Genomic DNA, 56,686 nt, shown 5'->3' on the forward strand with positions numbered 1-56,686 from the left:
CCCGTTCAGGCGGCAGCAGCGCCCCGATCACTTCCCACTCTTCGTCCGTAACGCCGATCCGTTCGCCCAAGGCCGCCTCCAAAAGCCAGCCTTGAATCAAGGTCCGAGTCCCCAGTCAAGCTTTGTCCACGAAACCTAATTTGGCGCCTTTGTTGAGTGCTCGAATCGCGTTGGCGCTCAGCGAACCGAAACTCATTGCAGAAATGTTGAACATCGAGGCGAGGTATTGGGATCCTGAGCCAGCACTTCCTATTGCTACCCGAAACGTATCAGGATCAGCTTGAAGCTTTGGTTTTGTCGAATGCGAAATGAACTCATATCCATTCCGATACACATCGGCTCGTGTGCCGAAAGGGCGGTCGCTTACTTCGTCCTTCGCACGGGCATACACCAGAGATCGCTGCGCTCTGGAAAACGGAGTCTGATCGTCATCACTCTCGATCAGATATTGACGAATTTCGGGCCTGATCTCTTCGAAGAGCCAGCGTAGCCGTCCAATGACGGGATAATTTCGGCGGACCGAATGCCGCGTTTGATGCAGATCGAGAAGCCCTAAGATCGTGAATGTCGCACAAAGGGTAAATGTGAGCACTGCCCAACGCTCGGAAACGTAGACAGCAGAGAGTAATAGCCCAAGCAGGCTCGCGCCGAGCGCGGTAAAGCGAGAAAAGAACACGGGAATGGCTCCGGTCGCGCGGATAGCGCGATGGGGACTGACTTTATCACAGCAAGGAAGCGTTAGTGACCGAACGATCGCGCGATATTAAGCGACACCCTAGGTCACCACGAATGACCTAGGGATGTAGGCGTGCGGTGCTGCTGCCCGCAGGAGTCCCTGCGGCAAGTCCGATACTTACTGAAACCATCAACTTCTAATGTGCCTTACGAGATCGGAAATCAAGGACGTGAGATAGTTCTCTCGCTGAGCTATGTTAATGGATTGGCAATTACCCTAGCAAGGGAAGATGCGGTAGCCTGTGCCTGTGCGCCTAACGGGACGAGGCTGTAGTTTTCGTTACTCTTCGACACTTCTCCCGATTGGGACGGCCGGCTTGCTTGGTTTTGAAGAACAAATGCTGCCCGACATACTGGAAGTTAAACTGCGTCCGAAAGCAGCTTGCCATCAAGGTCAATGATGAGACAGTGGGAAGGCTAACCGCTGCAGAGCAGCCTTGTAACGCTGCCCCATCATAACGAGAAACTGCCGCAAAAAGTCTGCCCGGCTATCGACTAGGCTGTGGAAGATTTCCGCGGGGACCAGCAGTATCTCGCTATCGACCAGGGTTGTGGTCGCGCGCCTCCAAGCGTTTTGCTACCTTAGCCAGCAAGTCCGCAATCTGGCGGGTAACCGAGCCAACTCCCCTTCCCCCTTTGCCGCTCGCACTGTGCCACAAATTGTGCCACTGATTGTGCCACACGCTTCGAGCGGAAGCGTGGAAATAGCTGTTTTCTTGGCTTCTTCAGAAGCGGTCGAAAAAAGGTCGGGAATCCTCTCTCCCGAACATAAGCCTCTCACGCGCTTAATCATAAGGTCGTTTCAGATCTCGCGAGATTTGCGCGCAAAGTTCACGGAAATTGACCCGAACAACCACAGGCCGTCCCAAGATGCCAAAGTTCTTGCAGCCCTAGCCTCAGCCGCACGATCTTCTGTGGCACGATCCCGTATTTGTGCTCGTCATTTGGCTCCAGCGCGTCAGTCCACCTCCGGTAAATCCCTTAGGGCGCCTCCCATAGGATGATCATCCAAATTTCCCGCGTGGCTTCATCAGCGTAGCTAGGACATCGGCGGCACTCCGAGAGCGTCGCCGAGAGGAGCAAGCATCGCGGATCAATTCCCTTGGTCCCGACCGTCTTCTCACCATCATTCTATTCCGCCGTGATTGATTGGTCGTCAGGCGGGCAGGAAAGGGTCTATCTGATGTCTGATGCCGTTCTTCGCAGTCAAGTCGCAACGCCCGCCTCAGAACCTGATAATCCGCGTTCGAAGGCTTTGGTCTCTGTCGCCCCGATCGAAGCGAACGACAATGAGACACATTCTCCCCGGCTGCGCCCAGAAGCGCGGATGTTTGAGCTACCGGCGTTGATCTGGGGATCGATGATTGGCAGTTATGCCATCTTTCTTCTTGCTTTGCTCGGCGCAACGGGCGGCGCCCATGCCACATTCGCAATCGCAATTTCCGCAATATACGTCACCATGTTCTTTGGGACGGCCCGCATGATGCTGAGGCAAGCACCGCAGCAGCCGCGAAGCGTTCTCAGCCGCGCCGGGTCAGTTCTCCAGACTGCATACGGACCATTACCGAGAGGCGCGGTATATGGGCAGGTGCTCATCGTTCCAGCAGTTGTCGCGTTTTTCGGAATAGGCATCTGCGTCATCAGCGCAGTAATGATATGACAGAGCGAGAAAAAGGAAACTGCCATGTTCTGTGAACACTGCGGCGAACTGGCTCCTCCAGGCCCACTGGATGTGCGCGGCTGTGCGCCTCGACCGAAATCGGGATCCAATTTTGTGAAGCTCATGTCCGCTGGCTTGAGGAGCCTGCTGATAGATCTGTCGCTAATGCCAAAGGAGTGGGCATCATCGAGAAAGCGCCTTGTGATATTACGTAACCACTGCGCCCGTGCGGACTATGAACATTCAGGCAATGCCAATGCTCTGGAAACGAGGGACAAGTGACGCATGAATACGATGATCCGTTGAACCCGGCCGCGTTCGAGGCGGCTGTTGCTCAGGCACTGGCGCTCCGTAGCTCAAACCCAGATGAACCGCTGGCAGCGCACGTCGAGCAAGCCATCCATGAACATTTTTGTGCGTGTGCCGTCGACATCGAGGACAATATCGAAAGATCGAGGTCCGGTATGCATGAGGCGATTTTCAAGGAAGTCCAGGCCCGCCTGGGACGCGAATTGCTGAATGAAAATGACACGTCGGACCATTTCGACGAAGTTGATCTGGCCTCGGATCAATCGTTCCCCGCGAGCGACCCTCCTGGCTGGATCTGGCAGCGGGCCGGCGACTCAAGATAGACCAAGCGCAGACCGAAAAGGAAATACTGATGGCATTGCATCACGCGAGTGCAGGTGAAGTCGTAAATCTCGGACCGCTTGGTTTTGATTTACAGTCCGCTCCCACCAAGGCGCTGGTGAAGACAGACAGTTTCGAGGCTATTCGCCTGGTTCTGAAGGCGGGAGAAGTGCTTCCAGCCCACAAGGTCTCAGGACAATTAACTCTTCAGTGCATCGAGGGCCGGGTCGAGATTGATATTGCCAACAAATCCGTCGAACTCTCATCCCACCAGTGGATCTACTTCGATAGCGGCGCCGAACATGGACTCCGAGCCTTGGAAGATTCTTCCTTGCTGCTGACGATCCTTTTTCCTGCAAATGGCGCCGATAAGACTTGATAGGATAGATCGAGACTGGTGATCGGACTTGGGGTTCGGTCTTCCTGGATCGAAACAAGGAGCCACTTTCGCCCCCAGCGACAATCACCGCGTCGGTGTGAATGCCGAGCGCAGCGCTAGTTGGGCTCGGTCATGATTGCGTCACGCAGCTCGACGTATCGGCGCGCCACGTTCATCCACAATTCCTGCCCAACGTTGTCACCTTGGGATTCGAAATGAAGCACCCGTTCAGCGATAAAGCGCTCCGCATCTTCACCGTGTTCGCGGTCCACCCATAGAGCCATGGCCCAGATTTCCTGCTCGCGCGTGACCGTCATTCGATCACTTCCCCGATTACCTGTCCGAGCCTCCCGACAGGGCTGCCCGGCGAGAACGGAAACTCGCGCAACAGAGCCTTTCTGCGGTCAATCATTGCGGCACCAAGGCTCGCGCCGACCTGACCAGGTTCGCGTCAATCCCTCTTTTACCTGCTGCATGCCTATTGAGCGTCCTGAACGGTGTAGCGTCGCTAGGGTCCTCCCGTAGCGGTCCTTGCCGTTACGGGCTATTTCGAAAGCGCCGGCATTCAATAACTGCAAAAGCCTGTCACGCGACCGAATAGCCAAGGCTCGTTCGTAGGCACACGCACCGTTCAGTTCCGGCGTATCAATATCCGCTATCCGGATTTTTTCTCCTTCAAACCATACGGTGTCGCCGTCGTGCACACAGTGGTCTCTCGGTCCGGTGGAGCAAACGGCGAGTGCGGCGGCAAAAAGAAGCATGGAGGGAGCCTAGCGGCTAATTGAGCAATTTCCTACTCGGAACAAATGTGGAACATGAGCCTTCTCGATTCGGAGATAGTCATGCTTGTTCTCAGTCCCTCCATGCTCGCCGCCCTAGCTTGTGTGATCACCGCCTTGGCTGCACTGATCTGGTCAGTGCGCCGTAAGCCATGAGTTCGAAGCGTCTCGATACAATCGCTGATTATATCTGTGCCAGGGGACGCCCCTCCATGACCTGCTCGAGAAGTCGCGCCGCTACGAGAGCCTGCTTGCGCGTTTTCGCCGTCCAGGCTGCCCCGTTCTTCTTTCTCGACTTGCCGTCCTTGCCGCCGGTCTTGGGATTGTGAGCAAAGAATTTCTCCATTGCCTCCGTGGGCGTCATGTTTGCCCATGGGCCTGCTACGGCCGGTTGCGCGGGAACAGGCGCAGCTTGTGTCGCTGGCGCGGCCAGGTGCTGGGGCGCTGGCTCGTATTGGCCGATCGGCACCGGCGGGTATGCCGCACCGGGGTTGGCCAGCACCTCGCGAAACTCGCGGATTGCCACGATCCTCGCCTCGTTGATCACCTTGAGCGCCATGGCTTCGCGCAGCGCGGACTGCTCCACGCCGATTTCCGCGAGCCGCGCCGCTGCGGCTTCCTCGGCTCCCTCGTGCTCGATCGATTGAGCAAGGTCCGACCAGGCCACGATCACGATCGGCTCGTCATCGTTCTCGGGGTCGATGCGGGCCACGAGGAAGTCCTCGGTCTTGCCCTGCATAGCTCCGTCCTGTGCGGCCATCTCGCTCGCGCCGAGGCGCAGCGTCAGAGCCTTGCCTATGTCCTCATGATCATCGGGCGGAAGAATGTGGAGGCTGGCGTGCATCGCCTCGAGCCGGTCGCGCTCGACCAGCATCTGGCGCCGGTAGATCTCGGCCCGCTCGGCGCCGGTCAGCCCGTCGCGTCCCATCTTGCTCATCATGTTCATCGCAACCCTCTCGCAGATCAAGGTCAGCGCCGGCGCGAGCAAGGCTGCACGGCGGCGGCTGGTTGTCTTCAGGGAAAGGCGTAACCGGAAAGGCTTATCAGGTCCTAAACGTATGAGTTTGCGGTAATAATAGGTTCCGTGCTTGCGAGTGACGTTCTGAATGCCGCACATGGCGTGGTCTCCTGCCGTGGCACCCTGCCGTGGCACCCTCTCGTGGTCATCCGCGGCCGAGCTATAGGGGGAAACCTTGTATTTCAGATGCTTAGGCGATTTTCGTCTGGGGTCCCTGCCACCCCAGCCAACTCCTTGCATTTGCCAAAACGCCTTGCCCCGCTAAACCCGAGGCATGAGCGAAACCGATCCGTACAAAACCCCCGTCATTATCGGTGTGGGCCAGATCAATGATCGACCCGGGCAACCCAGCGAAGGAATGGACCCGATCGGCCTGATGGCAGGAGCGTTGAGAAACGCGGACGAAGATGCTGGCGGAGGATGGTTGACCGACTGCGATTCGCTTTCTGTGGTGGCGCAACTGGCATGGCCGCAGCTCAACCCCGTCGACGGCAAGCTGGCGGAATTGCTTGGTATAGACCCCGCCCACAGGATGCAGACCGCGCTGCCGAATGGTGACAGTCCTGTCCTCCTGTTGCACGAAGCGGCGAACCGGATTGCCCGCGGCGAGGCGAGGATTTGCGCAATAGTCGGCGGCGAGGCTCTACGCACTGCGGCAAAACTCGCGGCATCGAACACCGGTAATCCTGACGAAAAACCAAACGCTTTGCGCGACGCAGGCCATCGCAAGAAAACCGGCTATGCCCAGAGCTATGGGCTCATAGTGCCGACCGATGTCTATCCGCTTTACGAGAACGCCGGTCGTGCAGCCTATGATCAGACGTTCGCCGAGGGACAAGCCGAGAGCGGAGCGATCTGGGCAGCGATGAGCGAGGTGGCCGCCAGAAATGAGAGCGCCTGGATACGTGAGCCGGTAGCCGCCAAAGATGTCGTGACGCCGTCAGCCAAGAACAGGCCCATCGCCTTTCCCTATACCAAATTGCAGGTGGCCAATTCCTCGGTAAACCAGGGGGCAGGCTTTCTCGTAACCAATCTGGCCGAAGCGCGTCGCCGCGGAATCCCGGAAGATCGTTTGGTATTCCTCGGTTACGGCGCTGCGGCCCATGAGGACGCCAATTTCCTTGCTCGCGACCGATACGATGCTTCTCCCAGCCTGACGACTTCGATCGAGCGCACGATGAAATTGAACGCAGTTTCTGCGGAAGACCTCTCCCATGTCGAACTATATTCCTGCTTTCCCTGCGTCCCCAAGATGGCGCGGCGTGTCCTGGACTGGCCGATAGACAAACCCGTGACCGTCTTCGGCGGCCTTACCTTCGGCGGTGGCCCCATCGGCAACTACATGAGCCATGCGATTGCCGAGATGGTCCGGCGTCTCCGCGGCACCAGTGACCGGGGCCTGCTGTTCGCAAACGGCGGCTATGCAACGCACAATCACACGATCTTGTTGTCAGGTTCTCCGACGGGAGCCCATTTCCCGCAGGATTTCGATTACCAGGTAGAAGCGGACGAGCGTAGGGGCGAGATCCCTGAACTGGACGAGAACTACACAGGTGAAGCGCAAATCGAATCTTACACAGTACATTACAATCGGGATGGCTCCCCACGATCGGGAGTAATCGTCGCGCGGACGGCGGAGAACAAACGCACGCTTGCGCAGGTTCCGCCGACCGACACCGCGACGATAGCGTTCCTCACTTCCGGCGATGATGAACCTGTGGGGCACACAGGATTGATCGGGCGAAGCGAAGCGGGCACGGGAATTTGGCAATAGGTTGCCTTTCCAGACCCGTTTCCCCAAGAGATGGCAGATACCGATTTCATGGGAGCGGGAAATGAGCGACTTCGAAACCATCCGTGCGGATCGCAGCGGCAATATTCTGACCATTACGCTCGAACGACCGGAGCGGCTCAATGCCTGCCCCCCCGCTATGGCCGATGAAATCTTCACTGCCATTCGTAACGTCGGCGATGCCAGAACAGTAGTCCTCAGGGGGGAAGGCCGCGCCTTCTGTTCCGGGGCCGATCTTGCTGGAAATGCGGAAATGTCTGTCACTGGCGGCGACCGCGCTTACGCTTCGCTGAGCCAGCGTTACAATCCGATGATACAGGCTCTGGCGTCCCTTCCCGTACCGGTCATCTCGGTTGTCCAGGGACCGGCGGCCGGTATCGGCTGTTCCATCGCGCTGGCCGCCGACTTCGTGATCGCGGGAAAGAGCGGCTATTTCCTCCAGGCATTCGCCAATATCGGCCTCGTACCCGATGGCGGATCCAGCTGGATGCTACCTCGCCTTATCGGCGCTGCCCAGGCGACCCGCATGATGATGCTGGGCGAAAAAATCTATGCCGAAGAGGCAGAGCGTCTTGGCCTGATCTACAAATGTGTCGAAGACGATGCGCTGGAAAGCGAAGCGCAGGCACTGACGGAACGGCTGGCGAATGGACCTACCCTCGCGCTGGGCCTGATGAAGCAAACATTGCGTGAAGGATTGTCCCAGGATCTTGCCACCACGCTCGGAGCGGAGGCCCGGGCCCAGCGTATCGCCGGCAATACGCAGGACGCTGTCGAAGGTGCCATGGCCTTCCTCCAGAAGCGAAAGGCCGAGTTCAAGGGAAACTGATCCATGGGGGGTGTGAGCGAAGCGCAGCTCGCCGACTGGCAGGAAGCAGTCGGATCCGAACTGGTCGAGGAGGAAGCGCTCGATCCGCTTGCCCTGCGCCGCTTCGCGCGGGCGATCGGCCGGCAGGACGAAACCGACCATGTACCCCTGCCGCACTGGGCTTTTTTTCTGCCCTGCCCCCACAACGATACGATCGGCCCGGATGGACACCCCAAACGCGGGGACTTCCTGCCCGATATCACGCTCCCGCGGCGTATGTTCGCAGCGTCATCCATGACATTCGATGGAGCTTTGAAAACTGGCGCACCGGCCCGGCAGACGAGCCGCGTGGCAGAGGTCACGCGAAAGTCGGGAAACAGCGGCGATCTTGTTTTCGTCAAAGTCGAGAAACGCCTCGAACAGGGCGGCGAGGTTCGCGTGCGCGAGATGCAGACCTATGTTTATCGTGGCGCAGGCGAACGCACTCCCCTCCCTGTGCCAGCCCGGACAATGCCTCAGGGCCAAAGTTGGCAGCCGAACGAGGTCGATCTCTTTCGCTTCTCTGCGGCGACTTTCAACGGACACCGAATACACTATGATCTCCCTTACACGACCGGGGTCGAGGGTTATCCGGCGCTGATTGTTCACGGTCCCTTCACCGCTGCAAGGCTGGCTGAACTGGCCATGCATGACGGATTCCTTGCGACGTTTTCCTTTCGCGCCAAAGCACCTCTCTTTCTCGGCCAGCCGATCTTCTTGAGGAAGGCAGGGCAAGGCTCTTACGAGGCCGTAAGATGCGATGGGGCCATCGCCATGGCTGCGACTGCCGAGTTTCGATGACCAAAGACCTGATCCCAATCCGCGCAGCCGCCAGGGCAGCCGCCGAATATATCGATAAAGTACGGGCCAGGCTCGCCGACACGGTCGCGCCCGAAGGCAAGCTCGATCACGATATTGCAGAGCGCGAACAGCATTTGCTCCATGGATATGCGTGGATGGCCACCCTGTCGGCTGCCCTCGGCGCTTTCGCCGAATGGGCAGAGCGGGCCGAGAATTCCGGGAGCTTCGGCGAGCTCGAAAAACTCGTCCTTGGCGTCGGCACGGGCGAATATTGCGCCCAGATTGCTGGCGGGGTCGTGATGAGCCAGAACGAAGTCGTCCGGCCTTCCGCATATGGGCTTGATGTCGAGGCGCAGGCCTTCGCCAGTGACCCAGCCGTCGATTATTTCATCAAGGAGGGCAACACCGCGAAAACGCGCGCGGCTCTGGCTCACCGGCTCGCGGAGGGCGAACGCCCCTTCGAAGGTACTGGCGACGAGACGCTCGACATGATCCGCGACCAGTTCAGAGCCTTCGCCGCCGATCGGATCGCGCCGCACGCCCATGCCTGGCATCTCGCCGATGCACTTATCCCGATGGAAGTGGTCCAGGAAATGGCCGACCTCGGTGTGTTCGGCGTATGCATAGCGGAAGAATTCGGCGGTCTCGGTCTCGGTAAACTGGCCATGTGCCTTGTCTCGGAAGAGCTTTCACGCGGCTGGATTTGCGCAGGTTCGCTCGGCACGCGCTCGGAAATTGCGAGCGAACTAATTGGCGAAAACGGTACCGAGGAGCAGAAAGCCAAATTCCTTCCCCGCATTGCCGATGGATCGATTTTGCCCACCGCCGTGTTCACCGAACCCGACACGGGTTCGGATCTCGCTTCGGTGCGCACAAGGGCATCCCGCACTCCCGATGGCAACTGGCGCATCGACGGGTCCAAGACCTGGATCACCCATGCAGCCCGCGCCGATCTGATGACCATTCTCTGCCGCACCGATCAGAATACGCCAGGCTATGGGGGCCTCTCCATGTTCCTCGCCGAAAAGACCCGTGGGACCGCGCAATCCGCCTTTCCCGATGATGGTATAGCGGGAGACGAGATTGAGGTCCTCGGCTACCGCGGCATGAAAGAATATACGCTGGGCTTCGACGGGTTTGCAGTGGGCGCCGACGGGTTGTTGGGGGGTGCCGAGGGACAGGGTTTCAAGCAGCTGATGCGGACATTCGAAGGTGCGCGCATCCAGACCGCCGCTCGCGCAATCGGGGTAGGCTGGAACGCGTTTGATCTCGGCCTGCGCTATGCCATGCAACGTACGCAGTTCGGCAAGCCGTTACTTTCCTTCCCCCGGGTTTCCGACAAGCTCGCAATGATGGTCTGCGAACTCGTCATGGTGCGCGAATTGACCTATTCGGCCGCGCGCCACAAGGACCGCGGCGAACGCTGCGATATCGAGGCGGGAATGGCCAAACTTCTCGCCGCCCGCGTCGCCTGGGCGAATGCCGACAATGCGCTGCAAATTCATGGCGGGAACGGCTATGCGCTGGAATATGAGATCAGCCGTGTTCTCTGCGATGCGCGCATTCTCAATATCTTCGAGGGAGCGGGCGAGATTCAGGCGCATATTATCGGCCGGGGCCTTGTTGCCGCACGTTAGTCCCCCTGCCACACTGGGCAACCGTTGCAGCGAGCAACCCCTGGAAAGAGATTCTCCTGAGCGTTTAGGCTAAATCCAAAAGTTTGGTAGCGGAGGAGGGAAATATAGAGAGCATATAACGTGCTGATTTACCTAATAAACTTTTTGAGTCGTCTTGCAAATACCCCCATCAATACCCCCAAAATCGGACAGATGAGATAAAGCGCCTTTGGCAAACGACGACTTGTTATTCATAGTGACTGGTAAAACGAGCGTCGGCCGTTTTTTGGGCCGATCAGAAGGCGAAACGCCAGGTCACGATCCATCCGCCTGATCGGACATCGAGGGCATGTCATGGTCGGGCATGGATGGCATATAGTGGCCCGCATGAGGATCGGGTGTGTTGCTAGGCTGGGCATTCACCGGCGGGGGAGTGGCCGCAGGGGACGACGCTACTACCGGAGTGCTCGCCGGTCGGTCTGGTTGCCTACCGGCAGTCGCAGCTTCACCCGACCGGTTCGTGTTGGCCTCTCCAGCGGGAGAGGCAGCGTTGTCTCTTTCGCCTTCGCCAGCACCTGTGCTCTCGGTCGGCGGGGCCGTATACAGTGGCAAGGCTTCAGCTTCTGATGAAGTGTCCTGCGTCTGATCACAGGCAGCGAGCCCTAGCCCCAATGCCGCCGCAGAAAGGGGGGCAACAAACGCGTTCCGATTTGATCTGCGCATCATCCTATCCTTCAAAGCCAGGAGATACCAAGATGATTGGCACCGTGCGCAAGCTCGCCGCCCAGAAAGCCCTGCACCAGCACGAGAGCGGCCATGGCAAAGATTGCGGCGCGAAGCGGGGTCCTGCTCGCGGAAGCACGGCTCGCCAGATAGGCCATCGCCAGACCGAGGACGGCGATCAGCATTCCGTTCCAGCGATGAACCTGCATCGCGGTATCTCCGCCGAACCATAGACCGGTATGGATCCAACCGAATATGGCCGCCGCGACCGCCCCGGCGGCACCGCCATAAACAAGTACGCGCACTGCCGGCTCTAGGCCTGTGCCCTTCCGTGCGATGATGAATAGCTCGGTGAGAGCTGCCATAAAGAACAAGGCGATCGGAAAGTGTACGGTGGCGGGATGCAGCGATTTGAGCACACCGACCACGCCCTTGTCGCCTTCGCCTGCATCCTGTCCCTTCGCCCCGTCATGATCAGCAGCCGTATCGCCGTGCCCCTGCGCAGACTGGATATCTTCTGACGCCGCATCGGAGACGACAGCACTGGCCGCTTCACCATGTTCTTCGTCGCCATGGGCCTGGGCCGGACTTATCCAGAGCAGACTGGCGGCCACAATAGCCATGAATTGGATTGGTTTCATTCTCTACGGACTCCGGTCTTGGCGACAGTCGTGCGACCTATTGTGTCGGCAATGCTCTGCGAACCCTCATCTCTTACCTTGATAGAGCGCGGCGAACGACGGCGCGTGAGGGTTCAAATTTGACTCACGCGATGGGTTGGGTCTCTTGCCTTGCACAGCGCTTTGGTGAGGGTGGCCAGCCTCAGGCACAAAACGAAAGCCCGGCCACCATCTCCTAATCGTCTTGCGGCATGTTCTGGTGAGCCGCCATCTGCTCCATCATGTCGTGCATCATCATCATGCGCTGGTGACAGGCCGCCATCATATCAGCCTTGTCCCCCTGCATCATGCCCGTCATGTGTTCCTGCATCGCTGTGCGGTGCTCGGCCATAAGCCTTTGGCGTTCGGCAGGATCGCTCGCCGCGTGGGCCTGCTGCATCAGCGCGCGCATTTCTGCCATCTTCTCGCGATGGGCCGCCATAGCGTCGGAATCCTGCATCATGTGGCCAGCGTGATCCTGCTGCTGTGCCGCAGCTTGAGCTCCGTGGTCATGCTGTTGCTGGGCCATCGCCGGAGTGGCTGTCAGGCCAGTGGCGAGTATGAGAGCTAGAACTGTCCGTTTCATAATCGATTTCCTTTCGTCGGTCATGCGATGGGTGCTGTGCGCATTCATTCTCTTTACGCAGCCGGTAGCTCCTCCCCTCAAACAATTACCGCGCCCACCGGAGACGGCTGAGCCGATCGCACAGCCGGTTGCAGGAATGGTGTTTTTCGGTCACCCTTTTTGACCGAAGCCTGTAGAGATGAATGGGACAGATCATGGTGACAACAGAGCCGTCGGAGAAGCAGTCGTGAGCACGGTCAATGAGAACGGCAGCTGGGATATCCCGGAGCCCGATCATGCCGAACTGGTGCAAATGCGCATTCGCCTCATAACTCTCGAGAACATAGTTCTCGGCCTTTTGTCCGGGGCGAGCGATGAACAGATCGAACAGATCAGGAAACGAGCGGACATGATCGAACCGCGCCCTGAGGCGAGCCGACATCCGCTTACCGAACTGGCAGCAGGTGACATGCGGAAATTTCTCGAACGCGCTGCTCGCATGGCCAAGACCGAGAGCCGCGAAGACCGTGACTGATTCACGCTTCGGGGCGCCAAGGACTCTGTCCGGGACCTGGAAATCCGGACGATCGCTATTTGCTTGCGCAGATTTTTCGGGCGTACCTGCAGCATGACCAGAACCCATTGGCTGATCTTTTTTTGTGGAAGCCTGATCGCGTTCGTCTGGGAGATTTTCCAGATGCCGTTTTTCAAGCCGGGAAATCTCGAGCCTTATGAGCAGACCATTCGCTGCGGCATTGCAAGCCTGGGCGATGGCGTGATCCTGCTGACAGCGTATAGCCTTGCAGCATTGCGCGGCGGGCGCGCGTGGCCCTGGCAAGCCGCCAAAATGCCCTATGCGGTCTATTTCGGTTTCGGGCTTGTCGTCGCCATCGTCGTTGAAATGATCGCTACTTCGCTTCCGGCAGAAAGCTTCCTGAGCTGGCGCTACAGCGATTTGATGCCGCAGGAGCCAGTGACGGGACTGGCGCTGATTCCGATCGCGATGTGGACGATCGTGCCGGCGCTCACGATCCTTCTGGTCCGCTTTGCCCGAGCCGAACCTGATTAAACTGGGAGCGGCTTCAGGGGGCATTCGGCACATGTTTCGCCCGCCGCCTGATCCAAGGGAACCGGTTGGCAAGCAAGACAAAGCCCGAAACCGCGATGATTGTCCCGCCGATCCCGAACAACAGCAGCCACCAGCTGTTGATCCGGTCGCGCTGCGTCCAGTCCATAATATGCAGCCCCCAGACAAAGTCGAACAAGCGCCAGGTGTCGCTGCGGGCAGCGAGCACCGAGCCGCTGGATGCATCGATGTAGACGCGGGTATTATCCTCATCGCCGTAAGTGATCTGCCACGCCGGGAACGGACCACGGAATTCGGTCCCGACAGCGTCTTCGATGAGGCGTGTGGTCGCTACGGTGGTCGGTGGCCCGGTCCAGGCACGTCGGGCGATGGCCCGTGCGCTCGCGGCGGGAAGGGGCGAGATGAGCATGCCGCTATCCGGGTCGCGGAGCGTGACGCTTCCATCGTCCCGGCGGACCTCGGTTACGGCCCTGCCGGCGACCGCGCGCGTCGCAAGGGAAACCACCCCCTCTCTGCTATCGAGCCATTCTGGCATGACAGCATCGGCGGGCAGAACCTCCGGCGCGCGCGAAACGACATGTTCGGACCGAACCTCTTCGATGTCGAGGAACGACATCAGCGCCCCGGTGATCATCCACAGTAGCACCTGGACGCCGACAAAGACTGCCAGCCATTTGTGAAGCTTGCTGCCCAGCACATGAAGACGCAGCTTGAAAGAGCGTGTCGCCAATCGGTGTTCCCCCGATCAGATCAGTTATTACGCGGTGCGCGTGACGATGAATGGTACTGAACGATCTTCCAGCCATCTGCATCATGGGCGAGGACCGAGGTCGCAACCCCTTCGCGGTCGATTACGCGGCCGTCGGCCAGTTCGATCCGATAGGTGTAAGTTTCGCGGCCATAAGCCATATGTCCCATCCGGGTGACTGCGAGCGTCGGTTCGCCGAAGGTGAAGCTGGTTATTGCATCGAGTTCCGGTCCCAGGTGATGCTCCATGTAATACGTGAAGCTGCCTTCCGCCTTGCCGTTTTCGTAAACGAAGGATTCCTCGGCAAACAGCGCGGCCATGGCCTCTGCATCGCGCGACGTCAGGGCATCGCGATACGATGTCAGGACCGCTACGGCTCCGGCCACGTCATCGTTCATCGCAGCCATATGCTCAGCGTGGTTCATGCCCTGCTCCGTATGGTCCATCTGCGTCGAAGCCGTAGGGTCCGAGTGCGCGGAATGATCCATGGATTGTGCCAGGGCGGGAGTGCCGCCTGCAGCCAAGGCCAGGGCGACCGCGCTTAGAGATAGTCTTATCCTCATTGGATATTTCCTTCCTTTAAAACCAGAATCGCAAGCCCACGACGTAATTCGTCACGCTCGCGTCTTCCCCTGCGGCGCGTGCAAAATCGGCGCTTTGTCCAATCCGCCATTCCTGGGAAACGCCGACATAAGGCGCGAATTCGCGTGCGAACTCGTAGCGAAGACGCAGACCTGCCTCGATCCGGTCGAGACCTGAGCCGATACCCAGTTCAGGAATATCCTGCGCCGAAAGAGCGATTTCGGCACGCGGCTGAAGGATCAGCCGCTGCGTGATGCGCTGATCAAGCTCGCCCTCAAAGCGCGCGGTTACATCACCCTTGTTCGATACGAACGCCGCGACGTCTACCTCGAACTGGTAGGGAGCAATGCCCTGTATGCCAATGACAGCATGGGTGCGCTCGGGTCCTGTTAAATCCTGGCGCACACCTGTCTGTAGGTCGAAAAAGGGAGCGATCGCCCGGCTCCAGAGTGCCTGGACTTCGGCTCCCTCGACAGGCTCACCGAAGCTGCCTTCGCCCTCGGATTTGAACCAGAACTTGTCGATATCACCACCATAATAGCCCTGGATGTCCCAAAGATATCCATCCACTCCCTCGCGGGCGCGGTATTCGAGCCGGTCGCCCTGAAACCAGAAGCGCATCCCGCCGTCGGTCTCGCGGACAAGTTCGCGCCGCGCTTCGTTCATGGCTTCCTCGCCCCAGATCGCGACCGCCGCGCGCGCGGGACCGCTCCCGGCTTCGGGAGGAGGCGGCAGCAGCGGGATATCGTCGTTCGAGCCCATCTGCATCGCCGAATGGTCCATGCCCTGCATGTCCTGTGAACCCGTCTGCCCATGGTTCATCTGGCTGTGATCCATCTGCCCATGGTCCATCGACGAACTGGCGGCTTCCGCCTGTCCCATCTCGCCGTGATTCATCTGCGAATGATCCATCGCGCCTTCGGCAGGCGTGCCATGCGGCATCGAGCCATGATCCATTCCTTCATGACTCCCGGGTGTAGTCTCCGGACGGGCAGCGTCCATCGGCATTGCCATGCCCGAATGACCATCCTGAGCGGTCGTCGAACCATGAGACATCGTCGAATGGTCCATCGTCGAATGGTCCATCGCAACTTCAGGCTGGGCAGCGGGGCCGCAAGCCCCCTCTGCTACCGGATGCCCCATCGCGCGATGGCGCTCGGCTGCCGCCTCGCACTTTGTTTTGGCGTCAGCCTGCGCCTCGGCGCTCTGCTGCGGTTCCACTGGCGAGTGACCCGCATGCTGCGCCGCGGCGGGGGAGGCGAGAACCGAACCCGCGGCGGCCGAGGCAAGCAGGCTGATGATAGATATCTTCATGCGCCCTCTCCGGCAGGATTGGCAACCGTGACGATCTGAAACATCCCGGCATGCATGTGATAGAGAAGGTGGCAGTGGAAGGCCCAGTCGCCCGGCTCGTCCGCCGTCAGGTCGAACTGCGCGCTGCCGCCCGGCTGCACGTTAACGGTGTGCTTGAGCGGCTGACGATCGGCAGGTGCGCCGTTAACCAGTTCGAAGAAGTGTCCGTGCAGATGGATCGGGTGCGCCATCATCGTGTTGTTTATCAATTTGACACGGACGCGTTCGTTATAGGCGAACCGGATTGGCTCGTCGGAGACGGCGGAGAACTTCTTGCCGTCGAACGACCACATGTAGCGTTCCATATTGCCGGTCAGATGGATTTCCATCCGGCGCGAAGGGGTCCTGTTTTCCTGATGCGATGCAAGCGAGCGAAGCTTGCGATAATCGAGGGTGCGGTGCGGCACATCGGCAAGGCCAATCCCGGGGTCGCCCATACGGTCGACCGGGTTCATCGCAACCATGTCGAGACCAGGTCCGACCCTTACATCAGGCGGCAGCCGTGATGTGTCGCGCATCTGCATGCCCGACATACCAGCCATTTCCGACTCGCCAGACGAACCATGGTCCATTCCTGCCATGTCGCCGCCACTGTCATGGTCCATTCCAGACATGCCGGCATCGCTGCCCGAGCCGTGGTCCATGCCGCTCATACCCATGTCGGCCATGGTCAGCAGCGGGGGGTCACGCAGCGGCGGGATGGCGGCGCGCGCTCCAGGCGTGCTCGTCAGCGTTGCGATGCCCATGCCCGAGCGGTCCATCGACTCCGCCACCAGCGTATAGGCCTGTTGCTCGCCCGGCGTCACGACCACGTCGTAGGTTTCGGCGACGCCGATCTGGAACTCGTCGACTTCAACCGGCTCGACGTTCTGCCCGTCCGCCTGCACGACGGTCATTGGCAAACCAGGTATGCGGATGTTGAAGAAAGTCATGGCCCCGGCATTGATGAAGCGCAGCCGCACGCGCTCGCCGGGACGGAAGAGATATTCCAGATTGTCGAGCGGTCCGTGACCGTTGAGAAGGTAAGTGTAGGCCGCACTCGACACATCGAGAATGTCGGTCGGCATCATGCGCATTCTGGCCCACATCCGGCGATCCTCGCCCGAGAGCGGATAGTCGTCGGTCCAGGTGTTCTGGTTGTAGTTGAAGTAGCCTTCGCCCTTCTTGAGCTTGTCGAAAATCGCATGGGGCGACATCTCGCTGAATTCGCTCAGCACGACGACATATTCGCGTTCGGCCTGCACCGGATCGGGGCCTGCGGGATCAACCACGATCGGACCGTAATGACCGGCCTGTTCCTGCAGCCCGCTATGCGAATGCCACCAATAGGTGCCTGCCTGCCGCACGGGAAATTCCGCTGTGAAGGTCTCGCCCGGCTTCACGCCGGGAAAACTTACGCCCGGCACGCCATCGAGCTGGAACGGCACGAGCAGACCGTGCCAGTGGATCGAGGTGTCTTCCTCAAGCTGGTTATGGACGTTGAGGCGGACGGTGGTCCCTTCGCGCAGGCGAAGGAGTGGCCCCGGGATGCTGCCATTGACGGCAATCGCGCCGCCACGCCTGTTGCCGGTGGAGAAAGCCGAGCGCGCAACCGTCAGATCGATATTCGGTCCGGTCGCCTCATCGATACCTCGCCGGGCGGCCCCGGAGAGCAGATCTCCGCCTCGCGCCCAGGCGGGAACGGCACCGGCCAGGCTAAGCAGGCCGAGCCCGCTGGCACTTGTTCCAAGGAATCTTCGGCGATTGAGGGCAGGCATAGGGGGCTCCTGAAAATGCGTATACCGTCACATACGCGGTCAGCTGCCCTACCCCTCAAACTTTTCGAACCGCTCCTTCAGCCGGTTGCGCGCACGATAGATGCGCGTCTCGACGGCTTTCTCGGTGGTGCCGAGCAGCTCGGCAGCCTCGGCCTGGCTGTACCCCTCGACAGTGACCAGCACGAGCGCCTCTTGTAGGCGCACCGGCAAGCGCCCGATTTCGGCCTGGACCAGCCGCAGCTGTTCGCGGGCTCCGGCAACATTTTCGGGATTAGGGGCATCGTCGGCAACGGCGTCGGCTTCCCGCCCATCCGGCAAACCAAGGAAGCCAATAACTTTCCTGCGGCGGAGCTTGTCGCGGCACCGGTTGAGAACGATTGTCGTCAAATAGGGACCGATGGGCTTGCTCGGATCGAGGCGATGACGTGTCAGCCAGACCGACGCGAGACCGTCCTGAACGACATCTTCGGCCCGCGATGGTGAACCCAGCATGCGCGTGGCAAGCGCAATCAACCGGGCGATCTCGCTCTCGACGAGAGCTGTGAACGCCCGCTTGTCACCGGCTATCGCCCGCCCGATCAGAGCTTCATCCGAAGTGTCATCCACCGCTGCCAAGGCTGGTCAGTCACGCGGATCGCGCGTGAGGGCCGCGGACACTTTCCGGTCGAACTGGAGCTGCTGATCGGAATCGAGAATTTCCCGCATGTCGAAGACGTGGCGCACGGTCGCTTTTTGCAAATCGCCCATGCGCGCATGCACCTCGTCGATCGCGGCACTGACTTCGGGCCCGTATTCGTGCTCGGTTTCCATTGCCTGGGCGAGCTGGGCGTTGGCTGCGCGCGCAGAGGCTTCGAGCCTTGCCTGTTCTACCGCGAAACGCGCTTCGAGCGCATCGAGCCGCTGCTCCTGGTCAGCCGTGAGCGACAGCTCATCGTGCACGAACTGGTGCAGGCCGCCCTCGGCATCGTTGTTGGCCCAGCGATCGGCGGCAAGCGCTCCTAGGCATCCGGCGAGCGCCGCCAGCAGGACCGCAAGGACAAGGTGAAACTTCTTCAACGTCTATGACCCCACATGAAGCAATGCAGCGGGTGACAGGGATTCTCCGCCAACGAGGCTCTCGCCAACAATTTCTGTAGGAGCGCCGTTTTCGGACGGCCATCCGCTGGTCCCTGCGCCTGCCGCCAGGCCGACGACAAACAGACCGGCGAACAAGGCCATTCTGCGTCGCTGATCGGCAATTTCGCCAAGCTGTCCTGCGCGCTGCCAGACGCCGTTCATGAAGTCGGGCGGCACGTCGCCAGCCTCCTGCGACGCCATCGTGCCGAGCATCGCATCGAGTGTCTGATTATCACGCATCCCTTGCTCCTGTCGGTTGCACGGTTCCTATACGCGACACTTCGCGCAAACCCTCAAGATAATTTGAGGGCAAGAAGCAATTGATGCGTAAAGGCATTGAGTCAAAAGCACGCGTCGTTTGTCGGCGCAGAATTTGCGCGGACACATTCTGGCAAAGTCATTCTGCTCGGCGCGGCCTCAGGAAAGGCAAATGTAAATGAGTTTCATCAATCCATCAAAACCGTTCAGTCGTTCGCTGGCGGCTTCGCTCCTCCTCGCCCTTGCAGCCTGCTCGAATGCGGCCCAGGCCGCGACATACACGATGTACCGCGACGCAGGGTGCGGGTGCTGTCTTAACTGGGCCGGTCACGTAGAACACGGGCTCGAAGCGGAGGTCGCCTCGGTCGACTCCGACGACATGGCTGCACTAAAGACAGCCAGGGGTGTACCGCAGGATCTGTGGTCGTGCCACACGATGGAAGTCGATGGCTATATCATCGAAGGCCACGTGCCGGCCGATGCCGTCGCGAAGCTATTACGCGAACGCCCCGAAGGAGTGGCAGGCCTGGCCGTGCCCGGAATGCCGCTTGGCTCGCCCGGGATGGAACTCGGGGACCAGGTGCAGCCCTATGATGTCATCGCCTTCGGCCCAGGCGGGCGGAGCGTGTTCGCATCCTACCCGTGAATATGGGCAGCCCTTTTTGCGCCAACTCTGACGGAGGACCATCATGTCGGACTATTCGGTCAAAACCTCAATTTTCATATGGGGCTGGACACTCAGCCTCTTCCTGCTTTTCAGCTACCTGATCTGCATCGGTTTCGGCCTGCTCGCGCCCGAACAGGCGCACATGCACGAAGCGTGGGCGCCGCTGCTTCCCGGTTTCGAGTGGCTGACCCTCTCGGGCTTTCTGGCAGGCGCTCTTGGAAGTTTTTTGTATGGTTGGTATATTGCTTTAATCGCGGTGCCGCTTTTCCGATATTTTCAGAAGCGTTTCAGTCGATAGACAGAGCTTGTCGCGGTAACTTGGTCCAAGAGGGGCAAGGCCTCGTCTGGCTCATTTCGATCGCATATTATTACTGGAGCTAGAGCCATTCCCAGAACTCCGTCCCAAGGAGAGAGGCGATCCCTGTTAGTTCACGTCGCCATCGGCGCTGTTCTGGGTGTAGTGATTCTTCACCCGCTCACGACGCTCGTCTTTTGGTACGAGTTTGGTGCCTTGGCCTTTGCCGACCAAGACAGCGCACTCAGCTTCATAATCGACCGGACTCTCTCCGCGTTTGCGTTCGAAATGTTTGCAATGAGCTTGATATATGCCGCGATCGGCGGCGCGATCGGACTGGGTTTTGGAGTGTATCATGTTCGGCTCGTGCACGAGCGGTCCAGAGTTCGCTTTCTGGAACGCGAACTCAATGAAGAACTTCCATTACTAATAGCTCGCGGCGAAAGCGAGCAGCTGGAATTCAAATCTTCCTTCCGTTGGGACAGGCGTCAGGAGAAAGTCAACCGCAGCTTGCAGCAAGTCATCGTCAAAACCCTGGCGGGGTTCCTCAACCAAGAGGGCGGCACTCTCCTTATCGGTGTCGAAGATGATGGCAGCATCGCGGGCATCGAGGCGGACATGCAAACGCTTAAGTCCGCCAACCAGGATGGCTTCGAACGTTTATTGATGGACACAGCAAAAGAGGGTCTTGGAGGACACGCGTGTGCTCTGATCCATTGTAGGTTCCACAAACTCGAGGAAAAGATCGTTTGCCGAGTTATTGTGGAGAAGAGCTTGGAGCCGATCTATTTTTCCGAAGGGAGCGTGGCCCGGTTCATGCTGCGAGCAGGCAATAGCACGCGTGAGCTCGATGTGCGCGAAGCTCAGGCTTATCTCCAGCATCGCGGGAAAGTGAGCATCTAACCGCTGGTCTGTGGGACAGCACGCGTGTTCGGAGCGCTTTGTCGATCGGCTCAGTTCCTGCAAATTTATGATGCGGTTGGGGCTTCGCCCCGCCACATACTCAAAAATATTGAGGGATGAGCCCCGACCGAACGTACTGTCCGGCATGATCTTTCTTGAACGGGAGACCATCGACAGGGGAAAGTCTTGCAAGACCATGAGCACGAGAATCAAAGCGAAACAGCTGGCTCGATAACCCTGCTGGGCGGCGTGGCGATGGGAACCGGCGTCATGATCGGTGCCGGCATATTCGCGCTGACCGGGCAGATCGCCGAGCTTGCCGGTCCGCTCTTCCCCTTATCCTTCATCGCTGGCGCGCTGGTAACCTCGCTGGCGGCGTACAGCTATATCAAGATGTCGAACAAATGGCCGTCTTCGGGCGGCATCGCGATGATCTTGCAGAAAGCATACGGACCCGGCGTGATCGCCGCCTCTGCCTCGCTCCTAATGGCGCTGTCGATGGTGATTAACGAGAGCCTCGTGGCCCGCACCTTTGCCACTTACGCGCTGCGCCCGTTCGGCCTCGAAAGCAGCGGGTGGCTCGTTTCTCTCGCAGCGCTTGCCGTCATCATTTTCGCCTATCTCGTCAATGCAGCGGGCAACAGGTCGGTAAGCGGCTTCTCGCTTATCATGTCCGCCATCAAGATCGGCGGCATCGCGCTGTTCGCAGTCGCCGCGATCTTGGCCAGCGGTTTTTCATCAGGCGCATTTTCGCAGCCCGTCTCGCTGACCAATGCAGAAGCCCTGCTCGCCTCGGTTGCTTTCTCGATCCTCGCCTTCAAGGGCTTCACCACGATTACCAATAGCGGCGGCGAAATCGTCGACCCGCACAAGAATGTCGGCCGGACGATCATGATCTCGATCGCGGTCTGTATCGTGATCTATCTGCTTGTCGCAGTGGCGGTGGGTTCGAGCCTGAGCATATCCGAGATCGTCGAGGCGCGCGATTATTCGCTCGCAGCAGCGGCGCGTCCGGCGCTGGGAGAACTGGGCTTCTATTTCACCGTCGCGATCGCGATCGCCGCAACGACTTCGGGCGTGATCGCGAGCGTATTTGCCGTGTCGCGCATGCTTGCGATGCTGACCGACATGAAGATGATCCCGCACAGCCATTTCGGCATGAGCGGCGGGATACGCAGCCACATGCTGGTCTATACGGTGGTCATTGCCGGGACGCTTGCCGTCCTGTTCGATCTGTCGCGGATCGCCTCGCTGGGCGCCTTCTTCTACCTCGTCATGGATATGCTGGTGCACTGGGGCGTCCTGCGTCACCTGCGCAAGGAAGTCGGCGCGCGAGCATCAATACTTCTTACAGCACTCGCGGCAGATGGCGTGGTCCTCGCAGCCTTTACCGCGGCCAAATTGCGCAGCGATCCTGCCGTTGTCGCCTATGCGGCGATCGGCATCGTCGCGGTGTTCGTGGGGGAATGGATCTACCTCTCGCGCAATTCCGAAGCGCCCGCTTCTCACAAAGATGATCGGTCAGGAGAGAAGAGTTGATGGCACCTTCTTCAACCAGCTTTGCCGCTTTTACGCCGGGCTTTTTCGAAACCGTTTCCCGAAAACCTGAGTTGACGAAGCGAAACGTCAAGAAAAACAGATGGAGCGATTCATGACGACCCGAACAGCGGCGGTCTACCGCATGGTGATGGAGGACCATGTCTGTCCCTATGGCATCAAGACGGTCGATCTTGTCAAGCGGCAAGGCTTCGAGGTCGACGATCATCACCTGACCAGCAGGGAGGAAACCGATGCGTTCAAGGACAAGTACGACGTCGAGACCACCCCGCAGACCTTTATCGAAGGCAAGCGCATTGGCGGCTATGACGATGTCCGCGAATTCTTCGGCAAGAGCCGCTCGCAGCCTGAGGAAGGCGAAACCAGCTATCAGCCGGTCATTGCGATTTTCGCGGTCGCGCTGCTGCTCGCGCTAGGGCTGAGCTGGGCGTTTTTTGACGACCTCTTCACTGTCCGGGCCGCAGAATGGTTCGTGAGCCTGTCGATGACCCTGCTCGCCGTTCAGAAGCTTCAGGACGTGCGCAGTTTCTCGACGATGTTCCTCAACTACGACCTGCTCGCACGGCGCTGGGTGCCCTATGGCTTCGTCTACCCGTTCGGCGAAGCCGCTGCCGGCATTCTCATGACCGCGGGCGCGCTGACCTGGCTCTCGGCCCCGCTGGCATTGTTCATCGGCACAGTCGGCGCTGTCAGCGTCTTCAAGGCTGTCTACATCGACAAGCGCGAGCTTAAATGCGCCTGCGTGGGCGGCAGCAGCAATGTGCCGCTCGGCTTTGTCTCGCTGACCGAAAATCTGTTCATGATCGGAATGGGTCTGTGGATGGGCGCGAAGCTTCTCGCATGATCACCGCGCTCCTTCTCTCCGTCTTTCTGTTCCTCTCGGCTGTCGCTTCGCACCTTGCCATTCTGGGTGTCGGTCACCGGCTTCTCGACCGGCGCCGCGATACGCAGGCAAAGCTTGCCGTTTCGCTGATCGTGCTCGCGTCGCATTTCCTCGTGGCGATCCTTTTTGCCGCAGGTTTCTGGCTGGGCGCGCAATGGGGCCTGGGAGGTTTCGACAAGGCGCCTTCCATGGACTGGATGGACTACTTCTATTTCTCGCTCATCAACGTGACCACACTGGGCCTGGGCGACATTTATCCGACCGAGCACCTGAGAGTCCTGGCCGGCGTCGAGGCCCTCACCGGCTTCGCTCTCATCAGCTGCTCGGCGCAGCTATTCTGGACCATGATGCACAAAGGAGAAAAAGCATGACTGAAAAGACGACCCACTCGGACAAGGGAGGGGGCGGCAGCTACTGGCGATTCATGGCCATGGTGTCGACCTCGACCGTGATCATGTTCTTCCTGATGTATGCCAACACCTTTACCGTCGATGATCTTTTCTGGAGCGAAACGCGCTTCTGGATGATGTTTGTCATGGGCGCGATGATGATGGTTGTCATGCTGCTCTTCATGTGGGGCATGTACAAGGACCGGACCAAGAACTTCATTATTCTGGGCGTCGGCGCCTTCGTGTTCGCCCTCGCGCTGTGGCTGGTGCGCAGCCAGACCACCGTCGACGATACCGAATATATGGCAGCGATGATCCCGCACCACTCGATCGCGATCATGACCAGCGAACGCGCGAGCCTGAAGGATCCTCGCGTGCGCGAACTCGCTCAGGCCATCATCGTCGCCCAGCGCCGCGAAATCGCCGAGATGAAATATCTCATCGACGATATCGAGCAGAACGGTCCTCGGACCGAAGAACGCCTGCCCGAGGAGATGCAGCCATGAACAAGATAGCTTTCACGGCGCTCATCGCGCTACCGCTTGCCGCCTGCAATTCGAACACCGCTCCGGGCAACGACCGCGAAGCCCAGCTCGACCCGCCTGCCACTGCCGCGCCGATCGAGGATGCGGCCAGTGCACTGGCAAATGTTGACTCAGGCCTGATGCTTCCCGGGACCATGAATGACGCGGATCTTGCTGCTCTGGGCGCAGGACAGGCCTGCCAGTTCCGCCTGACCGAAGTGGCCTTTCCCTCATTTGTCTATGACGGCGACGGGGGCGGAGCAATCAAGATCAATGGCAAATTGATCCCCGTCACTGCCGATGGCCCCGGCAGCTATTCGAACGGTGAGCTTCGGATCAGAACCCGCATGCTGGATGATGAAGGCGATGCGAGCCTGCAGATGCAGGAGATGATCGTGGCAGCGCCAAGAGCCAAGGATGAGTTTGGCTTTTGGGGCTATACCACCTGTCCAGCCGAGGGAGCCTGATACTGGCAGGGCGCATGGGCGGGCCGTCGGTTACCCCATGCGCCCGCGCCTCCGCCCTTCGTCGCCCTCACCAGTTTTAACAGGAACAAGCAGATGACCGATACGAGGCCCATCGCTGTCTTCGGCGCAGGCGGGAAGACCGGCACCGAGCTACTGAGGCATGCCCTTGCCCGGGACATACCGATCCGCGCCTTCGAACACACGGTGCCCGGACCAGACGAGCGGGTGGGCGACTTCGAATATATCGAATGCGATGTGCTGTCGGACGATTTCGCTGGCGATCTCGATGGCTGCCGCGCGGTTATCTCGACCCTCGGTGTCGCTTTTGGTCCGGGCAATGCGATCGATCCACCGCCGCTTTATACCGATGGCACGCGCAACCTGCTCGGGGCGATGGCACAGACGAAGATCGACCGCATTGCCGTGATCTCCGCTGCCTTTGTCGAACATCAGTCGAGCGTCCCGGCCTGGTTTGAGCTCACCGCCAAGCCTGCATTGTTCAATATACTCGAGCAGATGCGCGCCATGGAAGCGATGCTCAGCGACGCCCAAGGTATCAAATGGACGGCCGCACGGCCGGGCTGGCTGCTGGATGAGCCTTACACCGGCGATGCCGTCATTACGGACGAACGCTTGGCAGAAGGCTGTTTCCGCTGCCGTCATGCTGATCTAGCGGCGAGCCTGCTTGAATTCGTGTGCGAAGATACCTGGATCAACGCAAAGCCTGCCATCGGCAGGCCCGAAGCCGAACGTTTCGAAAGTCCTGCCGCCATCAAGGCCGAACTCGGGATCGATTAAACGTCGTAACATTTTTCAATCTGTAACGAGCCCGAACGTTACAGACTTTGAGCAACAGACAAGGAAGTCGCATGTTTCTGGAGAAAATCAAAACCCCCGGTCTCTCACACCTTTCCTACATCATCGGCTCGGGCGGAAAGGCAGCGGTCATCGATCCGCGCCGGGACTGCGAGGTCTATGTCGAAAAGGCCCGGGCCGAAGGGCTGGAGATAACGCATATCTTCGAAACCCATCGCAATGAGGATCTGCTCAGCGGCTCGCCGATCTTGGCCAATTTGACAGGAGCCACGGTCTATCACGGGCCCAACGCGGCAGGCGAAGTCATCTTTGCCAGGACCGCGCGCGAAGGCGATTGTTTCGAGCTGGGTCAATTGAAGATCGAAGTGCTTGAAACACCTGGACACACCGACGATCATCTCGCTTTCGTCATCCATGACAGCGAATATTCCGAGGGGCCGGTCGGCGTCTTTACCGGCGATGCCCTGTTCGTCGGCGATGTCGGGCGCACCGATTTCTATCCCGAGCGCAAGGAAGAAGTCGCGGGCCTTCTATTCGACTCCCTGCAGAAACTTTGCCGCCTCGGCGACCAGGCGATCATCTACCCAGCGCATGGTGCGGGCTCGGTCTGCGGATCGGGAATGGCGGACCGGGAATTCTCGACAATCGGCCACGAGCGGCGCAACAACCCGCGCCTGCGCATCTCCGACCGCGACGAGTTCATCAAGGCGAAGGTGGCAGAACAGCACTACCAACCGCCCTATTTCCGGCTGATGGAGCGGCTCAACCTTGAAGGGTCCAAAGCCGCGCCGCGGATTAAGCGGCCAAGGCGCTTGAGGCTGGGAGAGCTTGACGAGATCGAAGCCGATCACCTGATCGATGTGCGCGAGCCGCTCGCCTATGCCGCCGGTCATATGCCGGGTGCCATGTGCCTTCCGGTGGGAATGATACCGGCCTTTGCTGGATGGTTCCTCGGTGAAGGCGACAGGATCGCCCTCGTCGCTTCCGAGGAAGACCAGCTAGCCCAGGCCATGGCCCATCTGCTGCGCATCGGCCTCGATAATGTTGTCGGCGGCTATGTCGGCGTGGTTCCAGCCGCCGCACAGGGCAAAGCGATGCGCAGCATTCCCATGATCGGCACAGAAGAAGTCGCGCGCAAGCTTGATCGGGACAGCGGCGAGTGGACCCTGCTCGACGTGCGCGACGCGGACGAACGACAAGAAGCAAGCATCGACGGCTCAGAACATATCTATGTCGGTGAGCTCAATACGCGGTGGGAAGAGCTTGACCGCGACCGCCATTACACACTGATGTGCGCGAGCGGCATGCGGGCGAGCGTTGCCGCGGGCTGGCTGGCAAGCCAGGGCTTCAAGCGCCTCGACATCTATCTCGGCTCCATGGGGGCATGGAAGAACGCGCATAGCTGAAGTTTGGCCTCTCAGACTTCAAGGCGCAGACCCCGCAGCCGCAGTGCATTGCCAATCACCGATACGGAAGAGAGGCTCATGGCCGCCGCCGCGATCATCGGGCTGAGCAGCACTCCGAAGAAGGGATACAGCACGCCTGCCGCGACCGGAATGCCAAGCGTATTGTAAGCGAAGGCGAAAAACAGGTTCTGCCGGATGTTGCGCATCGTTCCGCGCGATAGCACGATGGCCTGCACCACTCCCGTCAGGTCCCCGCGAACCAGCGTCACACCGGCGCTTTCGATTGCAACATCGGTGCCGGTGCCCATGGCAATGCCGACATCGGCGGCGGCCAGTGCAGGCGCATCGTTGATCCCGTCCCCGGCCATGCCGACGCGGCGACCTTGCGCTTTCAGCTCTTCGATCTTGCGGTGCTTGTCTTCGGGCGAGACATTGGCGTGCACTTCGTCGATTCCCATTTCGCGCGCGACCGCTGCGGCAGTGCCGCGGCTGTCGCCAGTCAGCATAACGACCCGGATTTTGCGCGCGTGCAACGCCGCAATGGTCGCTGCGCTGGTGGGCTTGATCGGATCGGCCACCGCGATGAGCCCTGCCGGACGGCCATCGAATGCCACGAACATCACCGTCTGACCCTGTTTGCGCCCACTCTCGGCCGAGCCCAGCCAGGCCTCGTCATTGATCCCAACGCGCCGCATCATCTTCTCATTGCCGATCGCGACCCGGCGGCCCTGGACATTGGCTTCAACACCTTCCCCGGTCGTCGAAGCGAGATCCGTAGCATTGGCGGGGGAGACGCCGCGCGTCCGTGCACCTTCGACGATTGCGTGGGCCAGCGGATGTTCGCTGCCCATTTCGACGCCTGCAACCGCAGCCAGGAAATCGGCTTCGTCGATACCGATTGCTGGCGTCACCGCCACCAGATCGGGCTTGCCCATTGTCAACGTGCCGGTCTTGTCGACCACCAGCGTATCGATCTTCTCGAGTGTCTCCAGCGCCTCGGCATTGCGGATCAGGATGCCGTGCTGGGCACCCTTGCCGGTGCCGGTCATGATCGACATCGGCGTCGCGAGCCCGAGCGCGCAGGGGCATGCGATGATCAGCACCGCAATGGCATTGACCAGCGCATAGGCAAGCGCTGGTGCGGGACCCCAGATTCCCCAGACCACGAAGGTGACAATGGCTATCACCACCACCGCAGGCACGAACCAGCCCGCTACCTGATCCGCCAGTCGCTGGATCGGTGCGCGGCTGCGCTGTGCCTCGGCCACCATCTGGATGATCTTGGACAGCATCGTGTCCTTGCCCACGCCGGTTGCGCGCATGACGAACCCACCAGTCTGGTTGACTGTGCCGCCAATGACTGTGTCGCCAGCCTGTTTGGCGACCGGCAGCGGTTCGCCGCTGATCATGGATTCATCGATCGCGCTCGATCCCTCCTCGATTTCGCCATCGACGGGAACCTTGTCGCCGGGTCGAACGCGCAGACGATCGCCTGTGGTTAGCTGATCGAGCGGCACCTCGCGCTCGTCGCCTGAGCCAAAGATCTTGACCGCGCTGGGCGGTGCCAGCTCGAGCAGTGCGCGCAAGGCGCTCGAGGTCGAACCCCTGGCCTTGAGCTCGAGGACCTGTCCGAGCAGAACGAGCGTCGTGATGACCGCTGCCGCCTCGAAATAGACCCCGACCCGTCCCGAATGGTCGCGGAACGCTGCAGGGAACAGATCGGGCGCGACCGTCGCCACGACGCTAAAAAGATAGGCGATGGCCACGCCGAACCCGATCAGGGTGAACATGTTGAGATTGCGCGTCTTGAGCGACTGGATGGCCCGAACGAAGAACGGCCAGGCGCCCCATAGAACCACCGGGGTTGCGAGCGCAAATTGCGCCCACTGCGCCCAGGCCGGTTCTATCAGACGGTCGAAACTGAGCCCCGGTGCCATGTCGCTCATCGCATAGACGAACAGAGGCAGCGTGAGCAGCGCGCTCCACCAGAACCTACGCAGCATGTCGACCAGTTCGGGGTCGGGGCCATCGCCCAGCGAAACGGTTTCCGGTTCGAGCGCCATGCCGCAAATCGGGCATGAACCCGGCCCGGGCTGGCGGATTTCAGGGTGCATCGGACAGGTGTAGATCGTGCCTTCGGGCACATCCTCGACCGCGTCGAGATGCGCGCCCGAGAGATAGAGCTCGGGATCGGTGACGAACTTGTCGTGACAGCGCGGCGAACAGAAATAGTGTGTCGCGCCCTCATGCGTCGCGATATGCTGAGCCCCGTCGATTGCAACGCTCATGCCGCATACCGGGTCGATCGCGGTACCCTCGATCACACTCTGGTCCTTGCTCATCGCCTGTCCTTCCTAGCTCTTCACGACTACGAACTGCCCCATCATGCCTGCATCCTCGTGTTCGAGAATGTGGCAGTGATACATGTAGGGCAGGTCTGGGTCGGTGTGTTCTTCAAAACGCAGGAGAAGGCGTACCTGCTCGCGCGGGTTGACGATCACGGTATCCTTCAAACTGGTTTCCAATGGTGGGGGCGCTCGGCCATCGCGGTCGATCACACGAAACTGGACGTTATGGATATGAAACGGGTGGGCCATCATCGAAGCGTTGGCGATCTCCCAGATTTCCCATTGGCCGACTGGCACACGTTCGTTGATCACATTCATGTCCATCGCAGCACCGTTAATGGACATTCCGCCGCCCATCATGCCCATGTCGAGAACGAAACGCCGGGTTCGGACGGCTGACGACGGGTCGGTTGGAGCAAGCGATGCCAGTTGTGTCGGCACCCTGATGCGCTGGGCCGAACTTGCCGGCCTGATATCGAGGATTTGAAACACGTCTGCGGAAGCATCGCCGCTATCGCCGCGCCCCATCATCCCGCCGCCCATCATTCCGCGTCCGCCCATCATGCCCATGGCGTTTTCGGGACTGCTGGCAAGAAGGCGAAGCGGGCGTCCTTCCGAGAGATCGATAATTACCTGCGCGCGCTCCCCCGGGGCGAGCCTGACCGAGCGGACGATGTGCGAACGATCGAGCAAGCCGCCATCGCTCGCGATCAGTTGCATCGAACGATCACCTTCGAGCGAAAAATCGTAGAAGCGAGCGTTCGATCCGTTGAGGATGCGCAGCCGCAATTGGCCTGCCTGTGCGTCGAACACAGAGTTTTTAGTGCCGTTGACGAATATCCGGTTCCCGCGCACGCCCATCATCCGCGTATGCATGCTCAGCGGGTACACCAACCGGCCGGATCCATCGATAACGCGATCCTGAACGACTAGCGGAATATCGTCGACGCCATAGTCGCTCGGCAAGTCGAGGCGCTCTTCCTCGTCATCGCGAACATAGATCGGCGCGGCGAGCCCAGCATAGACCTGCGGCCCGGCTTCGCGCTCCAAATGCGAATGACACCAGTAGAGCGAGGCCCGCTGGCGCACTTCGAAAGAGGGGCTCCAGCGTTCGCCGGGACGGATCAACTGATGCGGCCCGCCGTCGGCTGCGGCAGGAAGTTCGAAACCATGCCAATGGACCGTAGCGCCTTCGGCCAGATTGTTGTCGATATGGAACTGCACCCGCTCGCCCCGGCGCATTTCAAGCGTCGGTCCCAGATAGGGTGCGTCGATGCCGATGGCGGGCGAAGCAACACCGGGGACGAATTCCTTCTGGCCTGGTGTCAAAGACAGGCGGAAAACCCGTGCGCCGTGCTCAATCTCGCCACGCTGCAAGGGCGGTATAGCGAGCGGATTGGACCCGTCAGTGCTGTCCAGCATCGATGCGTCTTGCGCTTTGCATCCCGCAAGCGGGAACGCGGCAAAGCCTGCAGCAGCAAAACCAGCGCTTTTGATCAGTGTGCGGCGGTCCACGGGGAATGCCTGGGTGATGCGCGGTATCCGGATCATGCTCCTCCTGTTTCGCGATGGGCGGCACCAGATTTGCCTGGCACCGCCCAACCGATTTACTCCTTCGTGATCGACGTGATCACACTGCCTTCAGAACCAGTACGAAATTCAAAGGCAATTCCCTCACCGACGCTTACTTCGCTGCGCAATTGCTCATCGGCTTCGAACGCCATCGTCATCGCCGGCCATTCGATCGCTGGGACCGGACCGTGGTCGACGGTTATCGTGCCCGCTTCGGCATCGATGGCGGTGATGGTGCCTTGCGCACTCGCGGTCTGCATTGCGCTGCCGGTGTCCGTCATTGGCATATCTTGGCCGTCCATCATCATTTCATTTTCAGCCATCGGCATGTCGTTCATCTCGGCAGTGTCCTGGCTAGAATCGCAGGCTGCCAGCGCCAGCGGCGCGGCCAATAGGGTTATGAGGGTTGTGTGACGCATTCTTCTTCTCCTTGGGGTTGGGTTGGCCGTTCCGGCCGGGGACGCCGCAGCAACAGATAGGCTGCGGGAAGCACGAACATGGACAGCAGCGGCGCGGTGATCATCCCGCCGATCATCGGCGCGGCGATGCGGCTCATCACTTCGGAGCCAGCCCCAGTGCCGATCAGGATCGGAAACAGGCCGGCGAGGATGACCGCGACGGTCATTGCCTTGGGCCGGACGCGCAGCAATGCCCCTTCACGGATGGCGGCTGAGACTTCCTCCGCATCCGAGTCCTTACCGCGCCGCTCCAGCGCAGCTTTCAGATAGATCAGCATGATGACGCCAAATTCGGCTGACACCCCGGCCAGCGCGATGAAGCCGACGGCGGTCGCGACCGACTGGTTGTATCCCATCAGGTAAAGCAGCCAGAAGCCGCCCGTCAGCGCGAACGGCAAGGTGCCCATGATGAGCAGCGCCTCGTCGAACCGGCGGAAGATCAGGTAAAGCAGCAGGAATATGATCGCGAGCGTAGCCGGAACGACGATCTGCAGACGTTCGTAGGCCCGCGTGAGATATTCAAACTGCCCGGCATAGGACAGGCTGACGCCCGGAGGCAGATCGACCTCGGCCGCGATAACCTCCTGCAGATCGCCAACCACAGAAGACAGATCGCGCCCGCGCACATCGATATAGACATAGCTTGTGGGACGGCCCTGTTCGCTCTTGAGCATGGGCGGGCCGCTGGTCACACGCACCTGCGCAACGGTACCAAGCGTGATCTGCTGACCAGACGGGGTCAGCACCGGCAGATTGCGCAGCTCGTCGACACTGTCGCGGATCTCGCGCGGATAGCGAACATTGATCGGGTATCTTGCGAGGCCTTCGACTGTACGGGCCACATTGGCACCGCCAATTGCGCCGGAGACGATCTGCTGCACGTCGGCGATGTTGAGACCGTAGCGGGCCGCTTCCAGCCGGTCGATATCGACATCGACATAGCGGCCTCCCGACAGCCTTTCAGCCAGCGCAGAACTGACGCCGGGAATGTTCTTTGCCGCCTGTTCGATCTGGAGCGCGACGCGTTCCAGCTCGCCGAGATCTTCGCCCGAAACCTTGACCCCGATCGGGCTCTTGATCCCGGTTGCGAGCATGTCGATCCGGTTGCGGATCGGCGGCACCCAGACATTGGCAAGGCCAGGCACCTGCACGGCGCGGTCCAGTTCCTCGACCAGCATGTCCGGTGTCATGCCCTCGCGCCACTCATCGCGTGGTTTGAAGCGGATGGTCGTCTCAAACATTGTGAGAGGGGCGGGATCGGTGGCGGTATCGGCGCGCCCGGCCTTGCCGAACACGGTTTCGACTTCCGGAACGGTCATGATGAGCCGGTCGGTGCGCTGTAGCAGCGCTGACGCCTCTCCGGGAGACAGTCCAGGAAGGGCGCTGGGCATGTAGAGCAGGTCGCCTTCATCGAGCGGCGGCAGGAATTCGCCGCCAAGACGCGAGAAGGGAACGAGCGTGGTCAGGAAGACCAGCCCGGCGATGGCCAAAGCGGTCTTCGGGCGGCGCATCACCCAGTCTAGCCCGGGTCGATACGCCCGGGTCAGCACGCGATTGACCGGGTTGCTGTCCTCTGCCGGAATCTTTCCGCGCACCAGCCACCCCATCAGCACCGGAACCAGAGTGATCGACAGGATCGCAGCAGCCGCCATGGCATAGGTCTTGGTAAAGGCGAGCGGCGCGAACAGCCGTCCCTCCTGCGCCTGCAAGGTGAAAACCGGCAGAAACGACAAGGTGATGATCAGCAGGCTGAAAAACAGCGCCGGGCCGACTTCCTTCGAGGCATCCGCGACGATCCGCCAGCGCTCCTGGACGGACAGAACCGTGTCAGGGTTCTCCTCGGCCCAGCGCTCCAGATGCTTGTGGGCGTTCTCGATCATCACCACCGCGGCATCGACCATCGCGCCGACCGCGATGGCGATCCCGCCAAGAGACATGATGTTCGCGTTTACGCCCTGAAAGCGCATCACGATGAAGGCCGCGATAACGCCGAGCGGAAGAGTGACGACCGCGACGAGTGCCGATCGCGCGTGCCACAGGAACAGCAGGCACACCAAGGCAACGACAATGAATTCCTCGATCAGCTTGGTGGTCAGGTTTTCGACCGAAGCATCGATCAATTGCGAACGGTCGTAGGTGGTGACGATCTCGACCCCTTCGGGCAGGCTTGCCTGCAATTGTTCGAGCTTCGCTTCGACCGCCGCAATTGCGCTGCGCGCATCGGCGCCCTGGCGCAGAATGACGATACCGCCGGCGACCTCGCCTTCGCCGTTGAGTTCCGCAATGCCGCGGCGCAGCTCCGGGCCGATCTGGATATTGGCCACATCGCCCAGCGTTACCGGAGTGCCGCCCGCTTCGGCGCGCAAGGGTATGCTGCGAAAATCCGCCAGCGTGCCGAGATAGCCCGAAGCACGGACCATATATTCGGCCTCGCCCATTTCGACGATAGAGCCGCCGGTCTCCTGATTGCCTGCCTGCACCGCTCGGACCACTTGCGCGTGCGTCACGCCCAGCGAAGCCATGCGATAGGGGTCGAGCACGATCTGGTACTGCTTGACCATGCCGCCCACGCTGGCGACTTCGGCAATGCCGGGAATGGTTTTCAGCTCGTAGCGCAGGAACCAGTCCTGCAGGCTCCTGAGCCCGGCCAGGTCGTGTCCGCCGCTGCGGTCGACCAGCGCATATTCGTAGATCCAGCCCACCCCGGTAGCATCAGGGCCAAGTGTGCTCTGAACCCCGTCGGGCAAGCGGTTCTGGACCTGGTTCAGATACTCCAGAACGCGAGAGCGCGCCCAGTAGAGGTCGGTCCCGTCCTCGAAGATGACATAGACGTAGCTGTCGCCGAAAAAGGAATAGCCGCGCACGGTCTTGGCGCCGGGGACCGACAGCATGGTGGTCGCCATCGGATAGGTCACCTGGTCCTCGACGATACGGGGTGCCTGACCTGGATAGTTCGAGCGGATCACCACCTGTACATCGGAAAGGTCCGGCAGGGCATCGACGGGCGTTGTCCGTACCGCCCAGAAACCGGCCAGCGCCAACCCTATCGCTGCCAGCACCACGAAAAAGCGATTGGCGATCGAGCTATCAATAATGCGCGCGATCATTGCCCGGTTTTCCGGATCGAGACGATGCGCGGCCCGGAAGTGGCTTGCACAAATGTGAAGGAGACCCGGTCGCCGCGCGCGAAACCGCGCAGCTGTTCCGGTCCTTCGCTGGCAAAGGGCATGGTCATCGCCGGCCATTCGAGCGCAGGCACCGGACCGTGGCGCAAGGTCACGCTGTTGGCGTTTATGCGCTCGATCGTCCCGGTCGCGCGATAAGTCTGCGGTTCATCTGCATCGTCCGACCCTCGGTCTTCGCTCGCACCGGATGGTGCCTGATCGACGGGACGCACGTCGATGCCCGCAAGGCTGGCTTCGGAATCGAGCAGGAACTGGCCCGAGGTGACCACTCTCTCTCCTGCAGCCAGCCCGGCAAGGACTTCGGTCCGTCCGTTCGCTTCGCGGCCGATACGGATTTCGGCGGGCCGATAGCCGCCACCTCCCTGCGCGATCATCGCCAGGGTCCGCTCGCCGGTGCGAATGACAGCTTCCGAAGGGACCAGCAGCGCTTCGCGCCGTTCAGGCGCGAGCATCACTTGGGCAAACATTCCCGGCTTGAGCCGCAGGCCCGGATTGGGCATCGCTGCCCGCACGGTTATCGTGCGGCTCGCATCTTGCGCGCTCGGCAGAATGGCGATGATGCGTCCGGCAAACCGTTCGCCGGGAAAGGCAGTGAGCGTGGCGCTCACCGGCTGCCCGACACGCGCGTTGCCAGCCAGTGCCTCGGGTACCGCCGCCTCGAGCCAGATCGGACTGTACCCGCTGATCTCGGCCAGCGATTGGCCCGCCGCCACGGTCATGCCCGGCCTTACTGCGAGCGACGTGATCGCGCCCGATTGCGGTGCTGTGACGGTGATGATCGTTTGCGGTCTTCCGCTTCGGGTGACCGAGGCGATCATCGAGTCCGGCATGCCAAGCAGCCGCAGGCGCTCGCGGGCGGCCCGGGTCAACGCTTCGTCGCCGGTTGCGGCAACAGCAAGATACTCGTTTTGTGCGCCGCCCCATTCGGGCACAAGAATGTCGACGATCGGAGCGCCTCTGGCAATCAGGTCCTGCGGTGCATGGCCGTAGGTCCGCTGAACATAGCCGCCGGCGCGCGGCTGAACGATCGCCATCTCGCTGCCGTTATATGCGAGCGTGCCGGTGACGCTGATTTCAGGCTCCAGCACGCCATATTCCGCTTCAGCAGTCCGGATCCCGAAATTCTGGACGAGCGTCGAATCGATACTCACACCCCCGGCGCCCTGCGCGTCGCCGCCCGCGCATTTGGGGACCAGCTGCATGTCCATGAAAGGAGATTTGCCCGGCTCGTCGAAGCGCTGGTCAGGGACCATCGGATCGTACCAATAGAGCACGTCCTCGCAGCCCGTATCTGTCGCTGCATCGCCGCCGCTCTCGCTGCCGAGCATTGAGAGACCGTAGCCCGCCAACAGACTGACCAGAGCAATACCAAGTCCAGCCGCATACATGCGCTGGCGCGGTGTGAATCGTTCGAGCGCGGAGTTCATGGCCTGCTCTCCCCGTAGGTCAGTCGCAGCCTCACCGCCGCCTCGACAGCTGCCTGTTCGCGCTCGAGTATCTCCAGTTCGAGCAGCGCGAGCGCGGATTTCGCCGCAATCACATCGACGAGATCGGCACGCCCGGCCGCGAAACTCGCTGTATCGAGGTCCGCGCGGTCGCGCGCCAGCGGAAGAAGCTCGTCACGCGCGCGTCCCCATTGCCGCACTGTGCTGCGCCAGGTTGCCAGATCAGCTTCGAAACCGGCAACCAACGCGCGCCTGCGATCCTCGCGCTCGGCCGATGCGGCAGCGGCTTCGGCTTCGGCAGCGGCAATGCGCGGATTCTGCCGCCGGTCGGTAAAGATCGGCAGTGTAATGGACCCCATGATCGACACCGCATCGCCGAAATCAGGATTGCGGCGACCATAGGTGACGCTCACCCCGAAATCGGGTCGTTTCTCGGCGCGTGCGAGCGCGACACCGGCTTCGGCCCGGCCTCGTTCGGCATCGGCCAGCAGGATTTCGGGATTGCTTTCGAGCTCGAACCGCAGCTGCTCCTCATCGAGGACAGCCGATGGCGCGGCTCCCAAAGCAACCGGATCTGCGAGCGGTATATATCGGGAAATCTGCGCTTGCGCAGTCTCGCGCTCGGCTTCGATAGCGGTAATCGCGTCTTCAATTCCGAGTAGCTCGCGCCGGATTGCCAGGCTCTCCGCCGGGCGGGCCGACCCCGAAGCAACTGCACTGTTGGCAACCGGAACGAATGCTCTCAGGTCGTCCAGCGCAGCCTGGGCAAGATCAAGCCGCGCTTGCGCATAATGGAGCCGGACCCAGGCCGTGCCCGCATCGGCGAGAAGAATACGCTCGGCCATGCCAAGGCGTGCCTCGGCGAGCCGCACTTCCGAACTGGCAACGCCGAACCTCGCCCGTCGACGGGCGAGATTTGGGATTTCCTGCTCGATACCGATTGCGATCTGCGTGGGGAGTTGCCGGTCTGGGTCGAACGCGGCAGGTCCGGTCACAGGAAGGTTCATGATACCTGCGCGTACGCGCGGATCGGGAAGCTCATCCGCCGCTTCCGCTGCCTCGCGCCGCGATTGTACACGCAGCGCGCCAGCTTCCAGAACGGGTTGTTCGCCTCGTGCTACCGCCAGTATTTCCTCGTATCCGACAGACTGTGCTTGGGCAGTCTGCGCGGCGAGCAGGGCCGAAAACGGCACCCAGCCAATGCGCCAATCCATAATTCTTACTCTTTCAAAGCGAGCTGACCGGGAAGGGCCACGGCGCACGCGGGCGAGCAACCGGGCGCTGGGCCTGTTTATCCGTCAAGCTCGCAAGCGGCGCGATGCACCGCCCGGGAAATGCTAGATGGTGAGCTGGGGTTGTGGAGGTGGCGATTCCGGCGGTAGCGGCTGGCTCTCGAGCCTGCTGGCACTCGCGGAAAGGTACTGAGGCGCAACAAAAAGCGATTCTGTTTGCGCAAGTCCCGCAGCGGTGAGCGCCAGCGGCGGGAGACAATTCATAGCAACAAGACAATCGAGTGTCATCTCGCGGCAAGGCCCGTGCTGATCGACCTTGTCCTTATCGGCGATCACCTGCCCGGGCATTGGGTGATTGGGCATGCCTTGCACCATTTCAGCGCAATCAGTCGTTCCGGCCACTTCAATCTGCGGAACAGCTGCCTGTGCTGCGACCTGCACAAACAGGCCGAAGCTGAAGCAGATCAAAGTAAGAGCACGAATATACGTCACCGGTTTGGGATAGTCCGAACGCATACGACGTGCAAGTCGGTTATCAGGCTGAAGACAAAGGCCAGATTTATGTTTTCGCTTCAGCAAACCCGAAGCCCAAACCTATTGCCCAAATTTGCCTAACAGCAACCTGACTTTGACGCTTCCTCGGTGGGTTCCGATACCTCACGCACCAGATCGCCGGTCTCTTTTTCGTTCGCATGCCGAGCAATGTCGGCTTGTGAAACGATGCCGCAACATTTGCCACTCTCGTCCACAACAGGAAGCCGCCGAACTTTGTTGTCCTCCATTTTGCTGCGACAATCATCGACACTCGTGTCGGGTGTCACAGTAATCGGAGAGCTTGTCATCACGTCTTCTACCGACGTGTCAGAAGACTTGCCGTCTGCAACGCAGCGACAAGCAATGTCACGATCGGTAATCACACCGACAAGTGTGCCGGAATCATCTACAACCGGAATTTCGCCGCAGTCGTTTTTCACCATGAGATTAGCGGCCTCCCGTACACTGGTCGAAGGATTGCAGCATGCAGGATTCGAGGTCATCACATTCTTGGCTTCCATGATATGTCTCCAATTTCTATTAAATACCTGAATATTTGCGTACCATTGCAACGGCGAGGCGCCGGATAATGTTCCTCTCGCATTTCCGGATGAAATCGATATGGACGAACGGGCACGGTCATGCCGAACGAAAGCTGTAGAATGGCATTCGCCACCTCATGGAAGGCGCTAGCATCTGAATAGGCCTTACCCAGAAGCCCAGGAATACAGAAGTATGGGTCCGCCGAGAGGCGTGAGGCACAGGCACCGGCCCGCTTCATTGCTCTTCACAGTCTCCGCTGCGATAGCCGCCCTAATGCAAATGTCTGCCCGCTTTATGAAGAATTCGCGGCCATCTCTCGTCTCAGTCTTCATGATGTTGAAGATCGGGTAGCAGCGATAAGTCACTGCTCTTTCAATAGACCGTGTGCGGGACAATCATCGAACGCTCCTATCGATCTGATCGAAAACCACCCTCTGGCCAATTCCAGACGGCCATTTTTTCAAAGCTCATATCCGCCATCGTGTAGGCGATCCCGCCGACACCAAGGCCGGAGCGGCGCAGGCCTGCAAAGGGCATCCAGTCCACGCGGAATGCCGTATGGTCGTTCACCATCACAGCCGATCCAGCCAGAGAGCCGATGCTATGATTGGCGATTGACAGCCGATCGGTGAATACAGCGGCCTGAAAGGCGTAAGGCAGGGCATTGGCCTGCTCGATAGCCAGGTCGATATCGTCATAGCCATACACGCAGATCACGGGGCCGAAGATTTCTTGCCGGGACACATTGGCACTTTCGGGAGGATCGAGAATGACGGTCGGAGAGAAAAGAGTGTCACTCAGACGGCTTCCCCCGCACACCAGGGTGCCGCCTGCTGCGATGGCATCATCGACCCAGCGTTCGACGCGGTCGACTTCCTCCGTCCGGATCAAGGGGCCGCATTGGGTTTCAGCAACGGCGGGATCGCCCACGACGAGCTTTTCGGCAGCTCGCCCTAGGTCATTGGCGAAGTCTTTCAATTCTGCAGCAGGGACGAATACGCGCTGTACGGAAACGCAGACCTGACCCGAATGATAGAACCCGCCTTTGAGCAACGAGGCGATCACTGCTGCGCGCTCCACGCCGCTGTCCACGATTACCGGCGCCGCACCGCCGTGCTCGAGAGCAATGCGGGTTCCCGGCGCCAGCTTCGAGCGAAGCATCCAGCCGATTTTCGCAGAACCGATGAATGAGAAGAACGCCGTGCGCGAATCGGTTACCATTCTTTCGGCGATGTCGTTGCCGCAAGGTGCGAACCGGCACCAGGCCTCAGGCAGGCCGGCTTCATGGAGAATGCTCACGAAGCTCTGGCATGACAGAGGTGTTTCCAGCGCAGGCTTGATAAGAACGGGGCACCCGGCTGCTACCGCCGGTCCAACCTGATGGACGATCAGGTTGAGGGGGTGATTGAATGCCGAGATCGCCACGACAGGACCGATCGGCTCGCGGAATGTATACGCCGTCCTACCCGCACCCGCTTCTGTCAGGTCCATGGGGATCTCGTGGCCCCCGCCATCGCTCAGCGCCTGAACGCACAAGTCGACGCTATTGATCGCGCGACCGGCTTCCACCCGCGCATCGACCAGGGGCTTGCCGCCCTCCCTGACGATCTGGAGAGCCAGTTCTTCGGCTCGTTCGCGCATGATATCCGCCGTTCGCCGGAGGATGGCGATACGCTCATGCACAGCAAGCCAGCAACTGCGTTCGCGGTGGAGCAACTGCGCTTCATTCAGCCATTCATCGATTTGAGCCCAGTCGACAAGCGCCACTTCTGCAATCGGCGAGCGGTCGAAGGGATTGTGAACGATCGTTTTCATAGCTCGCACACCTTCGCGCCGAGTTCGTCGATCAGCACTTTCTTGTTTTCGGAATAGTCGACGGGCAGGTCGACAAGGTGCACGCCGCCAGCCTCGAATGCGGCGTTCAGGACCGCAACCAGATCCGCGCTTCGCTCGACACGGTGGCCGGTCGCTCCATAGCTCTTGGCATAAGTGACAAAGTCGGGATTGGAAAAGGTCAGGCCGTAGTCCGGAAAGCCGAGCTGGCCCTGCTTCCACCGGATCATGCCGTATGCCGCGTCGTTCAGGATGAGCACGACGAGGTTCATGCCAAGCCTGACGGCCGTTTCCAGTTCCTGCGAGTTCATCATGAACCCGCCATCGCCGCACACCGCGAGAACCCTGCGCCCGGGCGTGAGAATCGCCGCCATCATGGCGGATGGAAGGCCCGCGCCCATCGTCGCCAATGCATTGTCGAGCAGAATGGTGCCAGGCTCATGAGCGATGTAGTTTCTAGCGAACCAGATCTTGTAGATGCCGTTGTCGAGCGCGACGATATCATCGCGTGCCATTACGCTGCGAACGTCGGCAACGACGCGTTGGGGAACCATTGGAAAACGGTCGTCGTCGCTGGTTTCGGAAATGTGCGAAGCAATCTCGTGATGCAGGGCGGTGTAGTAGCTGCGATCACACTGCAAGTTGCCATCCAAACGGCTTCCGAGGCGCTCGACCGAACCGGCAATGTCACCGATGACTTCCAGCTGCGGGAAATAGACCTGATCGACTTCGGCCGCCTTGTAATTGATATGAATGACAGTCTGACCGTCCGGCTCCATGAAGAATGGCGGCTTCTCCACCACGTCGTGACCGATATTGACGATCAGATCGGCCTTCTCGATCGCGCAGTGAACATAATCGTCCGAAGATAGGGCCGCGGTGCCCAGATAGAGTTCGCTATCTTCGTCGACCACGCCCTTGCCCATCTGGGTGTCGAAAAAGGGAAAACCGGTATCGGACACGAATTTCCGCAGCGCCTTCGAAGCGCGGCGGCGGTTTGCTCCGGCTCCGATTAGCAGCAGTGGCCGCTCAGCCGCGATGATCCGCTCGGCCGCTTCGTCGAGCGCCGCATCTCCGGCGACCGCATAACGCCTTTGATGCGGCGGTATGACCGGTTCGATCGTTTCCTCTTCAGCAATATCTTCCGGAAGCTCGAGCAGCACAGCGCCCGGTCTTTCTTCCTGAGCAAGTCGGAAACCTTCGCGAACGAGCGAGGGGATGCGATTGCCGTTCACGATCTGGGTCGAAGCCTTGCATAGCGGAGTAAACAGCGAAACAACGTCGACAATTTGGAACTGCGCCTGTTTCGATGTCTTTATCGGTTTCTGCCCGGTGATGATGATGAGCGGAAAGGCCCCGAGCGCGGCATAGGCCGCCGGAGTTGTCAGGTTCGTCGCACCAGGCCCGAGAGTTGCGAGGCAAACCCCCGCCTTGCCGGTCAGACGGCCATAGGTCGCCGCCATAAAGCCCGCACCTTGCTCATGGCGCGTCAATACCAATTCGATTGAGGACGTGCGCAGGGATTCCAGCAGGTCGAGGTTTTCTTCGCCGGGAACGGCAAAGATGTATTCCACCTTTTCAGCCTCTAATGCAGCGATAAACAAGTCAGAGGCTTTCATTTTCGATATTCCCTTTTCAGAAGCATGAATGCCCTACGGCAATGCTTTCTCACTACAACCGCAAAGAGAGTCACAGACGCAAGGAGCCTCGCCTCATTCGCACCATGCCGTTCAGCGAATGTTCTGAAATGCGCGTAGCCGCAAAAAGTATCCTAAAAACATGACCTTTGGATTTGGCAAGAAGGTAGGGACTCCGTTTCTTGACATTCCCACCGCCGCAGTATGAGTCCGCGATCCACCTCGTGTGCCCCCACGCGAAACCGGTGCAATTTGCGACATCGGCGAAAATGTTTTGCTTGCCCATCAAGGCATGGCGGAGACAGATATTTTCCCGCGCTGGGATCACGTGCCGATGACATTCGGATGCCTGAATGGCTGGGCCAGTGATCGGCGGGACAGTTGACCTCTCTGCATTGACATGATCGATGAGTACCGGGCCCAGACCTGATTTCTATCGTCCAGAGAATCAGAGATATCTGCCGATCATCCAAGGAACCAATATGTACCGAAGTCTTGGTCTTTCGATCGCCGTTGCAGTCTTCGCGAGCGATCTCATTTCAAAATGGCTTATTGTGAATGTGGTCATGGACCCTGCCCGCGTGATAGATGTTTTTCCATTCTTCAATCTGGTGCTCGGATATAATCGCGGTGTTACATTCGGCCTTCTGAGTTCCGGTAATCCAATCGCGCCCTATTTGCTGTCCGGGTTCGCGCTTCTTGTCGTGGGCGTTCTGGCCAGATGGCTCTGGCGCAGTACTGTACGCCTCGAATCCGCCGCGATAGGTTCGATCATTGGCGGTGCATTGGGTAACGTTGCCGACCGACTGGCGGACGGAGCGGTCACCGATTTTCTCGACTTCTATGTCGGCGGCTATCACTGGCCGGCGTTCAATCTCGCAGATGTCGGAATAGTCCTTGGAGTGGCATTTCTTCTCGTTACCTGGCGGTCCGGAGAAACGCAGCGCGACGATGGCACCGCGCCGAAAGTGTAGATTCTGCGCTTTTGCCGAGGCAATGTTTAGGCGGATTTTCTAGCAAGCCCGCCGATGATGCCGCAGTCGGTGGCAGTGCCCCCATCGCAGGCCCGTGCCAGGCCGATCAGTTCCTGTCTCATCGCCTGCAGCTGTTCGATCTGCTCCTCCACCCGGCGCAAATGATTTCGTGCCAAAGTCGCAGCGTCGTTGCAATCCCGGTTTGGTGCGTCCGACACTTCGAGCAGCGAGCGAACTTCGGACACCGAAAAGCCCAAACCCCGAGCCCGCCGGATGAATGCGAGCCGTTCGACATCGGCGTCTGCGTAAATCCTTCGTCCCGACTGGGAGCGCGGAGCGGGCTTCAGAAGACCGATCTCTTCATAATAGCGAACGGTGTTGACTTTGGTCCCGGTCGCGCGGGCAATTTTTCCTATCTGCATTCTTTAATCCTCGATGATGGCCATCGCAGGGTGTGTGTCTCCGCGACGCAATCACACATCCGCCGTCAGACTTTCTGCGAAAGGTTCGCAGAAAGTCCTTGATCCTCCAGTAACTGGAGATTGTAAAGCTCAGAAACCATGAGTTTAGATGATTCGGAAGACTGTGGTTGCACCGGCGACCCCGAGAGGGCGGTTGACGATCCGCAATACCGCCGCGCGCTCTGGATCGTGATTATTCTCAATGTCGGCTTCGGCATGATCGAGCTGGCCGCCGGGTTTTTAGCCGCGAGCCAGGCGCTCAAAGCCGACGCGCTGGACTTCCTTGGCGATGGCTCGATCACCTTCATCGGACTGCTTGCGCTCGGATGGACGGCATCGACTCGTGCCCGCGTGGCGTTCGCGCAAGGTTTATTTCTGGCAGCGCTTGGTGTGAGTGTGATCGGCGCGGCAATCTGGCGCATGTTCGATATGGTGCAGCCGGAAGCCGGCATCATGGGCTGGGTGGGTTTTGTCGCCTTGCTCATCAACCTTGCCGCCGTTTTTGTGCTCGCTCGCTTTCGCAAAAAAGGCGATGCTCAAGCGCGCGCGATATGGCTATTTTCGCGCAACGATGCCCTGGCCAATGTCGCGGTCATCGTCGCAGCCGGTTTGGTCTACTGGTTGGGAAGCGCATGGCCTGATATCATCGTGGCCGCTGCGATTGCATTTTTGTTCCTCCATTCGGCTCTCGAAATTGTCCGCCATGCGCGCAGCGATATGAAGACGCAGCAGATTGCATGATGAAATATTTGGCGCGCCTGTCCGGCATTTGCCTGGCCCTTCTGTTGTCGTTCGGCAGCGCGCAAGCGTTGGCGGCAGAACCCAACACGATCTGGCGCCTGCTCGATTACATGGCGGTAGATTATGCAGCTGCCGTCGAGGACGGCGAAGTCGTCAACGAACTCGAATATGAGGAAATGGTCGAATTCGCCGGTTCGGTACGATCGGGTATTGCGGAATTGCCTGAACGCCCCGGTCGCGTTCGGCTAGAGGCAAACGCGAAGCAACTTGAAGCCGATATCCTCTCGATGGCCCCCGTTGATCAAGTTGCCACGGCAGCCAGAAAGCTCGCTGCGGATCTCCTAGCCATCTATCCGATCACGCTCTCGCCTTCGAGGGCGCCCGATCTTGAGCGCGGAAGACTGCTGTACCAGGAGAATTGTGCCAGTTGCCACGGGGTGTCAGGAAACGGTCGCGGGCCGGCGTCTGCGGGCCTTGATCCGCCGCCGATCGCATTTACCGACGTCGATCGCGCGCGCCAGCGCAGCATCATGGGTCTCTATCAGGTTATCGACCAAGGGATCGATGGCACCGCCATGCCCGGTTTCTCGCAGCTCTCCTCCGACGACCGTTGGGCCCTGGCCTTCTATTCGGGATCCGTCGCCTTTGAGGCGGCCGACGAAGGGGCGCGTCTATGGAAGTCAGATTCCGAACTACGCAAACGCTTTCCCGATCTTGCCGCTCTCACGAAGATCACGCCGGACGAACTGGCAGGAGAGATCGGGCAAGAGCGCGCGGACGCGCTCATGGCCTATCTTCGGGCCAACCCGTCGGCGATCGCCGATTCAGCGGGGCCTCTTGGCATCACACATACCCGGCTCGCAGAAGCTGAGCGCGCCCACGCGAACGGGAATATTTCCCGGGCCAAGGAGCTCGCACTGTCGGCATATTTGGACGGGTTCGAACCCGTCGAACCGATATTGGCGACACGCAATCCGGATCTTCTGGTGCGTATCGAGAGCGCGATGATGGACTTGCGTGCAGCCATCGACGCAGATCTGCCGACCTCTGCGATAAGCGAACGGATCCGGGCCATCGAGGGTTTGCTCGTACAGGCTGAAAATGTCCTTGCGCCGGAATCTGCGACGGGCTGGTCAACCTTTGTGGCCTCGTTCGCGATCCTTCTCCGCGAGGGTCTGGAGGCGCTCCTTATCGTGATTGCCATGATCGCTTTCGTGAGGAAGGCGGGACAGGATCGGGCATTGCGATTTGTTCATGGCGGGTGGACCGGTGCGCTGGTAGCAGGCGCGCTTACTTGGCTTGCGGCGACCTATCTTCTCGACATCAGCGGTGCCGGCCGGGAATCGATCGAGGCATTCGGTTCGCTGATTGCAGCGCTGGTCCTCCTGTCGGTTGGCGTCTGGATGCACGGAAAATCACAGGCGGACAATTGGCAGCGCTATATCCGCGACAAGCTTGGCAAGGCGCTTTCGCGCGGATCGCTCTGGTTTCTGTTCGGGATCGTATTCCTTGTCGTCTATAGAGAGGTCTTCGAAACCATCCTTTTTTACGCTGCGCTGTCCGCTCAGGGAAGTACGGGCTATCTGCTGGCGGGCGCTGCCACGGCCGGTTTGCTCCTTGTCGTCATCGCCTGGCTGCTGCTGCGCTACAGCCGGACGCTGCCGATCGGAAAGTTCTTTGTCTACAGTTCGGTGCTCATCGCCCTGCTTGCGATTGTCCTGATCGGCAAAGGGATCGCGGGCTTGCAGGAAGCAGGTTTGATCGGGATTGCGCCGATAGCCGGCGGCCCGCGACTAAGTATGCTCGGAGTTTATCCGACGTTTCAAGTGATTGGCGCTCAACTTGCAATGGCATCCGCACTTTTACTTGGTTTCTGGATTAATCACACCCGAGCATCAAACAATGACCGGTCACGCGATGCAGTGTGACAATATATCTTTCTATTACGGCGTTCGTGACGACCCAGGTCGGTACAAGAATAGCGCATTTGTCCGTTCTTATGCAGTGAGCTGCGCGACGGCTTCGGAATTTAAAGAGAATATCGACTTGTGCCATTTGATTGGTCCTGCTAGCGGAGCCAATTCGTCATGACCCTCCGTGTGCCCCTTCTTGCCTTGAAACCGTTTTTCGCCATGCTGATTCTCTTCGGCCTGGTGTTCAGCGTAAGCGTGGACGCGGCGGTATGCGGGCCTGAAATTGGCGAACTTACAAGTGTCGAAGCTGCAAGTAGCGAGACTGGCCAAGACTCGCCGGACAGCCCGGTCGAGCAGCATGGCATCTGCGCCCACGGCCATTGCCATCATGGAGTCCAGTTTGCAGGTAATGCGGATATCGGGGCCGGTGAGCTTTCATCCGGTGCGCAGCACTTCTTCGAACCTGTCGGCCTGACTGCAGTTCAGCAAGCGATTTCGACGCCCCCTCCTCGAATCTGACGTCCAGTATTGCCGCCGCAATGTCGGCGCATTCGGCACGTCAGTAGAGGAAATATCAATTCATGTTTGCCATTTTTTGGCGAGGCGCCCTTTTTGCAGGGCTGGGCCTCGCAGTACTGCCCGGTGCGGTGCGTGCACAAGATCGCGCCGTATTGACGCTCGACGAAGCCCTCGCACGTGCGGGTGTGGATGAAAGCGCGCAGGCGCAATCAGACAATCCGCGTTTGATCGGGCCGCAGGCCGAAACGGACGCGGCACGCGCGCTTATCGATCAGGCACGGCTTAGGCCAAATCCTGAGCTTGCCTTCGAAGCGGAGAACATCGCAGGAAGCGGTGCTTTTTCAGGGCTGCAAGCAACCGAATATACGCTCTCTTTGAGTCAGCGCCTGGAGCTAGGCGGCAAGCGGGGCGCACGCATTCGCTCGGCCGAGGCCGAAGCGCGCGTGGCAATGCTTTCTGGAGAATTGTCGGTCGCTGAATTAAGTCGCATGGTGCGCGAACGCTACATCGAGGCGGTCGCTTCAGCTGCGCGACTGGAACTTGCCCGCGACGTAGTCGAACGCAATCGCGAACTCGCGCGTATAGCCGGGGTGCTGGTCGAAGTTGGCCGCGAGCCGCCGCTGCGCTCGCTTCGCGCAGAAGCCGCCCTTGCCGAGGCCGAGGCGGAATTTGAAGCCGCGCGAGCCTCAGAGATAGCGGCCCGGAGCGCGCTGGTGGCGCTCTGGGGTGAAACGTCCCCTCCCCCGGACGTGCCATCGGCGTTTCCCGGTATCGAACCTCCTGCGATGCTTCTTGCATCGCCTTCTGCTTTGCGTCTCCAAGTTGCGCGTGCCGAACGTGAGGCGGCGGACGCTGCGATCGACAGGGAGCGCTCTTTGGGTGTTCCCGATCCGGCAATCTCCGCCGGTGTCAGGCGGTTCGAGGAAAGCAGGGATCAAGCCTTCCTTGTGGGCGTCTCGATTCCCCTTCCATTCCGCAATCGCAATCAGGGTAACATCGCCGCTGCCGAGGCCCGCTTCCGCGCGGCTTCCGCGCGCGAGGCTGTCGCCCGCGCGGATTTCGAACTCGAAGTAACCCAGGCGCGCGGTCGGTTTCTCGCCGCCGAGGCTCGTGTAGAGACCCTGTCACAAACCTCCCTGCCCCAGGCGGAAGAAGCCTTGCGCCTCGTCCGGATTGGGTATCGCAACGGCAGGTTCCCGCTGATCGAGGTTCTGGCTGCGGCCGAAGCCCGCGATGCAATCCGTGAAGCCTTGATCCAAGCCCAGGAAGATCGCGGTCGCCTGGCAGCGCAGTTGATCTGGCTTGGCGCCCAATGAGGAAAATACCCATGAACCGTAAGCGTTTGGCCGTACTGATCGGCCTGATCATTCTTGTTTTCGCGGCTGCTGTAATGCTGTGGCCGGACAGCGGCGCAGATCCGCACAGCGAAGAAGAGAGCGAAGAAAGCGAGCTCCCGGAAGGACTTGTCCTGCTTGGCGAAGAGCAGATTCGAAGCTCGGAAATCATGGTCGAGACCGTTGGTGAGGGCTCGGCGGTAGAGCTCGTCTTTCCAGCGACGGTCGCCGCCAGCCCAACAGCGAGCGCGCGGATCGATGCGCGAGCAGCGGGCGTGGTCCGCAGCGTCGAAAAAACGCTGGGTGACTACGTCCGACAGGGCGAAACCATTGCGCGTATCGAAAGTGCGGATGCGGCGGGTTTGGCATCGCAGCTAAGTGCGGCGCGCGCGCGCGTCAACGAATTGTCAGCCGCCTATGAGCGCGAACGCCGGCTTTTCGAAGCCAATGTTACGGCACGGCAGGATCTCGAAGCGGTGCGCGCCAATCTCCAGGTCGCCCAGTCAGAACTGTCCCGCGCGCAGGCAGCGGTTGCAGCTGCAGGCGTGAGCGGCGACGGTCGGTCTTTGGCGGTTACCAGCCCTCTTGCAGGACGGGTAACGGCGGCGCCTATCGTCCTTGGTTCGTTTGTCGATGCGGGAGAGGAACTCTACCAGATCGTGAATCCTAGTGCGATGCAGATCGAAGTCGCCCTGCCTTCTGCGGAAGCAAGCCGTATACGGCCTGGCGATGAGGCGACGCTGGAACTCGCAGAAAACCGCGAGATCGGAGCGCGGGTCCGCTCGGTCACGCCATCGCTCGATCCTGAAAGCCGCAGCGCGACGGCAGTCCTTTCGCTCACTCGGTCGATCCCCGGTCTTCAACCAGGCGCCTTCCTGCAAGCGCGCATCCGGCCTTCGGGCGAGGTCGATATGGGCCGCATGTCGGTGCCCGAAAGCGCGGTGCAGTCACTCGACGGCCAGGAAGTGGTTTTCGTGCGCACGCGCCGCGGGTTCCAGACCCGTCCGGTCGTGACCGGCGCACGTTCCGGAGGCCGCGTGGTGATCGAATCCGGTCTCGAGGCGAACTGGCGGATCGCAACCGAGAATGCCTTCCTGCTCAAAGCCGAACTCGAAAAAGAGGAAGCCGAACATGGACACTGATCGCATGCAGGAAACGGAGCACACGCACCGCCACGGCCTGATCGGCATGATCCTCGACATGGCCGTGCGTTTTCGCTGGGCCATGGTCGTGTTGACGATCGGTGTCGCCATCTATGGCGTGATGAACCTTATTCGGCTTCCCATTGACGCCGTACCCGACATTACGAACGTGCAGGTGCAGATCAATACCGAAGCGCCCGCCTTTTCCCCCTCCCAGGTCGAAACGCAGGTAACCTATCCGGTGGAAACCGGTCTCGCCGGGATCGATGGTCTGGAAATGACCCGTTCGATTTCGCGCAACGGGTTCAGCCAGGTTACTGCAATCTTCGAGGAAGGTACTGACATCTATTTCGCGCGGCAGCAGGTCAATGAGCGCCTGACGCCGATCACCGCTTCGCTGCCCGACGGAGCAGAACCGGTAATGGGACCTATCTCGACCGGTCTGGGCGAAGTGCTCATGTATACGATCGAGTTCGAGCATCCGGGGGGCAAGGAAGCACCGAAGGGTGGTGCGGTCGGCTGGCAGTCCGACGGAAGTTTCGTGACCGAACGCGGTGACAGGCTGGATAGCGATGTCGCCAAGGCTGCCTATCTGCGTACCATTCAGGACTGGGTGGTCGCTCCGCTCATGCGGTCGGTCGATGGCGTCGCCGGTGTCGATTCCATCGGGGGTTTCCGAAAGCAATATCTCGTACAGCCCGATCCTGCTCGCATGACAGGCTACGGGCTTTCATTCGATGAGGTGATCGATGCGCTGGAAGCCGCCAACCTTGCCGAAGGCGCGAATTTCGTCGAGCGATCAGGAGAAGCCCTGCTGGCTCGTGTCGATGCACGGCTCGGCAGTGTCGAGGACATCGAGCAAGCAGTCATATCTACACGTGAAGGCGTTCCCATTCGCGTGGGAGATGTCGCAACGGTCAGCATTGGCGGTGATCTCAGAACCGGGGCTGCATCGCTGAATGGCGACGAGGCTGTGGTTGGTACCGTCCTCATGCGGGCAGGAGAAAACAGCCGCACTGTTTCAGCCCAGGCCGCTGAGAGGCTTGATGAAGTCCGCGCCTCCCTGCCGCAAGGTGTGGTAGCCGAAATCGTCTACAATCGTTCGTCTCTTGTCGATGCAACGATCGCGACCGTCGAGAAGAATCTCGTCGAGGGTGCGCTGCTGGTCATAGCCATCCTGTTCCTTTTGCTCGGCAACATACGCGCCGCAATTATCGCCGCTCTGGTTATTCCTTTTTCGATGCTGATGGCATCGATCGGCATGAACCGGCTCGGAGTGTCAGGCAATCTGATGAGTCTGGGCGCGCTTGACTTTGGTCTGATCGTCGATGGGGCCGTGATTATCGTCGAGAATAGTGTGGCGCGTCTTGCGGCCAGACAGGAGCATGAAGGCCGGCTCCTGACACTTGGCGAACGGCTGACGGAAACGCGGCTTGCCGCGCAGGAGATGATCAAGCCGACTGTCTATGGTCAAGCGATTATCCTTCTGGTGTTCGCACCGTTGCTGACCTTCACCGGAGTCGAGGGCAAGACGTTCTCGCCGATGGCCATCACGGTCATGCTGGCGCTCGCGTCGGCATTCGTACTCTCGCTGACTTTCGTCCCGGCGATGATCGCGATCCTGCTGAACAAAAAACTGACAGAGAAGGAAGTCAAACCGATCCGGATGGCCAAGGAACGCTATGGGCCTCTTGTCCGCAAAGCCATCGCCCGCCCTTGGCCGGTGATCGGGGCCGGTGCCGGCATTTTTGCCGTTGCTGCTCTGGTGTTCAGTTTCCTTGGCAGCGAGTTTACACCGCAGCTCGACGAGCGCGATATCGCGGTGCAATCATTGCGAATCCCTTCCACATCTCTCGAGCGGTCTCTGGCGATGCAGCGGCGAGTAGAAGATCGATTGGAGGAATTTCCGCAAGTGCAGCTGGTATTCTCACGTACCGGTACTGCGGAAGTGGCCAGCGACCCGATGCCGCCCAACGCCTCCGATGCGTATGTGATCCTGAAGCCGCGCGATGAATGGCCTGACCCGGATCTTTCGAAAGATGATCTGGTGGCAGAAATGGAGAGCGCTCTGGGAGGCCTAGTTGGCAATCTCTATGAGTTCAGCCAACCAATCGAACTTCGGTTCAATGAACTGATCGCTGGCGTGCGCGGCGATGTCGCGGTCAAGATCTACGGCGACGACCTGACCGCCATGACCTCGGCAGCGAACGAAGTCGCCGGCATTTTGCGCGAGGTCGAGGGAGCTGCGGATGTCAAAGTCCAGCAGGTCACCGGTTTCCCCACACTTGATATTGCCTTCGATCGTCCGACGATCGCTCGATATGGACTGAAGGTCGAAGACGTCGCTCAATCCGTCGCAATTGCTCTGGGCGGGCGGCCTGCCGGGCTGGTCTTTGAAGGCGATCGAAGGTTCGAGGTCGTCGTTCGGCTTTCGGATGCGACACGCGATGATTTCGATCAGCTTGGTGCATTGCCGGTGCTGCTTCCGAACGGAGCGACCATACCGTTGCGCTCGGTCGCCGAATTCCGGGTTGTGGATGGCCTTGCCGAAGTCCGCCGTGAACAGGGACGCAGGCTGGTGATCGTTTCTTCCAATGTGCGCGAGCGCGATCTTGGCTCCTTCGTTGAGGAAGCGAGGGCGAATGTCGAGGCGCAGGTTGAACTGCCCGCTGCAGCCTTTATCGAGTGGGGCGGCCAGTACCAAAACCTTCAGGCTGCGCAGGAACGGTTGCAGATCGTTATCCCGATCGCTTTCGCGGTTATTCTCCTGTTGCTCTATATGGCGGTCGGAGGCTGGGTTCCCGCTCTGGCTGTTTTCAGCGCGATCCCGCTCGCCCTCGCTGGCGGCATCTTCTCGCTGGCTCTGCGCGGAATGCCGTTTTCGGTTTCGGCGGCAGTCGGGTTCATCGCCCTCTCGGGCGTGGCGACCCTCAACGGTCTCGTGATGGTGACTGCAATACGCCAGCGTCTGGACAAGGGAATGGCGCTCGATGAGGCCATCGTGGAAGGCGGGCTGGCGCGCTTGCGTCCAGTATTGATGACGGCTCTGGTCGCGTCGCTCGGGTTTGTCCCCATGGCGATCGCGACCGGCACCGGAGCGGAGGTTCAACGGCCTCTGGCAACGGTGGTCATTGGCGGTCTGATCACCGCCACTGCGCTCACCTTGTTCGTCCTTCCCGCGATCCTGAAACTCGTCTTCGCCACCAGAAAGGATGACCGGACGTGGCGTCAACGCTGGTGGGACCGCCTGCGCCGCAACGTCACTCCCGAGGAACGGCAAGAGCTGCAAGAGGTTACGTGAATGGAGAGCATCAATGATTACTAGCCAGCTCAGAGTGACCCTTGCCGGCGCCCTGATACTTTCAAGTGTTCCAGCATCGGCGCAGGATCAGAGCACGCCTGTTCCGATCGCCGGTGTCTGGAGCCTTGGTGAAACGCGGTCTTGTGATAGCGGACCGGCCTGGGTGTTTTTCGCAGATGGCTATTGTGCCGAAGTACAGCTTCCGGACGGTGCCCCCGCCGCCGTGGGAATTTGGCGAGACGAGGGCGATGCCATCGCTTACACCCACGCGCACATGCCATTCGAAGGTCATGAACGGCCGATGCGGGTTCGTCATCTTACCATCGAAGAGCGCACCGCCGAAAAACTGACAGCCCGCAATTATCGCGGTGTCACGCGCACGTTTCACCGCTGTCCAGCAAATTCGCTGAAAGTGCCGGCAGGTCAGGACGCTCATTGACGCTTTCGCTACGCAATATGCGGACTTCGCTAGTTCCTATTCGGGTTTCGCGAACCTGCAAGCTTACGGGTCTGCGGCACCGGGAGCGGTCAATTTTCCACGGGAAGCAATAGGCAATGACACGAACCATCGAACTCGAAGTCTTACCGCTCCTCCCCGACCTCCCGAGCGAAACCGATCATTGCATCATCCGCTTGCAGTCTTTGCTCAGCTCGCGGATCGGCGTGCACGAGGTCGCGATATTGCCCGGCACGAAGGAAGCATCCGCGCGGCTAGCGATATCATACGATGCCGATCGCCTGACGGTCGCCCGCATCAAGGAGTTGGCCCATGTGGCCGGAGCGGAAATCTCCGAACGCTACGGACACGTTGTCTGGCAAGCCGATGGCATCAATTCCACCCGCCGTGCCGAAACGGTCGCGGACCTGCTGGCCAGCAAACCTGGTATCCTCGAAGCAAATGCTGATGCGAGCGGGAGGTTCATCGCCGAATACGACCGTCAGCTAACCGATGAGCCTACGATTGCTGGCGAGCTCAAGAACCTCGGCGTGTCGGTTTTGGCGGGCGATGTCGTCAGGAACGCCGAGCACTCTTCCAAAGACCATGGTCACGATGATGAAGATTATGCCGGACACAGTCATGGCGGCATCTTCGGCGCGAACACCGAACTCTATTTCTCGCTCGCCTCGGGCGCATTTCTCGCGACCGGATTCGGGATCGAGAAACTATGGTCTGGGCATCCCGGATGGCTGCCACTCGCGTGCTATATCGCAGCGTATTTCTTTGGCGGATTCTTTACCGTCCGAGAGGCGTGGGACAATTTGCGCCTCCGCCGGTTCGAAATCGATAGCCTCATGCTTGTCGCCGCTGCGGGCGCCGCCTTTCTCGGGGAATGGGCTGAAGGCGCGCTTCTGCTGTTCCTGTTCAGTTTCGGCCACGCGCTCGAACACTACGCGATGGGGCGCGCCAAAAGGGCGATCGAAGCGCTCGCGGAACTCGCGCCGGAAACGGCACGGGTAAAACGTGGAGATGACGTCGTCGAGGTTCCGGTCGAGGAGCTTGCGATTGGCGACGTGGTCATCGTGCGTCCGAACGAACGCCTTCCGGCCGATGGTTTCATCCTGGACGGGATCAGTGCCATCAATCAGGCTCCGGTGACCGGCGAAAGCGTGCCGGTCGACAAGAGCGCGGTTTCGAATGTAGCTTCTGCGCGCGCAAATCCTGACAATCTTGCGGATGACAATCGCGTCTTTGCAGGGACGATCAACGGATCGGGCGCGCTCGAAGTGGAAGTGACCCGGCGATCGAGCGATACGACCCTAGCCAAGGTCGTCCAAATGGTGAGCGAAGCCGAGGCTCAGCAATCTCCGACCCAGCGCTTCACGCAGCGCTTCGAGCGAATTTTCGTGCCTGCCGTGCTCGCTCTGGCCGGCCTGCTCCTTTTCGCATGGGTCGTCATCGACGAACCCTTCCGCGACAGTTTCTACCGGGCGATGGCGGTGCTTGTGGCTGCGAGCCCCTGCGCTTTGGCGATCGCGACCCCGAGCGCGGTCTTGTCCGGAGTGGCCAGAGCAGCGCGCAGCGGCATTCTGGTAAAGGGCGGCGCGCCGCTCGAAGATCTCGGTGCGCTCAAGGCCATCGCGTTCGACAAGACCGGTACTCTTACCGAAGGCGAACCCCGCATTACCGATGTCCAACCCGCGCAGGGCGTATCTGAAAACGAACTGCTTGCGATTGCCTCGGCGGCTGAAAATCTGAGCGATCATCCCCTGGCACAGGCGATTGTAAGGGACGGCAAGCAGCGGCTTGGCGATGAGACTCTGCCCGAAGCAGCCAATCTCGAAAGCTTCACAGGCAAGGGCATCACCGCGCTTGTCGACGGTGAGCGGGTGTGGATCGGAAAGCTCGAAATGTTCGGGCAAGACGGGGTCCCTGCGCTCAGTGCAGAACTGTCGGATGCTATAGAGTCCATGCGCGAGCGCGGGCGAACGACGATGGGCGTTCGCTCGGAAACGCGCGATCTTGGAGCGATCGGTTTGCTCGACACGCCGCGGGCGGCAGCAAAGGCGACGCTCGAAGCGCTACGCGGCCTCGGGATCACCCGAATGATCATGATCTCGGGCGACGATCAAAGAGTGGCCGATGCGGTTGGAAAGGAAGTCGGCCTCGACGAGGCCTGGGGCAATCTCATGCCCGACGACAAGGTCAAGGCCATCCGCAAGCTTGCCGGTCAGGACAAGGTTGCGATGGTCGGAGACGGGGTCAACGATGCTCCTGCCATGGCGAATGCCACCGTCGGGATAGCAATGGGTGCCGCAGGCTCGGATGTCGCGCTGGAGACAGCCGATGTCGCGCTGATGGCCGATGATCTCGCCCGACTGCCTTTCGCCGTCGATCTGAGCCGGCAGACCCGCTCGATCATCCGGCAGAACATGATCGTCAGTCTCGGAATTGTCGCCGTTCTCATCCCGGCAACCATTTTCGGTCTCGGGATTGGCCCCGCTGTCGCGGTTCATGAAGGTTCGACATTGATCGTGGTCGCCAACGCGCTCCGGCTTCTGGCGTATAAAGAGAAGAGCGGTGCAAAGGCGATAATGGAGACGCAAGCATGAGCGGCGATGATAACTTCAATCTGGATACGTCTGACAAGCGCCGCACATTATGGATCGTTTTATGGCTTAACGTCGCGATTGCGGTCGGGTTCTTCGTCATGGGCTACTTTGGCGACTCGAATGCGCTGCTGGCCAACGGACTCGACAATTCGTCGGACGCGCTTGTCTACGCTCTCAGTCTCCTTGCGCTGAGTCGACCGCGCTCCTGGAAGCGAGGCGCAGCGCGCTTTTCTGGCGTCATGCTTTTGATCTTTGCCGGCGGAGTGATTGCTGATGCCGTCAGGCGGTTTGTTGAAGGTTCTGAACCGGGTGGCATCCTGATGATCGCGATGGCTGCCGTCGCGGGCATAGTGAACCTCTATTGCCTCCGCTTGCTGCAAAAGATGCAGGACAAGGACGTAAACATGCGGGCCGCCACCACATTCAGCTTCAATGACTTCATTTCGAACGGCGGAATTATCATCGCTGGCGTCATCGTTATGATCACAGGCGCGAACTGGCCGGACCTTGTGGTCGGCGTCGCTGTGGCTGGCATAGCTCTTTACGGCGGGATCGATATCCTGCGCGACGCGCACAGTGACAAGCACGACGAGGCGGGAACGGTTCATGGCGAAACACGGGAATGAGCCTCGTCCACGAGATATTTGCAACTGAGGATTTGTCGGCGATCCTGACCTTGGCGATGCTGGCAAGCCTCGGCCTGGGTGCTGGCGTTGTCTGGGAAGAAAAGCACGGGCCGACCCCGAACGAAAATGGGTTCGCGGCGGCCGTCCACTCTGGCGCCCTTGCCGCACTTGCGCTTGTTTTGACCGGTCCTGCAGTTGGACAAGCAAGGGGTGACTTCATAGACGCAGCCCTGCTCCCCGCTGGCGGGACTCTCTATCTTCTGGCGGTGCTGATCGGAGGCTGGGCTTCGCATCGCGACGCAGTTGGAACCCTGTCCGACGCCGTGGGAAGACGCGGGCCGAAGATGACCATTGCGCTTCAAGGCGGTATTGCGCTGGGGTTTGGTGGCATCGCTCTGGGTGCAGCAGCAGCCGTGTCTGTCTTCGCCGGTTTCGCAGCAACACTAGGGGTTGGAATCACCTTTTTCCTGGTGGGGCGAAAGACAACAGCCGGATTTCGCGACAGCGCGATCAAACGCATGGATCGTCTGGCGATCCATGTTTTTCTGTCACTCGCCTTTGTTGCCGCAGCGGTAGCCGGGTTTTGGCTTCTCCACGGCATGAGCGAAACAGCCGACGCGCGGTTGGCAATTCTACTCGCAGGATACTTTCTTATCTGGTCGGTTCATTTTTTGCTGCAAATCCCGGGCAGACTGGGAGGTTTGAATTTGGCAGCACTCGCGGCCTTCATCTCCGGGCTTGCGATGTTCGGAATGATTGCAGTCGGATTTAACGCCGCGATTGGAGCAATCGATAATTCCGATGCGATCCTTCAGCATCCGGATA

Annotated in this window: 54 protein-coding genes (1 of these 54 cut by a window edge); 30 read left to right on the forward strand and 24 right to left on the reverse strand. The window is 60.0% G+C overall.

All coding sequences use genetic code 11. The features are described from left to right. Window positions 1-115: 115 nt before the first annotated feature. A complete protein-coding gene (locus AC13CE_RS06340; protein WP_482971912.1) occupies window positions 116-676 on the reverse strand; it encodes a hypothetical protein in 561 nt (186 codons plus the stop codon). A gap of 1,161 nt (window positions 677-1,837) precedes the next feature. Between AC13CE_RS06340 and AC13CE_RS06345 the strand changes: the two genes are divergently transcribed. The 3 genes from AC13CE_RS06345 to AC13CE_RS06355 all read left to right on the forward strand — a co-directional run bounded on the left by AC13CE_RS06345 (window position 1,838) and on the right by AC13CE_RS06355 (window position 3,404). Beyond that, entirely contained in the window at window positions 1,838-2,395 is a 558-nt protein-coding gene (locus tag AC13CE_RS06345; RefSeq protein WP_482971913.1) for a hypothetical protein, read from the forward strand. A 278-nt stretch (window positions 2,396-2,673) separates the two neighbouring features. Continuing rightward, the gene (locus tag AC13CE_RS06350; RefSeq protein WP_482971914.1) at window positions 2,674-3,027 is read left to right on the forward strand and encodes a hypothetical protein; all 354 of its coding nucleotides are present in this window, start codon (window positions 2,674-2,676) and stop codon (window positions 3,025-3,027) included. Between the two features lie 29 nt (window positions 3,028-3,056). Beyond that, a complete protein-coding gene (locus tag AC13CE_RS06355) occupies window positions 3,057-3,404 on the forward strand; it encodes a cupin domain-containing protein (protein ID WP_482971915.1) in 348 nt (115 codons plus the stop codon). A 116-nt stretch (window positions 3,405-3,520) separates the two neighbouring features. Here the strand turns inward: AC13CE_RS06355 and AC13CE_RS06360 are convergent, their stop codons facing one another. The 3 genes from AC13CE_RS06360 to AC13CE_RS06370 all read right to left on the reverse strand — a co-directional run bounded on the left by AC13CE_RS06360 (window position 3,521) and on the right by AC13CE_RS06370 (window position 5,300). Then, a complete protein-coding gene (locus AC13CE_RS06360) occupies window positions 3,521-3,721 on the reverse strand; it encodes a DUF6961 family protein (protein WP_482971916.1) in 201 nt (66 codons plus the stop codon). Window positions 3,722-3,808: 87 nt separating this feature from the next. After that, window positions 3,809-4,108, reverse strand: coding sequence for a thermonuclease family protein (locus AC13CE_RS06365; RefSeq protein WP_482971917.1), 300 nt, complete (start codon window positions 4,106-4,108; stop codon window positions 3,809-3,811). Window positions 4,109-4,367: 259 nt separating this feature from the next. Further along, window positions 4,368-5,300 carry a hypothetical protein gene (locus tag AC13CE_RS06370; RefSeq protein WP_482971918.1) on the reverse strand — a complete coding sequence of 311 codons (933 nt, stop codon included), beginning with the start codon at window positions 5,298-5,300 and terminating at the stop codon, window positions 4,368-4,370. Between the two features lie 175 nt (window positions 5,301-5,475). Between AC13CE_RS06370 and AC13CE_RS06375 the strand changes: the two genes are divergently transcribed. The 4 genes from AC13CE_RS06375 (at window position 5,476) to AC13CE_RS06390 (ending at window position 10,278) form a co-directional block, all read left to right on the forward strand. Continuing rightward, window positions 5,476-6,975 (forward strand): acetyl-CoA acetyltransferase, encoded by a 1,500-nt coding sequence (locus tag AC13CE_RS06375; protein WP_482971919.1) that lies wholly within the window; start codon window positions 5,476-5,478, stop codon window positions 6,973-6,975. Window positions 6,976-7,036: 61 nt separating this feature from the next. Next, window positions 7,037-7,822, forward strand: a complete 786-nt coding sequence (locus tag AC13CE_RS06380; RefSeq protein WP_482971920.1) for an enoyl-CoA hydratase-related protein — start codon at window positions 7,037-7,039, stop codon at window positions 7,820-7,822. 3 nt (window positions 7,823-7,825) lie between these two features. Further along, window positions 7,826-8,641 (forward strand): HTD2 family dehydratase, encoded by an 816-nt coding sequence (locus AC13CE_RS06385; RefSeq protein WP_482971921.1) that lies wholly within the window; start codon window positions 7,826-7,828, stop codon window positions 8,639-8,641. Next, on the forward strand, window positions 8,638-10,278 hold the full coding sequence (locus tag AC13CE_RS06390) for an acyl-CoA dehydrogenase family protein (protein ID WP_482971922.1): 1,641 nt from the start codon (window positions 8,638-8,640) through the stop codon (window positions 10,276-10,278). The genes AC13CE_RS06385 and AC13CE_RS06390 overlap by 4 nt, the downstream gene beginning before the upstream one ends. A 713-nt stretch (window positions 10,279-10,991) precedes the next feature. Here AC13CE_RS06390 and AC13CE_RS06395 read toward each other — a convergent pair. Then, window positions 10,992-11,621, reverse strand: a complete 630-nt coding sequence (locus AC13CE_RS06395; RefSeq protein ID WP_482971923.1) for a DUF2231 domain-containing protein — start codon at window positions 11,619-11,621, stop codon at window positions 10,992-10,994. 214 nt (window positions 11,622-11,835) lie between these two features. Further along, on the reverse strand, window positions 11,836-12,225 hold the full coding sequence (locus AC13CE_RS06400) for a hypothetical protein (protein WP_482971924.1): 390 nt from the start codon (window positions 12,223-12,225) through the stop codon (window positions 11,836-11,838). Between the two features lie 226 nt (window positions 12,226-12,451). Between AC13CE_RS06400 and AC13CE_RS06405 the strand changes: the two genes are divergently transcribed. Continuing rightward, window positions 12,452-12,739, forward strand: a complete 288-nt coding sequence (locus tag AC13CE_RS06405; RefSeq protein WP_011413855.1) for a hypothetical protein — start codon at window positions 12,452-12,454, stop codon at window positions 12,737-12,739. A 93-nt stretch (window positions 12,740-12,832) separates the two neighbouring features. Beyond that, window positions 12,833-13,273, forward strand: coding sequence for a hypothetical protein (locus tag AC13CE_RS06410; RefSeq protein ID WP_482971925.1), 441 nt, complete (start codon window positions 12,833-12,835; stop codon window positions 13,271-13,273). Window positions 13,274-13,286: 13 nt separating this feature from the next. Here AC13CE_RS06410 and AC13CE_RS06415 read toward each other — a convergent pair whose 3' ends face one another. The 7 genes from AC13CE_RS06415 to AC13CE_RS06445 are packed head-to-tail and all read right to left on the reverse strand — an operon-like array spanning window position 13,287 to window position 19,087. Continuing rightward, complete coding sequence (locus AC13CE_RS06415) at window positions 13,287-14,021, reverse strand: PepSY domain-containing protein (protein ID WP_240049141.1); 735 nt, start codon at window positions 14,019-14,021, stop codon at window positions 13,287-13,289. Window positions 14,022-14,041: 20 nt separating this feature from the next. Further along, complete coding sequence (locus AC13CE_RS06420) at window positions 14,042-14,602, reverse strand: YybH family protein (protein WP_482971926.1); 561 nt, start codon at window positions 14,600-14,602, stop codon at window positions 14,042-14,044. Between the two features lie 16 nt (window positions 14,603-14,618). Beyond that, window positions 14,619-15,935: a copper resistance protein B gene (locus AC13CE_RS06425; protein WP_482971927.1), complete on the reverse strand. Its 1,317-nt coding sequence runs from the start codon at window positions 15,933-15,935 to the stop codon at window positions 14,619-14,621. Beyond that, entirely contained in the window at window positions 15,932-17,731 is a 1,800-nt protein-coding gene (locus AC13CE_RS06430) for a copper resistance system multicopper oxidase (RefSeq protein ID WP_482971928.1), read from the reverse strand. Before AC13CE_RS06430 ends, AC13CE_RS06425 begins: the two co-directional genes overlap by 4 nt. Before the next feature lie 48 nt (window positions 17,732-17,779). After that, a complete protein-coding gene (locus tag AC13CE_RS06435) occupies window positions 17,780-18,337 on the reverse strand; it encodes an RNA polymerase sigma factor (protein WP_371876727.1) in 558 nt (185 codons plus the stop codon). Window positions 18,338-18,352: 15 nt separating this feature from the next. Next, window positions 18,353-18,787 carry a periplasmic heavy metal sensor gene (locus AC13CE_RS06440; protein ID WP_086438292.1) on the reverse strand — a complete coding sequence of 145 codons (435 nt, stop codon included), beginning with the start codon at window positions 18,785-18,787 and terminating at the stop codon, window positions 18,353-18,355. A 3-nt stretch (window positions 18,788-18,790) separates the two neighbouring features. Next, the gene (locus AC13CE_RS06445) at window positions 18,791-19,087 is read right to left on the reverse strand and encodes a hypothetical protein (RefSeq protein WP_482971929.1); all 297 of its coding nucleotides are present in this window, start codon (window positions 19,085-19,087) and stop codon (window positions 18,791-18,793) included. A 196-nt stretch (window positions 19,088-19,283) separates the two neighbouring features. Here AC13CE_RS06445 and AC13CE_RS06450 point away from each other — a divergent pair, with 196 nt between their 5' ends. The 10 genes from AC13CE_RS06450 (at window position 19,284) to AC13CE_RS06495 (ending at window position 27,012) form a co-directional block, all read left to right on the forward strand. Next, on the forward strand, window positions 19,284-19,751 hold the full coding sequence (locus AC13CE_RS06450; RefSeq protein WP_033193265.1) for a DUF411 domain-containing protein: 468 nt from the start codon (window positions 19,284-19,286) through the stop codon (window positions 19,749-19,751). A gap of 43 nt (window positions 19,752-19,794) precedes the next feature. Next, entirely contained in the window at window positions 19,795-20,070 is a 276-nt protein-coding gene (locus AC13CE_RS06455; protein ID WP_010412775.1) for a hypothetical protein, read from the forward strand. 162 nt (window positions 20,071-20,232) lie between these two features. Continuing rightward, window positions 20,233-20,970 carry an AlbA family DNA-binding domain-containing protein gene (locus tag AC13CE_RS06460; RefSeq protein WP_482971930.1) on the forward strand — a complete coding sequence of 246 codons (738 nt, stop codon included), beginning with the start codon at window positions 20,233-20,235 and terminating at the stop codon, window positions 20,968-20,970. Window positions 20,971-21,225: 255 nt separating this feature from the next. Then, window positions 21,226-22,509: an APC family permease gene (locus AC13CE_RS06465; protein WP_010412769.1), complete on the forward strand. Its 1,284-nt coding sequence runs from the start codon at window positions 21,226-21,228 to the stop codon at window positions 22,507-22,509. Between the two features lie 112 nt (window positions 22,510-22,621). Then, window positions 22,622-23,371, forward strand: coding sequence for a glutaredoxin family protein (locus tag AC13CE_RS06470; RefSeq protein ID WP_165327860.1), 750 nt, complete (start codon window positions 22,622-22,624; stop codon window positions 23,369-23,371). After that, on the forward strand, window positions 23,368-23,781 hold the full coding sequence (locus tag AC13CE_RS06475) for a potassium channel family protein (RefSeq protein ID WP_066776710.1): 414 nt from the start codon (window positions 23,368-23,370) through the stop codon (window positions 23,779-23,781). The genes AC13CE_RS06470 and AC13CE_RS06475 overlap by 4 nt, the downstream gene beginning before the upstream one ends. Continuing rightward, the gene (locus AC13CE_RS06480; RefSeq protein ID WP_010412760.1) at window positions 23,778-24,305 is read left to right on the forward strand and encodes a DUF305 domain-containing protein; all 528 of its coding nucleotides are present in this window, start codon (window positions 23,778-23,780) and stop codon (window positions 24,303-24,305) included. Before AC13CE_RS06475 ends, AC13CE_RS06480 begins: the two co-directional genes overlap by 4 nt. Next, window positions 24,302-24,790: a DUF6692 family protein gene (locus AC13CE_RS06485; RefSeq protein ID WP_010412757.1), complete on the forward strand. Its 489-nt coding sequence runs from the start codon at window positions 24,302-24,304 to the stop codon at window positions 24,788-24,790. The genes AC13CE_RS06480 and AC13CE_RS06485 overlap by 4 nt, the downstream gene beginning before the upstream one ends. 93 nt (window positions 24,791-24,883) lie before the next feature. Further along, window positions 24,884-25,588, forward strand: a complete 705-nt coding sequence (locus tag AC13CE_RS06490) for an NAD(P)-dependent oxidoreductase (protein WP_010412754.1) — start codon at window positions 24,884-24,886, stop codon at window positions 25,586-25,588. A gap of 71 nt (window positions 25,589-25,659) precedes the next feature. Beyond that, entirely contained in the window at window positions 25,660-27,012 is a 1,353-nt protein-coding gene (locus AC13CE_RS06495) for an MBL fold metallo-hydrolase (RefSeq protein ID WP_482971931.1), read from the forward strand. A gap of 11 nt (window positions 27,013-27,023) precedes the next feature. Here the strand turns inward: AC13CE_RS06495 and AC13CE_RS06500 are convergent, their stop codons facing one another. From AC13CE_RS06500 to AC13CE_RS06545, 10 genes are all read right to left on the reverse strand, one after another. Beyond that, the gene (locus tag AC13CE_RS06500) at window positions 27,024-29,354 is read right to left on the reverse strand and encodes a heavy metal translocating P-type ATPase (RefSeq protein ID WP_482971932.1); all 2,331 of its coding nucleotides are present in this window, start codon (window positions 29,352-29,354) and stop codon (window positions 27,024-27,026) included. A 12-nt stretch (window positions 29,355-29,366) separates the two neighbouring features. Further along, window positions 29,367-30,911 (reverse strand): multicopper oxidase family protein, encoded by a 1,545-nt coding sequence (locus AC13CE_RS06505; protein WP_482971933.1) that lies wholly within the window; start codon window positions 30,909-30,911, stop codon window positions 29,367-29,369. 56 nt (window positions 30,912-30,967) lie between these two features. Then, window positions 30,968-31,270 carry a copper-binding protein gene (locus AC13CE_RS06510; RefSeq protein ID WP_225899968.1) on the reverse strand — a complete coding sequence of 101 codons (303 nt, stop codon included), beginning with the start codon at window positions 31,268-31,270 and terminating at the stop codon, window positions 30,968-30,970. Between the two features lie 59 nt (window positions 31,271-31,329). After that, window positions 31,330-34,497: an efflux RND transporter permease subunit gene (locus AC13CE_RS06515; protein WP_482971934.1), complete on the reverse strand. Its 3,168-nt coding sequence runs from the start codon at window positions 34,495-34,497 to the stop codon at window positions 31,330-31,332. Continuing rightward, window positions 34,494-36,002, reverse strand: coding sequence for an efflux RND transporter periplasmic adaptor subunit (locus AC13CE_RS06520; protein WP_482971935.1), 1,509 nt, complete (start codon window positions 36,000-36,002; stop codon window positions 34,494-34,496). Before AC13CE_RS06520 ends, AC13CE_RS06515 begins: the two co-directional genes overlap by 4 nt. Beyond that, the gene (locus tag AC13CE_RS06525; RefSeq protein WP_010412718.1) at window positions 35,999-37,234 is read right to left on the reverse strand and encodes a TolC family protein; all 1,236 of its coding nucleotides are present in this window, start codon (window positions 37,232-37,234) and stop codon (window positions 35,999-36,001) included. The genes AC13CE_RS06520 and AC13CE_RS06525 overlap by 4 nt, the downstream gene beginning before the upstream one ends. Before the next feature lie 123 nt (window positions 37,235-37,357). Beyond that, window positions 37,358-37,768, reverse strand: a complete 411-nt coding sequence (locus AC13CE_RS06530; RefSeq protein WP_010412715.1) for a hypothetical protein — start codon at window positions 37,766-37,768, stop codon at window positions 37,358-37,360. A 95-nt stretch (window positions 37,769-37,863) separates the two neighbouring features. Further along, entirely contained in the window at window positions 37,864-38,307 is a 444-nt protein-coding gene (locus tag AC13CE_RS06535) for a CBS domain-containing protein (protein ID WP_010412712.1), read from the reverse strand. A 430-nt stretch (window positions 38,308-38,737) separates the two neighbouring features. Next, on the reverse strand, window positions 38,738-40,144 hold the full coding sequence (locus tag AC13CE_RS06540; protein ID WP_010412709.1) for an aldehyde dehydrogenase family protein: 1,407 nt from the start codon (window positions 40,142-40,144) through the stop codon (window positions 38,738-38,740). Then, window positions 40,141-41,781, reverse strand: coding sequence for an acetolactate synthase large subunit (locus tag AC13CE_RS06545; RefSeq protein WP_482971936.1), 1,641 nt, complete (start codon window positions 41,779-41,781; stop codon window positions 40,141-40,143). Before AC13CE_RS06545 ends, AC13CE_RS06540 begins: the two co-directional genes overlap by 4 nt. A gap of 500 nt (window positions 41,782-42,281) precedes the next feature. Here AC13CE_RS06545 and lspA point away from each other — a divergent pair, with 500 nt between their 5' ends. Next, window positions 42,282-42,773 (forward strand): signal peptidase II, encoded by a 492-nt coding sequence (lspA, locus tag AC13CE_RS06550; protein WP_482971937.1) that lies wholly within the window; start codon window positions 42,282-42,284, stop codon window positions 42,771-42,773. 26 nt (window positions 42,774-42,799) lie between these two features. Here lspA and AC13CE_RS06555 read toward each other — a convergent pair whose 3' ends face one another. Beyond that, window positions 42,800-43,195: a MerR family transcriptional regulator gene (locus AC13CE_RS06555; RefSeq protein ID WP_482971938.1), complete on the reverse strand. Its 396-nt coding sequence runs from the start codon at window positions 43,193-43,195 to the stop codon at window positions 42,800-42,802. A 138-nt stretch (window positions 43,196-43,333) separates the two neighbouring features. On the opposite strand from AC13CE_RS06555, the gene AC13CE_RS06560 reads away from it, so the two are divergent. The 10 genes from AC13CE_RS06560 to AC13CE_RS06605 form a co-directional block, all read left to right on the forward strand. Next, complete coding sequence (locus tag AC13CE_RS06560; protein ID WP_482971939.1) at window positions 43,334-43,975, forward strand: cation efflux transmembrane domain-containing protein; 642 nt, start codon at window positions 43,334-43,336, stop codon at window positions 43,973-43,975. Further along, window positions 43,972-45,903, forward strand: coding sequence for an FTR1 family protein (locus AC13CE_RS06565; RefSeq protein ID WP_482971940.1), 1,932 nt, complete (start codon window positions 43,972-43,974; stop codon window positions 45,901-45,903). The genes AC13CE_RS06560 and AC13CE_RS06565 overlap by 4 nt, the downstream gene beginning before the upstream one ends. A 204-nt stretch (window positions 45,904-46,107) precedes the next feature. Further along, entirely contained in the window at window positions 46,108-46,407 is a 300-nt protein-coding gene (locus AC13CE_RS06570) for a hypothetical protein (protein ID WP_482971941.1), read from the forward strand. Window positions 46,408-46,469: 62 nt separating this feature from the next. Then, window positions 46,470-47,723 (forward strand): TolC family protein, encoded by a 1,254-nt coding sequence (locus tag AC13CE_RS06575; RefSeq protein ID WP_482971942.1) that lies wholly within the window; start codon window positions 46,470-46,472, stop codon window positions 47,721-47,723. Window positions 47,724-47,734: 11 nt separating this feature from the next. Then, window positions 47,735-48,883, forward strand: a complete 1,149-nt coding sequence (locus AC13CE_RS06580; protein WP_482971943.1) for an efflux RND transporter periplasmic adaptor subunit — start codon at window positions 47,735-47,737, stop codon at window positions 48,881-48,883. A 37-nt stretch (window positions 48,884-48,920) separates the two neighbouring features. Next, on the forward strand, window positions 48,921-52,184 hold the full coding sequence (locus tag AC13CE_RS06585) for an efflux RND transporter permease subunit (protein ID WP_482971974.1): 3,264 nt from the start codon (window positions 48,921-48,923) through the stop codon (window positions 52,182-52,184). A gap of 13 nt (window positions 52,185-52,197) precedes the next feature. Then, window positions 52,198-52,623 carry a hypothetical protein gene (locus AC13CE_RS06590; protein ID WP_225899970.1) on the forward strand — a complete coding sequence of 142 codons (426 nt, stop codon included), beginning with the start codon at window positions 52,198-52,200 and terminating at the stop codon, window positions 52,621-52,623. Between the two features lie 116 nt (window positions 52,624-52,739). Beyond that, on the forward strand, window positions 52,740-55,235 hold the full coding sequence (locus AC13CE_RS06595) for a heavy metal translocating P-type ATPase (RefSeq protein WP_213176907.1): 2,496 nt from the start codon (window positions 52,740-52,742) through the stop codon (window positions 55,233-55,235). Then, window positions 55,232-55,861: a cation efflux transmembrane domain-containing protein gene (locus tag AC13CE_RS06600; protein ID WP_213176908.1), complete on the forward strand. Its 630-nt coding sequence runs from the start codon at window positions 55,232-55,234 to the stop codon at window positions 55,859-55,861. Before AC13CE_RS06595 ends, AC13CE_RS06600 begins: the two co-directional genes overlap by 4 nt. A 56-nt stretch (window positions 55,862-55,917) precedes the next feature. Then, window positions 55,918-56,686: the 5' portion of a hypothetical protein gene (locus AC13CE_RS06605; RefSeq protein ID WP_482971975.1), read on the forward strand. The gene runs 38 nt beyond the window's last position; only the first 769 of its 807 coding nucleotides appear in the window; its start codon is at window positions 55,918-55,920; its stop codon lies off the right edge, out of view.

The sequence above is a fragment of the Qipengyuania sp. B-5 genome, assembly GCF_056857815.1.

What these genes read in the sequence shown, in the direction of transcription:
- AC13CE_RS06355 (WP_482971915.1), top strand. Translation starts at nt 3,057, where the DNA reads ATGGCATTGCATCACGCGAGTGCAGGTGAAGTCGTAAATCTCGGACCG.
- AC13CE_RS06360 (WP_482971916.1), bottom strand. Translation starts at nt 3,721, where the DNA reads ATGACGGTCACGCGCGAGCAGGAAATCTGGGCCATGGCTCTATGGGTG.
- AC13CE_RS06370 (WP_482971918.1), bottom strand. Translation starts at nt 5,300, where the DNA reads ATGTGCGGCATTCAGAACGTCACTCGCAAGCACGGAACCTATTATTAC.
- AC13CE_RS06375 (WP_482971919.1), top strand. Translation starts at nt 5,476, where the DNA reads ATGAGCGAAACCGATCCGTACAAAACCCCCGTCATTATCGGTGTGGGC.
- AC13CE_RS06380 (WP_482971920.1), top strand. Translation starts at nt 7,037, where the DNA reads ATGAGCGACTTCGAAACCATCCGTGCGGATCGCAGCGGCAATATTCTG.
- AC13CE_RS06385 (WP_482971921.1), top strand. Translation starts at nt 7,826, where the DNA reads ATGGGGGGTGTGAGCGAAGCGCAGCTCGCCGACTGGCAGGAAGCAGTC.
- AC13CE_RS06390 (WP_482971922.1), top strand. Translation starts at nt 8,638, where the DNA reads ATGACCAAAGACCTGATCCCAATCCGCGCAGCCGCCAGGGCAGCCGCC.
- AC13CE_RS06395 (WP_482971923.1), bottom strand. Translation starts at nt 11,621, where the DNA reads ATGAAACCAATCCAATTCATGGCTATTGTGGCCGCCAGTCTGCTCTGG.
- AC13CE_RS06400 (WP_482971924.1), bottom strand. Translation starts at nt 12,225, where the DNA reads ATGAAACGGACAGTTCTAGCTCTCATACTCGCCACTGGCCTGACAGCC.
- AC13CE_RS06410 (WP_482971925.1), top strand. Translation starts at nt 12,833, where the DNA reads ATGACCAGAACCCATTGGCTGATCTTTTTTTGTGGAAGCCTGATCGCG.
- AC13CE_RS06420 (WP_482971926.1), bottom strand. Translation starts at nt 14,602, where the DNA reads ATGAGGATAAGACTATCTCTAAGCGCGGTCGCCCTGGCCTTGGCTGCA.
- AC13CE_RS06425 (WP_482971927.1), bottom strand. Translation starts at nt 15,935, where the DNA reads ATGAAGATATCTATCATCAGCCTGCTTGCCTCGGCCGCCGCGGGTTCG.
- AC13CE_RS06430 (WP_482971928.1), bottom strand. Translation starts at nt 17,731, where the DNA reads ATGCCTGCCCTCAATCGCCGAAGATTCCTTGGAACAAGTGCCAGCGGG.
- AC13CE_RS06445 (WP_482971929.1), bottom strand. Translation starts at nt 19,087, where the DNA reads ATGCGTGATAATCAGACACTCGATGCGATGCTCGGCACGATGGCGTCG.
- AC13CE_RS06450 (WP_033193265.1), top strand. Translation starts at nt 19,284, where the DNA reads ATGAGTTTCATCAATCCATCAAAACCGTTCAGTCGTTCGCTGGCGGCT.
- AC13CE_RS06455 (WP_010412775.1), top strand. Translation starts at nt 19,795, where the DNA reads ATGTCGGACTATTCGGTCAAAACCTCAATTTTCATATGGGGCTGGACA.
- AC13CE_RS06465 (WP_010412769.1), top strand. Translation starts at nt 21,226, where the DNA reads ATGGGAACCGGCGTCATGATCGGTGCCGGCATATTCGCGCTGACCGGG.
- AC13CE_RS06470 (WP_165327860.1), top strand. Translation starts at nt 22,622, where the DNA reads ATGACGACCCGAACAGCGGCGGTCTACCGCATGGTGATGGAGGACCAT.
- AC13CE_RS06475 (WP_066776710.1), top strand. Translation starts at nt 23,368, where the DNA reads ATGATCACCGCGCTCCTTCTCTCCGTCTTTCTGTTCCTCTCGGCTGTC.
- AC13CE_RS06480 (WP_010412760.1), top strand. Translation starts at nt 23,778, where the DNA reads ATGACTGAAAAGACGACCCACTCGGACAAGGGAGGGGGCGGCAGCTAC.
- AC13CE_RS06485 (WP_010412757.1), top strand. Translation starts at nt 24,302, where the DNA reads ATGAACAAGATAGCTTTCACGGCGCTCATCGCGCTACCGCTTGCCGCC.
- AC13CE_RS06490 (WP_010412754.1), top strand. Translation starts at nt 24,884, where the DNA reads ATGACCGATACGAGGCCCATCGCTGTCTTCGGCGCAGGCGGGAAGACC.
- AC13CE_RS06495 (WP_482971931.1), top strand. Translation starts at nt 25,660, where the DNA reads ATGTTTCTGGAGAAAATCAAAACCCCCGGTCTCTCACACCTTTCCTAC.
- AC13CE_RS06500 (WP_482971932.1), bottom strand. Translation starts at nt 29,354, where the DNA reads ATGAGCAAGGACCAGAGTGTGATCGAGGGTACCGCGATCGACCCGGTA.
- AC13CE_RS06505 (WP_482971933.1), bottom strand. Translation starts at nt 30,911, where the DNA reads ATGATCCGGATACCGCGCATCACCCAGGCATTCCCCGTGGACCGCCGC.
- AC13CE_RS06510 (WP_225899968.1), bottom strand. Translation starts at nt 31,270, where the DNA reads ATGAACGACATGCCGATGGCTGAAAATGAAATGATGATGGACGGCCAA.
- AC13CE_RS06515 (WP_482971934.1), bottom strand. Translation starts at nt 34,497, where the DNA reads ATGATCGCGCGCATTATTGATAGCTCGATCGCCAATCGCTTTTTCGTG.
- AC13CE_RS06520 (WP_482971935.1), bottom strand. Translation starts at nt 36,002, where the DNA reads ATGAACTCCGCGCTCGAACGATTCACACCGCGCCAGCGCATGTATGCG.
- AC13CE_RS06525 (WP_010412718.1), bottom strand. Translation starts at nt 37,234, where the DNA reads ATGGATTGGCGCATTGGCTGGGTGCCGTTTTCGGCCCTGCTCGCCGCG.
- AC13CE_RS06530 (WP_010412715.1), bottom strand. Translation starts at nt 37,768, where the DNA reads ATGCGTTCGGACTATCCCAAACCGGTGACGTATATTCGTGCTCTTACT.
- AC13CE_RS06535 (WP_010412712.1), bottom strand. Translation starts at nt 38,307, where the DNA reads ATGGAAGCCAAGAATGTGATGACCTCGAATCCTGCATGCTGCAATCCT.
- AC13CE_RS06540 (WP_010412709.1), bottom strand. Translation starts at nt 40,144, where the DNA reads ATGAAAACGATCGTTCACAATCCCTTCGACCGCTCGCCGATTGCAGAA.
- AC13CE_RS06545 (WP_482971936.1), bottom strand. Translation starts at nt 41,781, where the DNA reads ATGAAAGCCTCTGACTTGTTTATCGCTGCATTAGAGGCTGAAAAGGTG.
- lspA (WP_482971937.1), top strand. Translation starts at nt 42,282, where the DNA reads ATGTACCGAAGTCTTGGTCTTTCGATCGCCGTTGCAGTCTTCGCGAGC.
- AC13CE_RS06555 (WP_482971938.1), bottom strand. Translation starts at nt 43,195, where the DNA reads ATGCAGATAGGAAAAATTGCCCGCGCGACCGGGACCAAAGTCAACACC.
- AC13CE_RS06560 (WP_482971939.1), top strand. Translation starts at nt 43,334, where the DNA reads ATGAGTTTAGATGATTCGGAAGACTGTGGTTGCACCGGCGACCCCGAG.
- AC13CE_RS06565 (WP_482971940.1), top strand. Translation starts at nt 43,972, where the DNA reads ATGATGAAATATTTGGCGCGCCTGTCCGGCATTTGCCTGGCCCTTCTG.
- AC13CE_RS06570 (WP_482971941.1), top strand. Translation starts at nt 46,108, where the DNA reads ATGCTGATTCTCTTCGGCCTGGTGTTCAGCGTAAGCGTGGACGCGGCG.
- AC13CE_RS06575 (WP_482971942.1), top strand. Translation starts at nt 46,470, where the DNA reads ATGTTTGCCATTTTTTGGCGAGGCGCCCTTTTTGCAGGGCTGGGCCTC.
- AC13CE_RS06580 (WP_482971943.1), top strand. Translation starts at nt 47,735, where the DNA reads ATGAACCGTAAGCGTTTGGCCGTACTGATCGGCCTGATCATTCTTGTT.
- AC13CE_RS06590 (WP_225899970.1), top strand. Translation starts at nt 52,198, where the DNA reads ATGATTACTAGCCAGCTCAGAGTGACCCTTGCCGGCGCCCTGATACTT.
- AC13CE_RS06595 (WP_213176907.1), top strand. Translation starts at nt 52,740, where the DNA reads ATGACACGAACCATCGAACTCGAAGTCTTACCGCTCCTCCCCGACCTC.
- AC13CE_RS06600 (WP_213176908.1), top strand. Translation starts at nt 55,232, where the DNA reads ATGAGCGGCGATGATAACTTCAATCTGGATACGTCTGACAAGCGCCGC.